This window comes from Pseudoalteromonas sp. 19-MNA-CIBAN-0066 (assembly GCF_040308705.1).
Lineage (GTDB): Bacteria > Pseudomonadota > Gammaproteobacteria > Enterobacterales > Alteromonadaceae > Pseudoalteromonas > Pseudoalteromonas nigrifaciens.
Window position 1 is genome coordinate 1 of record NZ_JBEONZ010000018.1, and the last position, 57,671, is coordinate 57,671.

The window sequence follows — 57,671 nt, forward strand, 5'->3', positions numbered from 1 at the left end:
GTTACTTGCTCAGGTGTTGGGTAGAACCGTTGTTTAACCGCTATCTCTTTCATGCCTTACAAGATACACAGTGTTTTTGTAAGATTCAAGCTCTATTGTTAGCGCGTTGCGCTAAAACCTTACATCCCCGACCTAAAGGACGGAGTTTTTCGGCTCAAATGATAAAATAGCCGCACCAACACCTGCACTAGTCCAAAGAGCATTGCGCCTACCTTGCTGCACACTTTGCTTTAATACCACAGCAAAATCGGGCCCTGGGCTTGCTACTGCAAAAAAGTGCGCTACGGCAATCAGTAAAAATTCGTCTAAGTAATTCACACAATATCTCTGCTTAGTTTGGCATATACGCTAATAACAGCGGGTTAGCTGAGTTATTGACTAATGCTTTAATTTCTTTTTGCGCTTTTTTAAATTGGCCGCGCAAATGCGGTTTTAAATGCTGCTTAGAGCGTTTATCATTTTTAAAGTAACTCACTAACGCATGCATAAATACCGTATGGGTTTCGTTCAACGACGCTTCGCGATTTGCATAAGGGTTATAACACGAGCCACAGCCGCCCTTAAACTGATATACCGTATTGCTCATCATTACCCCAAAGCCTAAAAAGCAAGCCAGTGCATCAGCAGCTTGCGCTAAGTAGTCTTTTCCGCCCGGTGGTAATACGCCTACATGATGAATTAAAATAGTCGCTAACGTTCCAGCAAAACTGGCAACTAAGTCTTGTGGCTGGTTTACTTGATTTGGATTAAACGAAATATTAATAGCCTGGCTAGGCGGTACAATTAATTTAGCGCCTTCGCCACGTAGTTGTTGGCTAAATTTAAACTGTGGAAAAACCTGTGGAGTGAGCTGCTGCGGTGCAACTAGTTGAATAGGCCACGCTGTCATACCCGCATAACTACTTACGCGGTTAAATACCTTAGTGGCCATTTCTTCAATACTCGATACCGAGTCGGGAAAGAACTCAACCGTGGGCAAAGTGATTTGCGTATGCTGGGTAAAAAACTCAACATCAAAGTTTTCAACTGCCCATATAAAGGTATCAATTAACCATTGCTGCTCTTGCTCAGCCAGTAATGGTTTGGGCTTAAATAACGCTAACATAGCTTACTCTCGCTCTTGCCCAAGCGCCCATTGCCATGCTTGTGTATTGTATAATGGCACAGTAGATAACGCATGATGATGACTCCCCGTAGACTCTTTAGTCGAGTACGACAAATACAATAAGGTATGTGCTTTAGCATCGTAAATACGACGCACTTTTAATGATTTAAACAAAATACTTTTAGATGATTTAAATACCACTTCCCCAGATTTACTCCGATCAATCTGCTGCAATTGCTCTGCGGTAATAACCCCGGTTTGCCGACACGAAATTGACATATCAGAAGGATCTGAAAAATCTAAATTAGCTTCTATATGGCTAATATGGCACGTTACCCCAGTGACTAAAGGGTCTTGTTGCGAATTTACAATTACATCCTTGGTGGTAAATAACCCAAGGCTTACAGAGGCAACATCATCTGAGCACGCTGTTAAGGTAAGCATACCTGCGAGTAAAAAGCTGACTTTTAAATACTTCATCGTGTTCTCCAACATACTTAAAGAGGGATACGGTTTATTCTTCTATACTAAACGTATTTACAGCTACAAAACACATGTTGTAAAAAATAAACATTGCGCTATATACATTCACCTTTGCCGCACCATAACACTTCTTAATGGCTAATTGTGCAAAACAAAAAGATGCTAATTCAGCATTGTAGGGGTTAGCGGGTAACCTGGTATTTGGTATAATAAGGTTCACACATGTAGTAACTCATAATAGGAACGCCTAAATGCCGCACATTATTATTGAACACTCAGAAGACCTCCCTGTATTACCACAAGTACTTGTAGAAAAAATTCACAACGCCGCTTTCCAAAGTAATTTATTTGATTTAGAAACCATAAAAACACGCGCTATTTCCTATCAGCAATATCTACTTGGCGCAGGCGGGTCGGGGTTTATACATATTGCGGTACACATTTTGGCGGGGCGTTCTATTGAGCAAAAGCAAATGTTAAGTGAGCAACTACTTGAGTGTTTAAAAACCTATTGCAGAGCATCAGACAGTTTAAGCGTTAATATTTACGATATTGAACATGAGATCTACCGTAAAAATTAATTTATCGAATACTGCCGAGAAAACCCAGTGTTCAGAACGAAGTAATGCCGCAGGGATGAATCATATGTCACTCCTGTTTTCTTAATGCTACTAAAATGACATAAATTTCTAAACAGTAAAAAGTCCCTTGTTGGGACTTTTTACTAATTATCTTTGGATAGCTGAAGCTTTATTTACGACTTGAACCTGGGAAGAAATAGCTCGCTCAATAACTTGGCTATAAACTCGCTTCTTCTCGCTTGAGCTAGAATCTAACACAAAGTCTGAAAGCTTAGAGTTTTGCGTTGGCTTTGGCTTAATTAAATTTGAAAACATAAACTCTCCTAAAGCTCGTTTTTTGAGCTGGATGGTGATTCTATCAGGCTCTCCAGATCTTCTCTAGTGAATTTTTCATCTAAATGATGCTCTATAGCCTGAACATTACCGTGATAAAAACGAGTTTTACCTTTGTTATTTTTAACTAATAAATCAACTTGTATTTGACTACCAAAATTTAACTTAAGCTCCCTTATAACCTCCTGAGAGGCAAAGAACTGATCAATGAAGATATTTGGTAGAATTCTACGCCCTTCTAGCTTTTCTCTTGCCTCAACGAACTCCCAAGCGAGTTCTGGCTTCTGATATACAAACAAAATAAGTACCTGCCTTCCCTTGCGAATAGAGCGTTCAATATTCTTTTTTGCAACATCATAGCTTGCCAAAGTTCCATCTAACAAAAAAGACTGCTTGTTTTTAAACGCATGGTCAAGTGTCCGCTCTACGATAAAAGAAACTGCGCGATGAAATAAATACGAGTTATCACCTGAATAACCAGGTATAAGCTCTCTTAGCTCATCAGGATCAAGCCTTAGCACATTATCAGCTCCAATTTCTTCTAAAAAAGCTTTTGATGTCTCAGTTTTACCTGCACCTGGTGAACCTGACATAAAAACAGAAACAGGCCTTATGTCTGAAGGGAACTCGTTTTTATCTGTTAGTTTGCGAGCTATACGTGTTCTATTGCTTTTTGCAAAAGTTATAGCCTGCTGCTCTAGTTCTTCTGGTGTCATATAAAGCCTTAATCATCTCTACCCAGTATGTCACTTAAGTAGTTATTCGCAAGTGATTCAAATTCAGAGTAAGCCTCATATTTAAAAGCAGTCTGTTCTCTTTTTTCCCATTGGTAAATTATCTATTTTGTATTATTAATAAAGACCCCCCCTGTAAAACAGGGTAATACAAGCATCAAAGCTTTATAGAACGAAACATCTTTGATGTAAGGCTAATCTTTTAATACATACAATTTTTTATTCACAATTAGTTGCTCTAATAAGTTAAGTTTTTTGTTATTGTGAGAAGTATCAAAGGGTAATTTCGGTTAGTAGATATTTGTATTTACTTGGGAAGCTTGTAAAAGTGGTGGCCCCTCCCAGACTCGAACTGGGGACCTAACGATTATGAGTCGTGTGCTCTAACCAACTGAGCTAAGGGGCCAACTTTTTGTATAACTGTAAACAGTTAATTTTTTAAGAAGCGTTTAGTCACATAGCGACTAAAGCGGGGTGCAGTATAAAAAGTTTTTAGGGGCTTGTCACTAGCAAAAGTCTTTATTTTAACAATCAATGGTCTAACTGCTTAAATAGTAATCTTTTTATGGGTGTAATATTAAAATTTGCAGAATTTAGGGTTAATACTGGCAGCTAAGTAAAAGTGAAATGGAAGGCTGTATATCGCGTAATTTAAAAATTGGGCTTTAAATAAGCAACTTACAGCTTATATTACGCGACAAACAGAAATGAATTATTTTTTTGCGATAATGTAGATTGCATGTATTACTCCAGGGAAGTAACCAAACAACGTAAGTAAAATATTTATCCAAAAATGTAAGCCTAAACCCACCTGTAAAAATACTCCCAGTGGTGGCAGTAAGATTGAAAAAATAATACGTATAATATCCATAAATACTTCCTTATTTATAAACAAAAAATTATAAGCAAAAACCCAGCAAAGCTGGGTTTTATAAATACTATATTACTTTGCAACTATCGTTAATTTATCTACTACGTCGCGAACATCTTCAGCATTTTTAGCAATTTTTACTGCAAGCTGTTTTTCAGCATCTGAGTTCACTGTACCGGTAAGAGTAACTACACCTTTGTCAGTATCTACATCAATGTTTGTACCACCAACTTCTGAGTTAAATAAATAACGCGTTGTGATGACTGTGGTAATTTTAGCGTCGGTTAAGCCGCTACCATCATCATCTTTCATGTTGTCATGGCTTTTACTGTTCATGCTTTTCACAACAGTAAGCTGGTTATCAACATCGGTTACGCCATCTAAACTCAGTACAAGTTCTTCTGCTAGCTCTTTGTCGAGTTCGCTATTAACTTTACCTGTTAGTATAACTTTGCCATTTTTTACATCAGTGTTGATGTCAAAGTTATTGAGGTTAGTGTTCATAAGAAGCACTGTTTCAGCCTTACCATCAATCCAAGCATCTTTACTTTCATTTTCCCAGCTGCTCGCTTGAGCACCCATAGCCGTAGTACCTAAAACTAACGCCGCAATGATAGATTTGTTAAATGTTTTCATAATCTTTCTCCTTTTGATTAAAGACACTTTAACTAATGCCAGCTTTAGGCCAACTTTAATAAACAAGTAAAATCATAGACTTAAGGTTAAATATAAAATAACTTCACTTTGTATACATCACTTTTTTACCGACTTATCGGTAAAAAGTTCTCAGTTGTGAAAATAACTAGATAATTACTATTTTGGTTAATGAATCGTTAATATGACAAAGTTATAAATAGGCTAAAAACATAACAAGCTGATTAATAAAAATAATATTTTTGGTATGTGCTTTGCTTATATAGTGACAACAGTAAAATAAAAGGAATACCCTCATGAGCGTAAAAATAACAGACCGCCCGCTAGAGCAAGTGCGCGAAGAAGTGATTGATCAACTAATTTATAATTACAGCCACGGAGTTATTTCTGTAGAAGCATTTGAAAGGCGTTTAGATGAGGCAATGGCTACAAATAATAATGAAGTCCTTGTTAGCTTAGTTGAGGATTTAACCCTTAATACTGATCAGCAATATAATGCCCAAAAACATTCGCAATTTTCACCCAATTACAGCGCTCAGCAATTTAGCCAGAGTGACTTTACATTACGCAGTATTTTAGGCTCCAATGAAAGAAGTGGCCAGTGGATTGTGCCTAAAAATATTTACCTGACTAACTTTATGGGCTCGGTAGTACTTGATTTTACCGATGCTATTTTTACCCACCAAGAGATAACGATTCATGTTAACTGTATTTTTGGCAGTGATGAAATATACGTACCAGAACACGTTAATGTAGTATCAAAAATGTTTAGCATTATTAGTAGTGTTGAAAATAAAACAGTGGCACTTAACAAGCATCAAGGCCCGACCATCCATATTGAGGGAAAGGCTATTATGGGCTCGGTAGAAATAAAGATTAAGCGCACCATTAAAGAAAAATTTATTAGCTTTGCTAACCAATTAAAAACCCAACTTGGTGGTAAAAGTGGTACTCCAATGTGATGAACCACCTATAAAAGCATGTTCATAGCTTTTAACTTGAGCCCAGGTTAAAGAGTAAAAAACATGCTAAATTTTTAAAGCACTAGAACACATTTAAAAAGTGCTTTGCAGATTCATCAATGCTGAATTTGTATAAAATGCCCTGCACATCAAGTAAGTACAAAAAACAAACAAAAGTATTTAGGCTTTGTTGTTTACTTTATGGCAAAAGTCGCTAAAATACGCCAGCTAAAATATATAAACGTTCTTTTACAACCCAAAGGTAATACCATGCATCCAATGTTAAACATTGCGGTTCGCGCTGCGCGTAACGCAGGCAAAATTATACTTCGTGCAAGTGAAGATTTATCAAAAGTTGAAGTTCAACAAAAAGGCACTAACGATTTAGTGACTAACATTGATAAAGAAGCTGAAGCTATAATTCGCGACACCATTTTACGCTCTTACCCTGATCACTGCATTGTTGGTGAAGAATTAGGCGAGCATAAAGGTAAGGATGCAGATTACCAATGGATTGTTGACCCGCTTGATGGCACAACTAACTTCATCAAGGGTATTCCTCATTTTGCGGTTTCTATCGCACTTAAAGTAAAAGGTCGTTTAGACCAAGCCGTTATTTATGATCCAATTCGTGGTGAGCTTTTCACTGCCTCTCGTGGTCAAGGCGCACAACTTAATAGCAAACGTTTACGCGTTTCTAAAACAGTTGATTTAGGCGGTTCAATCTTAGCTACTGGCTTCCCTTTCAAGCAAAAACAACACCTAGATGCATACACAGAAGCGTTTAAAGCTTTATTCATACATACAGCTGATATCCGTCGTGCGGGCTCTGCTGCGCTAGACATGGCTTATGTTGCTGCTGGACGCGTTGATGGCTTTTTCGAAATTGGTTTAAAACCTTGGGATACTGCTGCAGGCGAGCTATTAGTAAAAGAAGCAGGCGGCATGGTTGTAGATTTTGCTGGCGGCGTAAACTATAACAATAGTGGTAACATTATCTGTGGCGCACCTAAGCTAACTCAAGCAATAATTCGCGAAATTCGCCCTGTATTAACAGAGTCATTACTTCGTTAATAAAAACTGCATGGTTTAAAAAAGGAGCTTAGGCTCCTTTTTTGTTGTCTGCAAAAAATTATTTATGACGATTAAACTGCTTAGTGAAACAATTAACTTTGTATCTCGCTTTTTATCCTTTAGCGCAGCTTCAGTATGATAAGTGTTAATACCACAAATAAAATGGCATCGTTTTATTTAAGAGTAAAGCAGTGGTAGTTAATGTATTGAATACTTGGCTTTAGTGCAGGCAATAAAAAACCGCCCAGATGGGCGGTTAATATCGGCTTACAAATCTATTACGGCATAGCGTCTAGATCAGCACCTTCTTTTTCAATCACTTCTGGTATTAAATCTTCTTTACTTACGCCAAGTGCAATAGCAACTGAGCTGGCAACGTAAATAGATGAATAAGTACCAATAAACACACCAAATAACAATGCTGTAGCAAAGCCATGAATGGTTTGACCGCCCCAAATAAACAAGGCAATTAATACTAAAATAGTGGTAATTGACGTTACTAAGGTACGATTAAGCGTTTGTGTTAAAGAAATATCGATAATTTCTATCGTGTCATCAATACGTACTTTGCGGAAGTTTTCACGAATACGGTCAGATACTACAATGGTATCGTTTAGCGAGTAACCTATTACCGCTAATATAGCCGCTAATATGGTTAAATCGAACTCTAAACCTAATACCGAAAATAAGCCAACGGTAATAATAACATCGTGAATTAAGCCGCTTACTGCGCCTACTGCAAAACGCCATTCAAAGCGAAACGCTACATAAATCAAGATACAAATAAGCGCAGTTAACATGGCCAGGCCACCCTGCTCTTTTAGGTCTTCACCTACGCTTGGGCCAACAAACTCAATACGGCGCATTACTACGCTTTCGTCTGCTAGCTTTAATGCAGCAATAACTTGGTTACCAATAACTTCAGCTTTTACGTCATCGCCGCGCGGCGCTAAACGAACTAAAATTTCTTGGCTTGAACCAAACAATTGTACCGATGCATCTGCAAAGCCATTTTCGGCAAGTACATTACGCACCTTTTTAAGATCTGCAGGTTGCGAAAAGCCAACTTCTACGGCAGTACCACCGGTAAAGTCTAAACCAAAGTTTAAGCCTTTAGTGAAAACCGATATAAATGCCGCTAAAATTAATAACGTTGAAAAACCCATTGCCACTTTACGAAGAGACATGAAACGTAGGGTTTTGCTACCCAATTTTAAAATTTGCATGGCTACTCCTTAAATTGAAAGTTTATCAACACGTTTACCGCCGATAAATAAGTTGATAATCGCACGTGTACCAACAATAGCTGTAAACATTGACGTTAAAATACCAATTGCTAACGTAACCGCAAAGCCTGCAATTGGGCCAGTGCCCACAGCAAACAAAATAACGGCAGCAATTAAGGTGGTAATATTGGCATCGAAAATAGTGCTAAATGCACTGTCATAACCAAAATGAACGGCTTGTTGAGGGCTACGGCCATCGGCCAGCTCTTCACGAATACGTTCAAAAATAAGTACGTTGGCATCAACCGCCATACCTACAGTTAGTACAATACCGGCAATACCAGGCAAAGTAAGCGTTGCGCCTGGAATTAACGACATAACACCAATAATAAGTACTAAGTTAGCAGCAAGCGCAAGGTTAGCAACCATGCCAAAGCCTTTGTAGTAAATAAGCATAAATGCAAGTACGAATGCAAAACCAAGTGCTACCGCGGTCATACCTGCTTCAATGTTTTCTTGCCCTAAGCTTGGCCCTACGGTGCGCTCTTCAACTATTTGAATTGGCGCTACAAGTGCACCAGCACGTAGTAATAAGCTTAAGTTATGTGCTTCTGCTGGGTTATCAATACCGGTAATACGGAACGAGCGATCAAGGCGTGCTTGAATAGTTGCTACGTTAATAACTTCTTCAACCTTAATAGGCGGAAGCGCTTTACCGTCGGCATCTTTTTTACCTGATGGTTTGTATTCAATAAATACCGTGGCCATGCGCTTACCAATAGCTCGCTTGGTAAAGGCATTCATTTTTGCCCCACCTTTGCTATCTAGCGTAATACTTACTTGCGGGCGTTGGTATTCATCGCTACCTGATTGCGCGCCAGTAATATGGCTACCTTCAAGAATAATACGTTTTTTAAGTACCACAGGGTAACCGTCACGGCTCATGATCATTTCAGTACCCGGTGGGATACGACCTTGAGCAGCAGCGCTAATATCGGCGTTTTCTTCTACTTCGCGAAACTCAAGTGTGGCCGTTGCGCCTAAAATCTCTTTAGCACGAGCAGTATCTTGAATGCCGGGTAGTTGCACAATAATTCGCTCAGCACCTTGGCGCTGTACGTTTGGCTCAGCAACACCAATTTGGTTAATACGGTTACGAATAATCGTTTCGTTTTGCTTGATAGCGTAATCACGAATTTCTTTGAGTTTTTGCTCACTCATAGTCGCATAAAATGCGTTATCGTTACTGCTATCATCTATGTATACATTTAATGGATACTGCGTTTTTAAGAAGCGCTCTGCAGCGTCTTTATCTTCTTCGCTGCGCATTTCTACACGCATACGATCAGAGCCCGCTACACGGCGAACACTGCGATAACGAAGTTTTTCTTCACGTAGGTCGCTACGAAAGTCTTCTTCCATTTGCTCAAGCTGGTTATCAACGGCTGTCGCCATGTCAATTTCCATGGTGAAATGCACACCACCACTTAAGTCTAGGCCTAGCTTCATTGGGTTGCCGCCAACCGCTTTTAACCAAGCTGGTTGCGCTGGAGCCATGTTTATAGCAGAAATGTAATCATCGCTAAGAGAGTTACGCAATAAATCTTGCGCTTTTAGCTGCTCTTCAACGTTTCTAAAGCGAACGAGTATTTGCCCATCTTCGAGTTTCGTTGATTTAACACTAACGTTATGTTTTTTGAGGGTTGCGTTTACTTTGTCTATTACACTGAGATCAACATCAGCACCTTTAGCGCCAGAAACTTGTATAGCCGGATCGCGACCATACAAGTTTGGAGAGGCGTATAAAAGGCCAACGGCTACCACAGCTAAAACAAGTAAATACTTCCAAAGTGGAAACTTGTTTAACACGGGGTCGTCCTTATTATTTTTATAGCGACTTCATTGTGCCTTTTGGCAATACCGCAGTTACGGCTGATTTTTGTACTGTTACTTCTGCTTGCTCGTTTAATGAGATAACAACAAAATCTTTATCATCTGCAATTTTTACTATTTTACCCACTAAACCGCCTTGGGTAAGTACTTCATCACCTTTAGCCATCGCGCTCATTAAGCTTTTATGCTCTTTAACACGCTTAGCTTGCGGGCGATAAATCAAAAAGTAAAAAACCAAACCGAAAATAGCTAACATTATTAGCATTTCCATTCCGCCACCGGCAGATGCAGAACCAGTACTTGCGTGGGCATTCGAAATAAATAAACTCATGATACTTCCTCTTTAATTTTTAAAATTTAATTTGTTATATCTGCAAGCTCTGGCACGTCTTGGCCACGGCGAGCATAAAAATTCTGAACGAACTCATCTAACTTACCTGCGCTAATTGCGTTACGTAAGCCTTCCATAACACGTTGATAATAACGTAAGTTATGAATAGTATTTAATCGTGCGCCTAAAATTTCGTTACATTTATCAAGGTGATGTAAATAGGCACGTGAGTAGTTTCCACAGGTATGGCAATCACACTCAGGGTCAAGCGGGCCAGTATCTGTTTTATGTACTGCGTTACGTATTTTAACCACACCTGTGGTTATAAATAAATGACCATTACGAGCGTTACGGGTTGGCATAACACAGTCAAACATATCAATACCACGGCGTACCGACTCAACTAAGTCTTCTGGCTTACCTACACCCATTAAATAACGTGGTTTGTCTGCTGGCATTTTGTACGCGCAATGATCAAGAATATTGATCATTTCGTTTTTCGGCTCACCTACCGATAAACCACCTAATGCATAGCCATCAAAGCCTATTTCTTCAAGTCCGGCTTGCGATTGTGCACGTAACTCTGGGTACATACCACCTTGAATAATACCAAACAGTGCAGATGGGTTGTCGCCATGGCCTTCTTTTGAGCGTTTAGCCCAGCGAAGTGACAATTCCATTGAATCTTTAGCTTCTTTTTCGGTAGCAGGGTATGGTGTACATTCGTCAAAAATCATCACGATATCTGAACCCAAGTCGCGCTGTACTTGCATTGATGATTCTGGCGTCATCATAATTTTCTCGCCATTTACTGGGGAGCTAAATAATACGCCTTCTTCGGTAATTTTACGCATAGCACCTAGGCTGAACACCTGGAAGCCACCTGAGTCAGTTAGAATCGGGAAATCCCAATTCATAAACTTATGTAAACCACCGTGTTGCTTAATGATTTCAGTGCCTGGGCGCAGCATTAGGTGAAACGTATTACCTAAACAAACTTGCGCGCCTGTTGCTTTTACTTCATCCGGTGTCATGCCTTTAACAGTACCGTAAGTACCTACAGGCATAAATGCTGGAGTTTCTATTACACCACGGTCAAAAATCAAGCGGCCGCGGCGCGCTTTACCGTCTGTAGTGTCTAATTCAAATTTCATATTGTCCTCAATGTCGGAAAAACAGTCCAACAAGCTATAATTTAACCGCTCGATTCTACCCTTTTTACTGCGTTAATACTATTAACTGCGGTAAATTCAATGCTGATTTAAAAGCAAATAGCCAGCTTAAACAAGTAAATTTTGTGGTGTTTATTTACGGGTTAAAAACATCGCATCGCCATAACTAAAAAAACGATACTGCTGCTCTATGGCGGTGTTATATGCGCCCATAATATTGTTTTGTCCGGCAAAGGCACTTACCAGCATAATAAGCGTTGACTCTGGTAAGTGAAAGTTCGTGATCATGGCATCAACCACATTAAATTGATAACCCGGATAAATAAATATATCGGTATCACCAAAGTAAGTATCTAACTTACCACCGTGTACTTTTGCTGCCGATTCTAGAGAGCGTACAGACGTTGTACCTATGGCAATAACACGCCCACCATTGGCTTTAGTGTTTGCTACAGCAGCAACCACATCATCTGGCACTTCTATGTATTCTGAGTGCATAATGTGCTCATCTACCGTGGCAACACGCACCGGTTGAAACGTCCCCGCTCCCACATGCAGTGTAACAAAAGCCATTTGTACGCCTTTATTTTTTAGCGCGGTCATTAACTTATCGTCAAAATGCAAACCGGCGGTAGGAGCCGCAACCGCTCCAGGCTTTTCGCCGTACACGGTTTGATAACGCTCACGATCGGCTTCGTTATCAGGGCGATCTATATACGGCGGTAATGGCATATGGCCAATATCATTTAATATATCGAGTACGTTTTGGCTATGCTCAAACTCCAGCTCAAATAAGGTATCGTGACGCGCAACCATGGTTGCTTTTGCCTTGCCTTCAAGAATTACTTCGTTGCCTGGCTTTAGCGATTTACTCGCGCGCACATGTGCCAGCACTCTATGCTCATCAAGCACACGCTCTACTAATACTTCAACTTTTCCGCCTGACGCTTTTTGACCAAACATACGGGCAGGTATTACTCGCGTGTTATTAAACACCAACAAGTCATTTTCGTTAACTAATTCAAGCAAATCACTAAATACTTTGTGCTCAACTACACCACTTGGGCCATCTAGGCTCAATAAGCGGCTACTTGTTCTGTCTTGCTTAGGAAAACGAGCAATTAATTCGTCGGGAAGGTCAAAGCTAAAATCAGCCACGCGCATAGTTGGTAATCCACATCATTTAAAGTCGCGCCAAGTGTATATCTATCGCTTATGAAGCTCAAGAAATCAGGTAAATTCTCATTAAATTACACTTGTTTTACTGCATTTATTATCATGCCGTAAATACGCTTGTCCTAAGCGGTAAATATCATTACTCTTACTCTTTTGAATAATCGTGATTTTTTAGGGGTACTCTAAACGTGGTAAATCAGCTTAAATTGCTAATATTAAACGCCAGCAGTGCTGAGCGTGGCACTATTCGAGCCACTTTAGAGAAATTAAATGTTTTTGAATTTATAGAAGTATCTGATAGCCAACAAGCTTTAAAAATATTAAAAAAACAAGCCGTTAATATAATTATTACTGGCCTTGATGTAGGTAAAATTGATGGCTGGCGCTTCTCAAGAATGATCCGCTCGGGCTTATTAAATACCCCTAAAAATACCCCAATCTTACTTATTCCCCCTATTTATTGTGAACGAATAGCTGAAACTACTGCCCGCAGCTACGGTATTGATGCAGTATTACCTTTTGAGCGCCAAGACATGCTGCCGCAAGTGCTGGCAAGTGTGCTCGCTAACCATTTAGAAAAAAGCAGTCGTTTAAACCTCTTACTGTTAGAGCCGACTAACACTAAAGCCAATGAAATCAGCAAGCCGTTACTGCTCAATTTTTCGATCACCCATGTTACCTCGAGCCAAGCCGCGCTTAATGCTTATAACCAGCAACAATTTGCAATTGTTTTACTTGATGCAACCGCTGCAAGAGCAGAAGAGTCGAGCGTGCTAGTATCTGAAATTTTACAACATAATCCTATGCAAGCAATTGTAACTATTATAGATAGTGATGATGCAGATTATGCGGAGCAGCTTTTACTTTCGGGCGTAACCGACTTTATACGTGCCCCATACGATCCGCCATTTTTAAATAAAGTATGCGACCATGCAGCGCGTCGCGAAGACTTTATGGTGAGCTACGCTGAATTTGCTAACAAAGTAGAGCAACTGAGCATAAGCGAAGTGCGATACCGAGATTTATTTTCTGCGCATCAACGTATTTTATTGCATTTAAATACTGTCGTTCTAGAACTTGATCAGCAAGGGCTTATTCGCTTTATCAACCCAGCGTGGGAAGCATTGAGTGGCTTTGGTGTTAAATCGACACTACAACAGCAATTAACTAATTTTTGTATTGCTGAATGCCAAGTAAAACTACAAGCAACAATAGACGACATTCTTTGTGGTGGTGAGTACAAACAACAAGTTGAAATAAGGCTACAACATAAAAATGGCAGCCAAATTTGGGTTGAATGTCGGCTGCAGCTCATACAAAACAGCCATAATAACGCCACTATTACCGCCACAATCGACAATATTCATGAACGAAAACAAGCGGAACTGCAGCTGCGCCATTTAGCACTTCACGATACGCTTACTGGCCTGCATAATCGCTATTACTTTGACCAACAGCTGAATCGTATTTGCCAACCTCAGCACACGCATTCTGATATTGAACACGCGCTTATTTATATCGATTTAGATCACTTTAAAATAATTAACGACAGTAAAGGCCATCAACAAGGCGATATTGTTTTAAAAGAAGTAGCGCAATTATTTATAACAAACATAAGTACCGAGCATTTAGTGTGTAGAGTTGGCGGCGACGAATTTGCAGTGATCCTCAAACATACTAACTTGCTTGACGCGCATTTAATTGCCGAAGGTATATGTAACGCGATTGAACAAAATCAATTTAAATCTGAGGAGCAAATATACTCAATCAGTTGCTCAATTGGTTTAACTCAAATTACCAAAAAGAATTGCGACCCAAGCGAATGTTTAAAACAAGCTGATATTGCCCTGTATATCGCTAAAAATTTAGGTCGTAATTTAGTACATTGCTATGCAAAACAAGATGCCCATAACAATACGCTACAAACGGGTTTAGAGTGGGGTCATGGTATTCGCCAAGCGCTACAACAAGACAGCATTGAACTGCATTACCAACCAATTTGGGATTTTAGGCGCAATGAAGTTGCTTACTTTGAGGTGCTGCTGCGCTTAAAAATAAATGATGAACTAGTTTTTCCTAATCAATTTATTCCTTCATTAGAAATGCTAAACGATACTTTTTTAATGGATCAATGCGTTATTCGTAACACAATTGCTAATGTTGCCCTCTACCCAGAACTTAACCAAGTAGCTATAAATCTCTCTGCGCAGTCATTTTTAGATGAGCGTTTAGTGCCATTAATAGAGTCAAATTTAGCAAAGTATCAGGTTTTACCAACACAAATAATTTTTGAAATTACCGAATCTGCCAGCATTAACAACTTAGCAGCTACGCGTAAAATGATTGAAAAACTCAATATTTTAGGCTGCCACTTTTCCATTGACGATTTTGGCACCGGCTTCAGTACTTTTAACTACTTGAAACAACTGCCAGCACAGCATGTAAAAATTGATGGCTCGTTTGTTTGCGATATGCTCAACGACCCTATTGATTTAGCACTAGTAAAGGCCATTAACGACATTAGTCATTCACTCGATAAGCGCTCTGTGGCTGAGTATGTAGAAACCGAAGAAGTATTTTTTGCATTAAAAGAAATTGGCGTTGACTACGGCCAAGGCTATTTTATAGCTCGCCCTATGCCTATTAAAGGTGTTAAAAGTGAACTTGAAAAGATTTTAAAAAATAAAACGTTTTACCAACAACTACCTAGCAAAAAATAAACAGCTGTAAACAAAATTAAGCTCTTTACTACTATCATAATTATCTTTCTCGGCTATACTTTACTTACAAATCAGCAAATGTCGCGCAATTAATACGATAAGCGCAAAAAAACATGACATTATAAATCAGCCCAAATAAGACGACAATTTGTTGGATGTTGGATGTTGGATGTTGGATGTTGGATGTTGGATGTTGGATGTTATTAGAGTTTAAGGAGGTAAATATGACACAGCTAGTTGTTTTATTACTACTTATGCATTTTGCAATTGCGTTTCAGTGTTACCGATATGCACACATTAAAGGTTATCCTGTTCGGGTATTTACTGTATTAGGGCTAGTGCCTTACTTTAATCTGGTTGTTTGGGTTTATTTACTTTTTTTACCTAAACTAGAACCATATGAAAGCCATAACCATGAAAACAAGCAGCTATCTTAGCTGCTTGTTGCTGTCTCTTTAGCAAAGTCTAAACTACATTGGTGTTTTAAAAACACCTCTAATTGCTGGCTGAACAATTTAAAGTCGCGAATTCGTCCGGTTGTTTTACGCCACAAAATACCAATTTCACGGTATGCCTCATTCGCCGATGGAGTTGCTAGCATATTTTTATTATCTAAAATGCCGGCATTAATCGCCATTTGCGGTAAAAAGGTCACCCCCAACTGATACTCCACCATGCTCAATAAAGTATGCAAGCTGGCTGCTTCAAACGGGTTTATACAGCTGACACGGTTTAAATGACATGCACTAAGCGCGTGCCCGGTCATACAGTGCTCACGTTCTAGTAAGAACACGCTGGCGTCGGGTAATAAGTTAAAGTCTTGCACGTTCTTTGCTGGCGTGTAATCTTTGTGATGTACCAAACTAAAATGATCTCTAGCTAACACCTGAGTATGAAACTTATCGGTTTGATACGGCAGTGCTAATAAGGCTAAATCTATCTGACCATGCTCTAATTTATCGAGTAACTTATCGCTAGTATCTTCTACTAATACCAGTTCTAAATCGCAAAATTCTTGCTTACAAAAGTGATACAAAGGCGCGGCAATAAAGCTCGCAATAGTAGGAATAACCCCTACGGTTAACTTACCACTCAGCGGCGTTAAAAAGCTTTTAGTGAGCTCTTTTAAACTGATTGTGTCGTGAATAATTTTGCGCGAACGTTCAACTACTTCATCACCAATGGTGGTAAACATTAAACTGCGGTTTTCACGTTCAATAAGTTGGCAGCCTAGTGTTTCTTCTAAGTTTTGAATGGCTGTACTTAATGTTGATTGGCCAATAAAGCACGCACTAGCAGCGCGGCCAAAATGTTGATATTGATGTACTGCAAGTAAATACTGCAGCTGTTTTATACTCGGAAGATTAGTCATTTTTTCTTTCCACAAGTGAACTACTCAGCGACTAAAGATCACTGGGCTTCTACAATCTAGCTTTTGGGCTAGGCTGCTACTTTTTTCTCAGATCCAACAGCAAACTTCGATAGCTCGAAGACTTTCGTTTTAATAGCTGATTTCTGCTGAGATATGGGGTTAACCCTTGCGACAATTCCAGCCGCAATTAAATCTAATTCACCTGTTTTAGCTATACTTTTTGCCGCAGATAAGTCGCGACCTTGATATGTCCTGCAAGCCAAACAAGTGAAATTTCTATCTTTCAGTGTCAAAACATGATGCTGGCCGCATTCACTGCAAATCCCTGTGGATTTTTCAAATCTGCCAATTTCATGATAGATCTTACCTTCAAGCTCAGTTTTATACTTTGAAAGCTGAGTGATGAGCCCCATTACGTTGTCGGCCACCATACTGCCATTAAATTTCTGCATTGCTTTTACATTTAAATTTTCAAAAATTAAAATATCATTTTCATTGGTTATCTGTCGTGAAATTTTATGCGCAAAGTCGAGCCTTTGCCTTGAGATTTTACCATGTAATTTATTGATGCGTTGTTTTGTTTTGTGCCAGCGATTAGAACCTTTTTTACGGCGTGCAAGCTGGCGTTGCAATTGATTCAGCTTCTCTTTTGATTGCTTTAAAAACTTTGGATTATCGGCAACATAACCGTTTGAGCCAACAACCGTCTGCTTTGAGTTAATATCAAAGCCTGTAATTGTTTTTAACACGCGAAGCGCGGCCTTGCATTCCACTTCTTGAGTTATACTACATTCCCATTTTCCGTGACGATACTGAACAGTCACGGTCTTGATTTTACTCGCTAATTTGCGATGTAAAATAATCGGAACTCTGCCGATTTTAGGGACACTAATAGCACCATTTTCAATGCGAATACAGTTGGAGTTGTTAACCGCCCGAAACGAGTCATTGTGAAGTTTTTTCTTTTTGTAAGTGATTTTATGCTTTGGAAAGCGTTGCAAACGACCTTTAGAGAATGCATTTTTCAACGCGGTTTCCAAGTCGCGAGCAACTTGCTGAGCCGCAGCAGAATCAAACGCTTTTATCCAATTAAACTCTTCAAAAGGCTTTAGCTCTTTAAGAACCGAGGCCATGTCTTTGTAAAACAAAAACGTTTTATCATACTCATATCGCCGCATGTTTTCAGATAACAACATATTCCAAATGCCTCGCGAAGTCGCGCCAAACTCAAAGAGTTTAACTTCTTGCTCTGGCGTTGGATTTAGCCTGTAGTTGTATCTAAGCGTCTTTTTCATACACTGTATAGACTACTGTATAAGCTCAGGTTGTCAAGATGCAATATGACAAAAAATCGTATTGTCAATATTTAATAGAATTACATTTAATATTGGTTGTGAAATACAGAAAACAGTTATTGGTAGGACACCTAGGGAAATTCGTTAAAACTCTATTGTCGAATTATCAACAAAATCAGAAAATATATTCGAGAGCAAGGCTAGCGATTCATCCCAGCGACTAAAGATCACAGGGTTTTCTCGCTAAGTAATCGATAAAAAGACCCCAACACCTAGGGCATTGAGATCTTTTCAAGCTAAAAGTCTTTAAGTACTTTTTTATTAAACCCCAAATGCGGTTCTTAGTACATAGAAAATAACAATAGCAAGGCCTGCGCCCACTGGCAATGTAATTACCCAAGAAACTACAATGTTTCTAATAACACCCATGTTCAGTGCGGCAATACCGCGTGCCATACCTACACCCAACACCGCACCCACTAAGGTTTGCGTAGTTGAAATTGGTAAGCCTGTGCCAGATGCAATTACAACTGTTGAAGCAGCAGCTAATTCGGCAGCAAAACCACGGCTAGGGGTTAAATGTGTGATCCCTTCGCCAATCGTTTTAATTACTTTTTTACCTAAAATAGCTAAACCGGCCACAATACCAAAACCACCTAGTGGTAATATCCACCAAGCAATAGCCGCTTGTTTTGCAATTTCACCGTTGTTTTCAACAATACTTACCACAGCCGCAAGAGGACCAATAGCATTAGCAACGTCGTTAGAACCATGAGCAAATGCCATACAACAAGCCGTTAAGACCATAAGTACTGCAAAAACTTTTTCAACGTTATTAAATTGCATTTTTTTATCGGCCTGAGGGTCGATTTTTAAACGTGAAATTGCAATTTTACCAATAAAGCCTACTACTACTGCAATCGCAATAGATAGACTAATACCTTCCACTGTGCCTAAGTTAATACCAATATGTTTTAAGCCTTTTTTAATTGTCACAAGTGACATAATAAAGCCAGCTAAGCCCATATAAATTGGCACGAAACGTTTAGCATTTTTAAGCGGAGTAGCCGTATCAAAAATAAGCTTTTGTGCGCTCATAAATATTAAGTAGGCAATAAAACCCGATATAGCAGGCGTTACTATCCAACTACCAACAATTCCTGCAACCTTGTTCCAATGAATCGCTTCACTGCCTACTGCAACTAAAGCAAAACCTATAATAGCGCCAATAATAGAGTGAGTAGTTGATACTGGCCATCCTAAGAATGATGCCATTAATAGCCAGGCGCCTGCTGCAAAAAGCGCAGAAATCATACCTAATATCATTAATTCAGGAATATCCATAAATGGCGTTGAATCAATAATGCCATTACGAATTGTCGATGTAACTTCGCCGCCGGCCAAGTAAGCACCTGCAAACTCAAAGATCATCGCGATAAAAATCGCTTGTTTAATCGTTAGCGCTTTAGAGCCTACTGATGTGCCCATTGCATTGGCAACATCATTTGCGCCAATACCATAAGCCATAAAAAAGCCAACTGCTGCGGCAATTAAAATTAATACCGTGCCGTAAGATGCAATGATATCCATTGTGTAACCTTAATCTATCGTTTTTGAACTGATTTTAAATTAACGAGCTAACATCAGCTCAAGACGTGATCCTACGCGCTCTGCAATATCTGCAAGCTCGCCAACCCATTCAATGATCTTATATAAAAACATCACATCAACCGGGTTTAACTCACCTTCTACTGCGCGTAGTTGGCGGCGTATTTTAATTTGCATTTCATCCGTGTCTTGTTCTATGGCATCCAATTCAACGAGCATTTTTTCAACTAAGGCCACTTCGCGACCTTTAAAACCTGTTTCTAATAACTCTTCTAACTCATTTATCGCATTAGATGCTTGTTTAGTAGCATCAACACAACGTGTTAAATAAGCTAAAAAGTCGATTTGAATTACTTTTGGTATGATCATCTCACGACCAATTACACGCCCTGCAATGTCTTTTGCTTTATTGGCAATTTTATCTTGCTGGGTTACTAATTCGAGCAGATCTGTACGCTCTACCGGCATAAATAATCCACGCGGTAGTTGTAAACGTATATTTCTTTTCATGTCATCGGCTTCACGTTCTAAATTACGAATGGTTAAACGTAGCTCTTCAGCTTGTTGCCATTCTTCTTTAAATACGTGATTAAAAAAAGGAATCAAAGCTTTACTAGCTTGATGAACCTTTCGAATATGTTCTTCCATTGGTTTGATAGGAGATTTTGCAAATACTCCTAGAAACGCGTTAGTTTGCATAACTGACCCTTAAATCAATTTAGTATGCTGTGCGGCATGAATTTTACAGTATTAAGCTCGATTGTGAACGCTTTTTATTGCTCAACCGCCAGCAAACTAAAAAAAAATTATAATTCGTCGTTGTAATAAAAAGGACTAATTAAAAAAATTATAAAGACTTTTCTATATCTTCTTGAGATGTATGACGAATATCTTTTCCATTAACAAAATAAATAATATATTCAGCAATATTTTGACACCGATCACCAATGCGTTCTAATGAACGAACTGACCACACTAAATCCATAATTTTCGGGATTGAGCGCGGGTCTTCCATCATATAGGTCATAATTTGACGAATAATGGCTTCGTACTCCCTGTCAACTTTAGCATCCTCTTTGTGTACTTCAAATGCACGTTGTACGTCCATACGTGCAAATGCATCAAGTACATCGTGCAACATTTTTGATACTTGGCGTCCCATATTTTCAATATTTACTAATAAAGCCTGTTGGTCTTTAGTAAATGAATCTAATGCAACTTTAGCAATTCGCTTTGCTTCATCGCCTATACGCTCTAAATCAGCAATGGTTTTTGCAATAGCCACCACTAAACGCAAATCGCTTGCAGCAGGCTGACGCCTGGCAATAATTCGCGTACATTCTTCGTCAATACTTACTTCCATTGCATTAACTTTATAATCATTCTCTCGCACTTTTTGCGCAAGCATAGCATCATTTTGGCTCACTGCATCTAACGCACTGTTAAGCTGTTGCTCAACCAGCCCGCCCATACTAAGCACAAGGTTGCGTACGTTTTCTAATTCTTGATTAAAACGGCCAGAAATATGCTTATTAATGTTATGTTCCATCGTTATTATCCTATCAATATTGTACACATAATATCGGCTGAATTAGCCGTAACGACCGGTTATATAGTCTTCTGTTTTTTTCTTATTAGGCGTTGTAAATAAGGTATTGGTGTCTGAGTATTCAATTAGCTCCCCCATGTACATAAACGCCGTTTGGTCAGAAACCCGGGCGGCCTGTTGCATGTTATGGGTAACAATTACCACAGTAAACTTACTCTTTAAATCGTTAATTAGCTCCTCTATTACTAAAGTAGAAATAGGGTCTAGTGCCGAGGTAGGTTCATCAAGCAGTAATACTTCTGGCGAAATAGCAATTGAGCGCGCAATAACTAAACGTTGCTGCTGTCCCCCCGACAACCCAAAAGCGCTGTCGTGTAGCCTGTCTTTTACTTCATCCCACAGCGCTGCACCACGCAATGATTGCTCAACTACTTCATCTAATTTACGTTTGTCTTTAATACCTTGTAAGCGCAAACCGTAAACCACATTTTCATAAATTGATTTAGGAAAAGGGTTAGGTCGCTGAAATACCATGCCTACGTTACGACGCAGCGCCGCTACATCAACGCTTTTATCGTAAATGTTTTGTCCATGTAGCAGTATTTCACCTTCTATGCGGCAAATATCAACTAAGTCGTTCATGCGGTTAATACACCGTAATAAGGTTGATTTACCACACCCCGACGGGCCAATAAAGGCTGTTACCTGGCCCTTTGGAATATTCATATTTACTTTACTCAGCGCTTGTTTATCGCCGTAGTAAAGATCGAGATCTTTAATCTCTAACGCTGTTTGCTCTGTGGTTAAATTGTCTAAGTCTAACTTCAAGCTGGTATTGGCTTGATTTACTTTTGGAGCGACTGAAATCATGTTTGTTACCTATTAAATCTTATTAAAGCTCAAGCGATCTGAATTTTTCACGTAAATGATTACGTATACCAATAGCGGTTATGTTGAGGGTAATAATTACCGACACTAATAAAAATGCCGTTGCATATACCAGCGGTCGCGCCGCTTCAACATTCGGGCTTTGAAAGCCAACATCGTAAATATGAAAACCTAAGTGCATAAACTTTCTGTCTAAGTGAAAGTATGGAAAGTTACCATCAAGCGGTAACGTAGGTGCCATTTTTACTACACCCACCAGCATTAATGGCGCTACTTCACCTGCTGCACGCGCAACAGCCAGTATTAAACCTGTCATAATTGCTGGGCTTGCCATAGGTATAACAATACGCCATAAGGTTTCTGCTTGTGTGGCACCAAGCGCTAATGATCCGTGGCGTACTGTACTTGGAATACGCGATAGTCCCTCTTCAGTGGAAACAATAACCACAGGCAAGGTAAGTATTGCCAGTGTTAAAGCCGACCACATAACACCTGGTGTACCAAATACCGGAGTAGGTGATGACTCAGGATAAAATAATTGGTCAAGGCTGCCACCTAGCATATAAACAAAAAAGCCTAAGCCAAATACACCATATACAATAGAAGGTACACCGGCTAGGTTAATTACCGCAATACGGATCATCTTAGTTACCGCATTTTTAGCCGCGTATTCATGCAAGTAAATTGCAGCAACCACCCCAAATGGCGTCACAATAACAGCCATTAGCATAACCATAAACACGGTACCAAATATGGCCGGAAATACGCCACCTTCGGTATTTGCTTCGCGAGGGTCGTCTGATACAAACTTACCTAATTGGATAAAGTAATGGCCCAGTTTGGTTAAAAAGCTCATGTCATTTGGAAACCACACATCTAATACTTGATACAATGGAATGGTGACTATTTCGCCGCGCATATCTTTAACCATAACTTGGTCGCGCTGTGCTTGTTTACGCAGTGCAAACAGTTGCTTTTCGAGCACCGCATACTCGGCACGTAGTTCTGCACGCGCCTCTGCAAGCTCAGCAACACGTTCGTCTGTTAGTTCATTATCAAGTAAGTAGGATTTTTCTTTTAGCCTTAGACGTTCCAGTTCATAGTTAATATGACCAATATCACCGTTTTGTAAATCAAGTGCTTCGTCGTTTAAATCAACTGCCCGTTCAACCAGCTTATGTAAATAGGCTACCTTATCGCCGGTAACAGGTTGTCCGTCTTCAATTACGCCTTCTACGTAGCCATAAAAATTACCATTTTTGCTACGCTCAAACACGGCAAGAGTGGTAGGCGTTGATTGGTTTTTTATGTCGGTGTTTAATATCCAACGAAAATCTAAATCTACATATTCACGGTTACCGGTTTTAATTAATAACCGCTCAAATTCTTCCCTATCATATGCCGAAACATCAACACCGGTTGCCGCTAAACGCGCTTTGGGTACTAATTCTCGATCGTAAATTTCACCAATAATAGTTTGTTTTGCAATTGAGCCTTCCAGCTCAAATTGCACTACTTCAGAAGGCCAGAAAAAGCTTAACCCTTTCCACGCTATCATAGCTAATAAACCAATTACTGAAATTAAGCTGATGCTCACCGCACCACCGGTCATCCAAATCCAAGGAGAACCAGACCTAAACCACTGCTTTACCATGTCGTGTTCTCCACTTACATTGAGCTGTATTTTTCACGCAGTTGCTGACGAACAAACTCAGCAATGGTGTTAAAAACAAAGGTAAATATAAATAATACAAATGCTGCTAAAAACAATATTCTGTAATGCGAACTACCCACTTCCGACTCTGGCATTTCAACCGCAATATTTGCCGCAAGCGTACGCATTCCCTGAAACACACTCCAATCCATAATCGGGGTATTACCGGTTGCCATAAGCACTATCATGGTTTCGCCTACTGCGCGGCCAAGGCCCATCATTACCGCAGAAAATATTCCAGGGCTGGCGGTAAGTAATACCACGCGTATCAGTGTTTGCCACTGTGTTGCACCCAGTGCCAGTGAGCCATTAGACAAATGCTTAGGCACGCTAAATACCGCGTCTTCCGCAATCGAAAATATAGTAGGAATTACAGCAAAGCCCATCGCAATACCCACTACCAAGGCATTACGCTGATCGAAGGTCATGCCAAGCTCGTTAGTTAAATATTGGCGCACGTTACCATCAAACATCCACAGCTCAACAGTTTCGCTCATCGCAAACGAAAACCAACCAATAAATAACACTACCGGTATAAGTATAATGGCATGCGATCCTTCAGGAATTTTATGGCGAATACTGGCTGGTAATTTAGTCCAACCAAGCGCAGTGGCCAAAATACCTAAAGGTAATAACACCAGTAAGCCGACTATGGCTGGTAAGTGCTGCTCTATTAAAGGCGCTAACCATAGGCCCGCTAAAAAGCCCAAAATAACGGTAGGAAGTGCTTCCATTATTTCTACCGTTGGCTTAACCACTTTACGCAGTTCACTCGACATAAAGTAAGCGGTATAAATAGCAGCAGAAATCGCGATAGGTACGGCAAATAGCATGGCGTAAAATGCCGCCTTTAAGGTACCAAACGAAATAGGCACTAACGAAAACTTAGACTCAAAGTCGTCACTGGCTGAGGTTGATTGCCAAATATAACCAGGCTCTGGGTAACCTTCGTACCACACTTCTTGCCAAAGTGCAGACCAAGTAACTTCTGGGTGTTCGTTATGAATTTCTAATACGGTTAGTTTGTTGTCGGCAACAATTAGCGCTGCATTTGCACGCGGTGCTATAGCAAAGCTTTTAATTGCTCCTTCGCTTACTTTGCCTTGCCACAATTTTGCTTGGCTTGTGGTGTAATAAACACCTAACTCACCATTACTACTGGTAGTAAAAAAGGTACGGCGGTAAAACTCAGTAAATACGTTTAACTTACTTTGCTTTGTTGTTTCAAATGAACGAATTTTTTGATATTCACGGCCGCTGTCGGTATTTATTTCAAACCACTGCGATACCTTTCCATTATCGTTTGCCAACATAAGAGAGTTAGCACCCGCAAGTAATTGCGCCGCAACAATATTGGCATTTTCTTCATTGGCAGACAGTAATTGAATTTGCTCTACTTCGCTTGGGTCGCGCGTATCGTAAACATAAATTTGATTAGCTGAGCGCACAAATACTCGGGTAGTATCTGGCGACATAAGTAACTCATCTACTCGCCCAGCAACATCTAGCTCGGTGCGTTCCACAAGCCATTCAACTTCACCGCTAAACATGTTTTCTTCAGCAACAAAGCTACTAAATAAAACGCGCTTGTCGGCTGTTAGCGCAACAACGGCTGTTTTGTCTTCAAAGTGGCTAAATGCAAAACGCTTTATAGCAGCACCTTGCTCGTCTACCTCTAAAGCAAGTTCGCCTAGCGGATAATCTAAACGCGGAGTTAATTTACGTTCGTTATTTGGAAACGTCACCATAAATTTAGGAATAACAATTTTTACACTGCCATTTTCTAAACCATATGCATATTGTCCCTGAAACGGTGCACTGGTAGCAAAGCTACTCACATCGCTAGGCAGGGTTACCTCTAGCGTTTTTAGCTTTTTACCAAAGTTAGCTTTTTCAACACTATAAAAGTCAACACTCCCTTGCTGGCTTAATAAATAAGCAACTTCAGTTTGTTCCTCAACGCCTACTCCCACTATTTGCTCTGCGTTTGTAAGATTAAAACTGTCGCGCTTTTCAACTTTAGCTGATTCAAAAATTGGCTGTACTATATAAAGAAGGTAGAAAAAAATTAATAGCAGCGCTATTAATACCATTACTCCACCTACGGTTATGCCAAACTGGGCAAGTCGGTCTTTAAATAGACGGCTTCGATCCGTATTAAAAGTCGGCTTATTCGGATTGGAAGTCATCAAAACATCCTTTAATCTTAACGTTGCAGTGATTATATTTCATCAAAGTGACAGTAATGTTACAGCGGTAATAATTATTTACCGTGTAATTTAAATATCTTTAAGATCGAATAGCAGCCGTGTTTATGCAGTATTGATGAACTAAATATTATATTTATTGGACAAAGTATTTATCGAGGTCAATACTCAGGAAGCATTTAGTTAATAATTATGGTTTGTTGCAAGGGCTGCACTGTAGGATTAAAGGTCTAACTTTAGCAACTAAATCATAATATTTAACCTGAACTCTGAATAGAGTTAAACAACACTTAATGCCTATGCATTACCTTATTTGGGCTTTAAAGAAGAGAACTATTTATGAAGCAGTTGGTTATAACCATTTTAGGACAAGATCGTCCTGGTTTAGTAGAGAGCATTTCATCCGTTATTTTAGAAAATCATGGCAACTGGCTAAGCAGCAACTTGAGCCATTTGCTCGGTCACTTTGCAGGTATTATTCAGATTGAAGTTAGCGAAGAGCATTTTCAGGCACTGCAAAATGCGCTCAATGCTCTGCCTAAACTTGATGTACGTATTGAAACAGGCAATACAGAAATAGAACCCGCCACACGTGAGCAACTTAACTTTGTTATTACCGGTAACGATCGCCCGGGTATTGTGCAAGAGCTTGCAAGTGTAATTCGTCATAAAGGAGCCAATATTACTCACTTAAACTCAAGGCAACAAAGCGCACCTAATTGGGGCGTGCCTATTTTTAGTGCTGTTGCTACAGTAACACTACCTAATGGGTTGAATAAAGAAGAAGTAATTAATGCATTAGAGTCGATAACAAGCGACTTAATTGTTGATGTAGAAAAGGTTTAACAAAATAACGGCGCTACACACCATAGTGTAGCGCCGTTATTTTTATTAGTTTTAACTGTATATAAATTTACATAACCTGAACTCTGGTTAAGAGATTTACTAACGTATTGAATCATAGTTATATTTAATTTTATTTTCTCTAGCTAGAAATTTTCAGTGAAAATAAGGCGAATTTACGCGTCAATAGCTGGCCTATTGCAAGAAAATTCAACGCAGTTAGCGCTGAAAATAGCTGCTTAAGATAAGTTTATTATCCGGAGATCAGGTTACATATCTATATGTCGGTTTATGCTTTGTACCATTTGTTTTAATCCTTGGTACTCAAGCTGCAGTATTTGTCCGAGTTTTTCTTTACCGTCTGCAGTTTGTGTTTTTCCCTCTAAGTACTCATAAGCATTTATTACTTTTTGATGCTGATCAGACAAATAGCCCTGAATAGCTTGCTCATCTAATTGGGTACTTCGATCTAAATCAGTAAAATTCAGTAGCTCTGGATTTTCTGCAAAATACTCATAGCAGTAGGTATCTAACGTATTTATGGTGGTGATTGCTTTAAAGCCAATTAAATCTTCAGCGAGTTTTTTTTCGTATTTAGTACAGTAATCAACTAATTGAGTATTATGCTCACCTAATAGTTCCCGCACACTAAAAAAGTTGGCCGCCATTTGTGTATGAAACAAAATAGTCCAGTCATACATTTGTTGAATTGTTTTAACTTGCATCTGCATTCCTTACTTAAGCTGAGTAAACATAGTAATGCGTAAATCGTGCCATATAAAAAAGTGAGCAATATCAATAGCAAAGTTGCAGGCTATGTAACTTAATACTGTTTTTCAGTATAAGTTACATAACCAATGTAAATATTATAGGTCGCGTTTGCGCCACAATAAATACGTTGCCGGTATTACTAATAAGGTTAAAACAACCGCACTAAACATACCCCCTACCATAGGCGCTGCTATGCGGCTCATTATTTCACTGCCCGTGCCAGTGCCATAAAGTACCGGTAATAAACCTATCACTATAGTAGCTACTGTCATCATTACGGGGCGTACTCTTAGCCCTGCGCCCTCTGTTATTGCTTGCTTAAGCTGCTCATAATTAAGCGGCACACCAGTTTGTTGTGCTTGGGTAATTTTTTCTTGGTAGGCCTGATTTAAATACACCAGCATGATCACCCCAATTTCTACGGCCACCCCTGCAAGTGCAATAAAGCCCACCCCAACAGCCACCGAAAAGTTAAAGCCTTCTAGGTACATTAGCCATATTCCGCCAATCATCGCCAACGGTAAAGTAACGATAATAATCAATACCTCCGCAAAGCTTCTAAAGTTCAGATACAGCAGCACTACAATAATGGCTAACGTTAGTGGTAATACGTAAGCAAGCTTATCTTTAGCACGCTGCATATATTCATATTGCCCAGCCCAGGTAATTGAATATCCTGCTGGTAGTATCAATTGCTCATGCAAAATTTGCTGGGCGTTTTCTACATATGTACCAATATCAATATTTTCTATATCAATAAAGCTCCAACCATTTAAGCGGGCATTTTCACTTTTTATTCCGGCTGGGCCATCTTCAATTAATACCTTAGCAACATCGGCTAAAGCTATACGCTGCCCGGCTGGAGTTACAATAGGAAGTAACATTAGCTCCTCAGGTGAATCGCGGTAACCTTGCGGGTATCGTAAATTTACCGGATAGCGCTCTTGCCCTTCTACGGTTTGGGTGACATTTGTGCCGCCAATAGCAGTAGCTACAACTTGCTGTATATCGGCAATATTTAAACTATAGCGCGCCGCTTTTTCACGGTTTATATCTACCTTAATATAACGCCCACCAGCAACTCGCTCAGAATAAACGGATGCCGTACCCGGTACATCTTTTAAAATGCTTTCAATTTGTTGACCTATTTTTTGAATTTCACTCAATTTAGGGCCAGCAACTTTAATCCCCACCGGGGTTTTAATGCCGGTTGCTAACATATCAATACGGGTTTTTATTGGCATAACCCATGCGTTAGTTACCCCAGGAAACTTCACTAAACTATCTAGCTCTTTTTTGAGTTTATCTAGGGTCATACCTTCGCGCCATTGATCTTTAGGCTTGAGCTGAATAAAGGTTTCTATCATGGTAAGCGGCGCTGGATCTGTGGCGGTTTCTGCTCGCCCTACTTTACCAAATACAGTTAGTACCTCTGGCACAGTGGCAATTAATTTATCGGTTTGCTGTAACAACTCCCGCGCTTTACCAATCGAAATACCTGGATAAGTAGTTGGCATATACATTAAATCGCCCTCATCAAGGGGGGGAATAAACTCACTCCCCATTTTATTTACAGGATAAAAGCCAATCACTGCAATCAACGTAGCTAAGGCCAAAGTTGCTTTAGGAAACTTAAGTACTGCGTTAAGTAATGGTTTATAAGCATTTACCAGCATACGGTTAACCGGATTTTTTTGCTCTGAAATTACTTTGCCGCGAATAAAGTATCCCATAAGTACCGGTACTAAAGTAATTGCAAGCCCAGCAGAGGCAGCCATAGCATAGGTTTTAGTGTACGCCAGCGGGGCAAACATACGCCCTTCTTGCGCCTCTAAAATAAATACCGGCATAAAACTTACCGTAATTATCATTAAGCTAAAAAATAATGCGGGGCCGACTTCACTGGCCGAATCAATCACCACTTGCCAGCGGTTCTCATCGGTTAGTGGGGTTTTTTCCATATGTTTGTGCATATTTTCAATCATCACTATAGCGCCATCGGTCATAGCGCCAATTGCAATGGCAATACCGCCAAGCGACATAATATTGGCATTAATACCTTGCCAATACATAATTAAAAATGCTGTTAAAATACCCAGCGGTAGAGTAATAATCGCTACTAAAGATGAGCGCACATGAAACAAAAATACAATGCAAACCAAAGCAACCACAACCAACTCTTCGAGTAATTTACTGCTTAAGTTATCAACTGCATCTTTAATCAAGTTGGAGCGGTCGTACACGGGTACAATTTCAACTCCCGCTGGTAACCCTTTTTTTAATGATTCGAGCTTTGCTTTTACCAGCTCAATGGTTTTTTGCGCATTTTCACCGAAGCGCATTACCACTACGCCACCAGCCACTTCGCCTTCGCCATTAAGTTCGGCAATACCACGGCGCATTTGCGGCCCTAGACGAATATCGGCCACATCACGCAATTGCAGTGGTGTGGCATTAGTATTTACACCTAAAGGAATCGCTTCTAAATCGGCGACACTTTTAATATAGCCGGTGCTAGTAACCATGTATTCAGCCTCGGCCATTTCGACTACCGATGCGCCCATTTCTTGATTGCCTTGGGCAATGGCAGTTTGAATTAAGCTCAGTGGAATGCCATAAGCTCGTAACTTATCGGGGTCAACCGTAACTTGGTACTGTTTTACCATGCCCCCTACTGAGGCAACCTCAGATACGCCAGGTACGGTTTGTAATTCAAATTTTAAAAACCAATCTTGTAAGCTGCGTAATTGGCTAATATCGTGTTGATTAGTTTTATCTACCAGTGCATATAAGTAAATCCAACCAACACCGGTGGCATCGGGGCCAAGCTCTGCGCTGGCTGTAGCTGGCAAGCGGCTCGCTACTTGGCTTAAATATTCTTGTACTCGGCTACGTGCCCAGTACAAATCGGTTTTTTCATCAAATATTACATATACGTAAGAGTCTCCAAAAAATGAAAAGCCCCTTACTGTTTGCGCTCCTGGCACCGATAACATTGCGGTGGTAAGTGGAAAAGTAACCTGATCTTGCACTACTTGCGGTGCTTGCCCCGGATACGAGGTTTTAATAATTACTTGCACATCTGATAAGTCGGGCAAGGCATCAACTGGGGTATTTTTAACAGCAAATAAGCCCCCGCCAATTAAAATAACGGTCAGTAACAACACAAAAAAGCGATTAAGAACGGACCAACGTATAATTGCAGCTATCATATTGCCTCCTAATGCGCGTTATGCAATTGCATAGTGTGATTACCTGATGCGCTTGTAGAGTGCTCGCCATTTATGTGGCTAATCACAAACTCCCCTTGCTGCAAACTAAAGGTAAAGTTTATTTGTTGCTGCGCTGCAAGTGCGGTTAAATCTATATCATCTGCAAAGGTAAAATCGAGCCTTGCAGGTTCGCGTCCCCATTTTTCTATTGCACCACGGCTAATATTTGCTATGCGCTGTGCTTTATCAATACTGTTAATTGTGCCCAAAACAGTTGCTGTATTTTTTTCGCTATTTGTTACTGTGCTTTTCATTATATGAATAGCCGTTAATACATAACTGCCATCAGCTTGCTTAGTCAGCTCAAAATGTAATGTTTGGCCATTTTCAAAAGCAGTAAAGTCAACATCATCAGCAACCGTAAAGTCCATTGTCATACTAGGCCAATCAAGTTCAGCTATCGGCTCATGGCTAATATTAACCATACGATGTTCCGCCATAATGCTATTAACAATGCCCTCGCTCCATACAGAGCTAACAGCTTGAGGGGCTTGCATACGTTTAAAGTCTGAGCTTTTACTTGATTCTGAATCTAATAAAAATTGCGCCGAAACCACCACGTCATCATCTGCCATTATTCCTGATAATATTGCGGTGTTTTTACTGTCACTTCTGCCCATTTCTACAGCCACAGATTTAAAACGCCCCTCGCCCAAGGCAACCACTACACGGTTTTGGTTACCGGTGCGGATCACCGCTTCTTTAGGGACTACTAATTGCGCTTTATTGGCTTGAGTATGAATATTTACTTGGGCAAACATATTAGGCTTAAGTTTATGGCCTTCGTTATTAAAGCGCAGGCGCACTCGCAAGGTCCGGTTTTTAGCATCGAGTGTTGGGTAAATATAATCCACTTTACCCTGCCAGCTTTGGCCACTTAAATAATCAAGCGTCATGCTTACTGGCTGGCCAATCTTAATTAGCTCAGCTTGGCGCTCAAACACTTGCGCTTCAACCCATACCTCATCAAGCTTACCAATACTCATCATAGTGGTGCCGGGGTTAACATAAAAACCTTCGCGCACATTTAGCTCTTCAACTACGCCACTTTGAATGGCATAAAAGGTAATGTTTTGCATTACTTGTTTACTTTTTTGCAGCCGCTCTACAAAATCATCCGATATATTAAGTGACTTTAAGCGTGCTTTAGCTGCGCGAATAAGCACCTGATTTTTACGATTGAGCGCTAATAGAAACTCTTCTTGGGCATTCACTAATTGCGGTGAGTACAAGGTATAAAGTGGCTCACCTTGCTCAACACTGTCACCCGCTGCTTTGATATAAAGCGTTTCTAACCAACCCTCTACACGAGGGTGAATATGAATAAGTTGATCTTGATTATATTGCACATAGCCAACCGTTTTAACTTCATTTTGTAACGCTTTGTACTGTACTTTGGCGATTCTTACCCCGAGATTATTAACCACCGCTGGCGAAATAGTCACAGCACCTGGGCCATCTAAATTGCTACTACTGCCTGGTGCTTCATCGTAAACAGGCACTAAATCCATGCCCATTGGCGAAAGCCCGGGTTCATCACGTCGATAATTACTATCCATGGGTGCTACCCAGTACAGTGGTTGTTTTTCTGTGCTTGCTTTAATATCAGTATTGCTCGCGGGCATAAGCGATAACACTAATGCCGTTACTCCACCACCCACTACAGCAGCTATTAATAGTTTTAAATTAGTATTCACGATTTTGCTCTCCTAATTGCTCAAGCATCACAGCAGCGTCTTGGCTACTGGCATAATAATTTAGACGAGCAATAATAATTTGTTGGTCTATTTGAATATTTAAGCCGTCAATTTTGGCATTAAGCTCACTAATACGAGCACGCATAACTTCTGAAAAATCACCGTCGTCCCGCGTGTATGCATTGAGTGTGGCTTGGGCTTGCTCTGCCATTTGCGGTAATAACTTAGTTTGATAAAGCGTATCGCGTTTTTGTAACTGCATTAATTGGCTAAACTCTTTGAAATACATCCCTTTTAACTTTTGTAGCGCTATTAACTTTTGAGTTTTAACTGCTTCAGCTGTCGCTATTGCAGCGTTAACTTGCTGATCTTGGCGGTTACTAGTAAATAACGGCAAATCAATACTTACCCCAACAGAGAGTAAATCGGCTCGTGAGTCTCCCATAGGCGTATCACCTCGATGGCTATAGCCCATATTTACTCCAAACTGCGGCTTATAACTTTGCTTTGCGAGCGCTATTTCTGTTTGCTTAGCTGTTACTGTTTGATCAATAGCAACAATCGCGGGATGCGCCATAAGTAACGACATTAGCGCCTCAAATTCCAGCGTGGTAAAACTAATTAACGGCTCAATAGCTGTGTTTTTAGTACTTACTGGTTGAGTTAGCATGCTCATTGGCAACCATTGCGACAGCCGTTTTTTAGCACTTTCAAGTTGCTGCGCTAGCATTACTAATTTATCTTCTAGGCGAGTGAGCTCTAACTGAGCGCGAATAATATCTTGCTGACGAGTTTTGCCTAGCGAGCTGGCATAACTTGATTCGGTTATATCAATCAGTTGAGAAAATAAGGCTTTATCTTGTTCGATAAGCGCAATGCTGCGCTGAGCTCTGTACGCATTAAGCCATGATTCAATAACAATTGTTTTTACTTGTGCAAGGCGATCGGCTCGCAACCAAGGATGTTGCTGCGCAGATTGTGCTAAGGCTTGCTGTTTTAATGCTAGGCTGTCGCCACGACTAAACATTTGGCTTACACCAATACTTAGCTGCGTCATACCTTCTTGATCTAAAGCAAAACCATCGGTTGGCACGCCCATTAAACCCAAAGTTAATACCGGATCAGGCAAACTACCTGCGGCTATACTTTGTGCTTGCTCTGAGGCTTGTTGGTACTGGCTTGCCTTTAGCCAAGGCTCATGGTTTAGCGCATACGAAAGCGCCTCATCTAGGCTAAGTTCATTGCTGTGTGCTGAGATTGCAGTTCCTAGCATTAGCGCTAAAAAACTGACTTTAAATACTGCAAAGTGATTCATCACTTACTCCACTAAAATTAAAAGATTAATTTAGAGGCAGAAAAGGTGAATTAAACGACTTGACCTAATTTTAGGTACACCTATCCTGCAATTAAGCAGACATAGGGGGGCGGTATAGCGAGCTGACTAAATGGTGTTGGTTTTGTGAGGGATAGAGCTGTATTTTTTCAGAAATAATCAGTGGGGTGCTAAATAAACCATCAACACTCAACATTGAGTACGCTGAACAAGCATTAATTGGGCAATTACATTCTTGCTCGGTTGCTGCATCATCGCAACAGTCCATATTCATCATACTGACTGACATTTGCTGATGTACTTTTTCAGTTGCAACATTAGTTGCAGCATGCTGTGTTTGGCTCATGTGCGGCATTTCACATAGCATAGCAACAGACGCAACAGCCTGACCCACAAGCGTGAGTAACATAGCGATGATCAGTAAACTAGAGTAAATGCGTTGCAAAAAGTTGCCTTATTGAGGTTCTAGGTTCTAGGTTCTAGGTTCTAGGTTCTAGGTTCTAGGTTCTAGGTTCTAGGTTCTAGGTTCTAGGTTCTAGCGAAGTTTATGATAACTGAATAGTTAATACAAACCTTTATATATTTTTTGCATCGGTTTTAATAAAACTACTCGCGGCAATGGCAAATAAGCAATAACCGGTAAAATACCAAAAGCCATTCCCCAGTTCGGCGTGCATTTTAATTAGCCCACCGGTTTCACCCTCGGCATTGCCTGCAAGGTAAGTAACAATAAGTGCAATAACAAACACATCTACCATACTCCATTTACTCAAAGCGCAAATAGTTACTCCCAGATTTAGCTTAAACTTACTCGCTGGCAATAAGCAAAAGACTAATTGCATTAGTAACTTAATAGTCGGTATTACAATTGAGAAAAAAGCCACCAACACCGCCACTAAATAATTTTTATTATGAGCCAGTTCGTTAACCGTTCCCCAAATGCTGCGTGTTTTTTGATAAGCACTTATCTCACCTTCAAGCTTATCTAACCCAAACATGCTTGATGCCATCATCAGCATGTTTCGAGTGTTGCGGTCGCCTTCATCGGCAATCATCTCAATGCCTGTTTGCGCTAATTTAGACTTATCTATTTTCCCCTCTAGGGATAATACAGGCTGGGTAACACCGGGAACCAATAAAACTAAAGCAATTAAAATACTAACTATAGGGAGAAGTAAGCGCATAACATATCAAAAAAATAAACCATCATGCGCTTATCATACGCAAACTTAAACGCTGCGTCTTGCTCAATGCTAAACCGAGTTTGCTGTATTTAATTATTGTAATTTGCAGTTACAAACAAGATATAACCATACTTTTTATATGGATATGCGCTAATCCTTAGTGCAAATGTACACAAAGAGCCCAGATGGAGGTATAATAACCACATAATATTTTTGTAAAAACAGCATAAGAGCCTCCTATATGAGCATTGAACAAGCCTTAGTAGAACGTAGTAATAACCAATGTGAATTATGTGCAGCAACAGATACTTTATCTGTGTACGAAGTTCCGCCAGTTAAAGAAGCCCACTCAGATAAATGCATTTACACTTGCCAAGTATGTAAAGATCAAATTGAAGACACCGCTGAGCTAACCCCTACCCATTGGCATTGTTTAAACGACAGCATGTGGAGCCAAACTCCTGCAGTTCAGGTAGTGGCTTATCGTATGTTGAGCCGCTTAGCTGCCGACAATGGCTGGGCACAAGACGCCCTAGATATGATTTATCTAGAAGAAGATGCTCTAACATGGGCTCAACAAGTACTTGCTGAAGATGACGACTTAAAACATCTTGATAGCAATGGCGTAGTACTTAAAGCCGGTGATACCGTAACGCTAATTAAAGATTTAGATGTAAAAGGCAGCAGCCTAACCGCTAAGCGCGGTACTGCGGTACGTAATATTGGCTTAACCAGCAATCCTGAACATATAGAAGGGCGTGTTGATGGTCAACGTATTGTAATTCTGACCAAGTTTGTTAAAAAGTAAAAATATTTATTTAGGGCGCATAAGCGCCCTTTTTTACGCGTTGTAACAATCACGAAGCCAAACTTTTACTCCTCAATTAAGCCTTGATTAAGTAACTAAGCACTATCATCATTTAAAATCATCTAATTTAGTATTAAAGGAACAACGATGTTTAAACGTAAGCCAAGTTCAATTTTAAAATCGGTAGCAGGGATCAGCTTCTTAGCCAGTGGCGCATTGGTATTATCTGGATGTGATGATGCTAAGAACACTGCACAGGCAACACAGGCAGAGTCAACAGCAACGCTAACAACTGAAGTTAGTTACCTTGATCGCAGCATGTTGGCGCCTAATTCACAGCTAACAGTAACACTTGCCGATGTATCTAAAATGGATATTAAAGCAACCGTTATTAGCCAGCAGGTTATTGATTTAAATGGTGGTCCTCCTTATACAGTAGAGCTTGCCTACGACACTAACAAAATTAATAAAGCACTTAGCTACAGCGTTAGTGCACGTATTGAAAATAATGGTGAGCTACTCTACACCAGCACAAGCAATAACAACCCATTCGCAGCAGATGCACAAACCAGCCCGTACAAAATTGTGGTTACAAAAGTAGATCAAAAACCAGATGTTGATTTAGCAAATACATATTGGAAAGCAATCACTTTAGCTGGCGATAATGTTACGGTTACAACAAAAGAACCTTTCATTCAATTTAGTAATGATGGCAAAGTGCATGGATTTTTAGGCTGCAATAACTTTAACGGTGGTTATGAAGTTAATGAGCAAACGGTGACTTTTGATCACATAGCGGCAACGCAAAAAATGTGTCATGAAAACATGGATCAAGAAGCTGCAATGTCTAGCATGCTAAGTAAAGCTGCGCAGTGGCAAGTTAATGGCGAATCGTTGAGCTTAAAAGATGAAAAAGGTGAGCAACTAGCTACCTTTAAAGCCGTTTACTTTAACTAAAATAACTGCAGTAATAATTAAAATGCCCAGTTTAACTGGGCATTTTGCTATGTGGGTTACTCTGCGACTAACTGCTCGCTGCGATAAAAACCACTTGATTCACTCAATATACTCACCAGCTCTGGCAACACCTCATCCATAACCTGTTTTAATTTCCACGGTGGATTAATTACTATCATCCCCGAGGCAGTCATGCCATGCACGTCGGTATCGGCTTTGGTAGCTAGCTCAAATAATTGAATATTACGCATGCCAGAGTCAATTAGGTCTTGCTCCATGTTTTCAATGCGGCTGCGGTCAACAACAGGATACCAAATCATGTATGTGCCGGTAGCAAAGCGCTGATACGCTTGCATCAACGTAGTAATAACAGTGTCGTAATCGTCTTTGACTTCATAAGGTGGGTCTATTAACACGCAGGCTCTGCGCGATGCAGGGGGTAATAAGCCAACCAAACCAGCAAAACCATTTTCGCCACGTACTCGAATCGAACGCTTCCCTTGCATGTTCTCCTCTAGTAATAACAAATCACGTGGGTGCAGCTCAAAAAACCAGCCTTTATCTTGGCGGCGTAAAAAGTGTTCCGCAATTTTTGGCGAACCCGGATAAAACTCTAAATCGGCTGTTTGGTTAAACGATTTGATCAGTGCAATGTAGTCGTTTAAAGCTGAGTGTTTACTAGTGTGTTGCCACAGTTTTTCAATGCCGTCTTGATACTCTTGTGTTTTTTGTGCATCGGCCGCTGCTAATTCGAAAAAGCCCGCACCCGAATGAGTGTCTATATAATCCAGTGGCTTATCTTTTAAAGTTTGGTAACCTAACACTTGTGCTAACACTAAATGTTTAAGTACATCGGCAGGGTTTCCGGCATGAAATGAGTGTCTGTAACTAAGCATTATTTATTTTCGCCATACGCTATTTAATAAAAACAGTGAACCATAAGCACTGTACTTTGACAACCTATCCCCTGATAAGCGGCCATTAAAATGAACCATTTCTGAATGAAAAAGCCAATACACTGAATTATCCCTTAACAGAGAATAAAAATCAGCTAAAACCAGCGTAAATGCTGGTAAATAAACAAACTTTGCTTTACATTTGCATTACCTTAATTACAGTTATATGAGCGCCTTTATGAATAACAACACTCTTCAACAACTCGAACAACTGATCGACCAATTAATTCAGCGTAATAATCAATTACAAGCTGATGTTTCTAATTTAAAAGAACAAAATAGTAAACTCGCTGACGACAACGAGCTTTTGCAATTAGAAGCCCTTGAAAACGAAGAAAAGCAAAAAGATGCCAGCACTACTTTATCTGGCCTGCTTGATAAGTTACAAAGCGCACAACAGGCTAGCTAATGTCTGAGCTGCAAAACCAGCGAGTCACTGTTGAATTGCTTGGTAAAGAGCAGCAATTTGCTTGCCCACCTGGGCAAGAAGAGGCACTTAAAGCGGCAGCTAAAAATCTCAATGATTTGGTTGAGCAAATGAAACAACGCTCTACTGTTAAAAATGAGCAAAATGCCCTACTTATGGCAGCCTTAAATTTAAGCCACGAATTGCTAGAAGCAAAGACTATAAAAGCCGTTGATCTGCAACACCAAGATCAACTCATTGATAAGTTGAGTCAGCACTTATCAAATGACTCTAAACATAATAAATAAAAGCGCCTAGAGCGCTTTTATTTATTACGCAGCTTTTAAACCATAATAGAGAGCGTTATATGAAGTCAGCCCTGCGTTTATTTAAATTAAGTAAGTACCTACTACTGCTTAACTCTTTTTATTTTGCAGCCAATGCTAACGCCGATGTTACGTGGGAGAAAATAAGTCCCAATATTCAATTTTTAAAACAACAGCATAAACTACGTTTTTACGACTCAAACCAAGTATTAATTGAAGGTAGTAAATGCGCACTGTTAGTAGATACCAGCGGCAACTTTGCTGCAGTAGAACAACTTGCTAGCGATTTAAAAAAGCACTTAACAACACCTTTGTGTTACTTAGTGGCCACTCATTTTCATGACGATCATTTGCTGGGGATGGCTGTAATGCAGCACTTTTACCCCGATGCGCAATTAATTACCCATCAGCAAGTAAAAACTGACTTTGCCCTTTATCAGCAAGCATTTAACGATAAGCTAGAGGGATTCGAAAAAAGCATTGAGCTTAGCTACCAACGCTTAGCAACACTCCCCGAAAATGAGCAAGCCCAGTGGCGCACAAAGTTAGAACGCGCTAAACAGCGCCTATTCCGCTGGCAAAAATATCAACTCAATGCACCTGAAATAAGCATAAACACCAATAAAACACTAGACTTAGGCAATTTTGAGATTACTTTAAACGCCCACCAAGCACATACCAATGGCGATTTAACCATTACAACTAACAGTGGCAGCACTTTGATTGGTGGAGATATTGTTGACTGGCTTCCCTACCCTGGCCACGGCGAGCTAAGCAGCTGGCGCGCACTGCTACAACAATATATTAATGACTCAGTGCTAAAAACTATAATTCCTGGTCATGGTGAACTAACTAATAAGTCGCAACTGCAGCAGTCGCACGCATTTTTAACCGCCATTACAGAGCATGTAGCTAATAATAGTGGGCAAACAATAGAGCAGTTAATGCTGTCATTTCCTGATGTCGCGATTAAACCCTACATGCAAGAGTCGCTTAATGCCAAGTCGAGTAATTTATTTTTACAAGCAGGATTAATTCGCGCGATAAACGCAAAATAACTCAACACAACGGACTGTGTTAAAATAGTAAAAGGATTTTAATAGAAGTGAATGTTATGCGCAGTTTGGTTTTAGCTTGTTTAGGTGTTTTTTTATTTGGCTGTGAAACCACCAAGCCAGAGCCTATAGAAGCACCGCAAATATTTACTCACTTTAAGCCAAGTTACAGCGCCCCTAGTGAATTAAAAACACCGCAAAGCACAAAAACTAACTTACGCATAACGCCGCCTAAAAATACAAAAAATAAGATAATAACGCCACCGGCCAAAACAACTGACTTATGGCAGCATATCGCTAATAATCTGCATTTTCCTATTGAGCAAAATAAAGCGCTGAAAAAGCGTATTAATTGGTATTTGCAGCAACCCGATTACCTGCAAGTTATGAGCAAACGAGCCGCTCCGTATTTATACCATATTGTAAAAAAGGTAGAACAACAGCAACTACCAATAGAGTTAGCACTGCTGCCTTTTGTAGAGAGCGGATTTAGACCCACTGCACACTCATCGCAGCAAGCTGTTGGCGTATGGCAACTGGTAGGAGCAACTGCACATCATTTTGGGGTTAAGTCTGATCAATGGTATGACGGCCGCCAAGATGTACTTGCCGCCACCGACGCAGCACTGGCGTATTTAAGTTACTTATATAAACGCTTTGATGGCAATTGGCTGCACGCTCTCGCCGCTTATAATAGCGGTGAAGGGCGAGTTAAACGCGCGATTAAACAAAATAAAAAGCACGGTAAAAGCACTGATTACTGGTCGCTAAAATTACCTCAAGAAACCGCCGATTATGTACCCAAGTTACTGGCACTAAGCTACTTAGTTAAACACCCGCAACAAGGTTTTAAACGCCCAAAGCTCGCTTACAAAGCATTGACCACCCATATGAATGTAGGCCAACAATTTGATTTTTCAATCATTGCCAAGCTCTCTGGAGTAGGCTCTAAGCAGCTACATGCACTTAATCAAGGGTATTTAAAAAATCAAAGTTCACCCAATGGTCCGCATACGTTATTACTGCCAATTGAGCAACAGGCACTATTAAACAGTTCGTTTTTTAAAACTAACTTTGCTGGAGAGTACATAGTTAAACAAAACGATACGCTTTACAGTATTGCTAGGCGCTTTGGCATGCCTTTAAGTACCTTAAAGCAACTTAATAATAAACAAAACAACTTAATTGGCATTGGTGAAAAATTACTTGTTGGCCAGCCCAAAACACTTCCGGAATCATTGACTATTGATTATAAAATTAGCCCCTACCTTGAGCATCAAGAAGTGGTAATTGCAACACTCGAAATAGACTATGAAGTGCAACCAGGCGATACCTTGTGGAGCATTAGTCAGCTTTACAATGTGCCGCACAGTGACCTAGCTAAATGGAATAAACTGTCGGCGTCGAGTATGCTCAAACCAGGTATTCAATTAGTGTTATTTATTCCTCAAGCCGAAAAGCCTCAAGTAACAACAATTAAAAAAGATTTATTGTTAGATCTACAAAAAACATTAAATCAGCCACGTTAAGTTTCTAAAAAAACATATTTCGCGTAAAATTACGCTCTAACTAATACAGTCAAAATTTAAAGAGATAAGCATGCAAATTAGTAAAAATTCAGCCGTTGAATTTCATTACACCCTTAGCGAAGCCGGTGAGCAAATAGAAACCAGCACTAACGAAGCGCCTCTTACTTATATTCATGGCAGCGAAGGCATGCTTCCTGGTTTAGAAAATGCGCTGGAAGGCAAAGCCGCTGGCGAAAAGTTTAGCGTTACATTAGCGCCAAGCGAGTCATACGGCGAACGTGTTGATAACTTAGTACAACGCATTCCGTTAAAGCATTTACAAACACAAAGCAAAGTTAAAGTATGGAAACCAGGCATGACCGCAATGGTAAGCTCGGATCAAGGTCGTCATCAGGTAACTATTATTAAAGTAGGCCGCTTTAATGCCGATTGTGATTTAAATCATCCATTTGCAGGTAAAACACTGACTTTTGATGTTGAAGTAGTGTCGGTACGTGAAGCCACCAGCGAAGAAGTATCGCATGGCCATGTGCATGCAGCAGGCGGATGTGGTCACTCTCACTAATTAAAAAGTAATAACAAATAAAGGAGCAAGTATGTCAAAAGTGGCTATTGTTACCGGCGGCACCAAAGGTATTGGTTTAGCGGTAGTACAGCGCTTACTAGCAAGCGGCTATGAAGTACATAACCTTGATATAACACCAAGTAACTTTGGTGAGTTTCATCATTGTGATGTAAGCGATGTCACTGTTGTACGTCGTTGTATTAATGCCATAGTTGAGCAAACGCAGCGCATTGATGTACTTGTTTCTAATGCAGGAAAACATTTAAGCGCCAACATAGAAAGTACCGATGAGCAAACTCTCGATGCACTATTTGCGCTTAATGTAAAAGGCGCGTATGCGGCAGTGCAAAGTGTATTACCAATAATGAAAACCCAAAACAACGGCGCTATTGTGCTTATAGCCTCAGATCAGGCAATTATAGGTAAAAAAAATTCATTTGCTTATAACCTGACTAAACACGCCCTTGCTTCTATGGCAAAAACCACCGCGCTTGATTACGCGAGTTTTAATATTAGGGCTAATGCCGTGTGCCCTGGCACTATAGAAACACCGTTATTTCATAACGCCATAGACGCTTACTGTAAAAACAGTGGTGCCAATAAAGCACAAACAGTAGCCGAAGAGGCGGCATTGCAGCCACTTAACCGTTTAGGCCAAGCTGATGAAGTAGCCGCTTTAGTGAATTTTTTAGTCAGCGATGATGCAAGCTTTATCACCGGTAGCTTGCAAAGTATTGACGGTGGTTATACAGCGCAATGAGTAGTGCTATTATTGACCCCCATGTGCATTTTTTTAATCTACTTGAGGGGCAATATACTTGGTTACAAGGCGCTAACCCGCCGCCATGGCCTAACTTAGACAAAATAAAGCAGCCGATCAGTGCTGCGCAATTAATGCAAGATTGCGACTTTAAACTTGCAGGCTTAGTGCATATTGAAGCGGGGTTTGATAACAGCGCACCTATAAACGAGCTTAACTGGCTCACCAAGCACTTGGCTGGTATTACTTACAAAGCCGTTAGTTTTTCCCAGATTGATCAAAGCAATCAGCTATTTAGCCATGCGCTCAGTAACCTTTCCCATCCAAGCTTAGCGGGCATTAGAGATATTACCCAAGGTGATGACGCCAAACGTTTGCTCAGCAGTAATTGCTACAATAACTTTGAAACGTTACAGCAGTTAAAATTACATTTTGAAGCCCAGTTTGAGCTTGAAAACCATATTATAGTTAAGCAAATTGCTCAATACGCCAAACAGTTTCCACAGTTACAAATTATACTTAATCACGCAGGTTTACCCCACAATATGCCAGCGTGGCAGCAAGGCATTAAATTACTCGCCAAGTACCATAACATTGCAATTAAGTTTTCGGGATTTGAGTTACTTAAGCTCAATAGCGGGCAGCAAGCACAGTGCTTTAATATTATTTTGCAACACTTTGGCGAGCAAAGAATAATGTTTGCGAGTAACTTCCCCGTTTGCCAAATCAATACCCAATATAACGACTTATGGCAGGCACACTTTAACTTATGTAGTAACCAAGCACTTTGGCAGCAATTAAGCTATAAAAACGCTAAACACTGCTATCAACTCTAAATAAAAGCCGCTATATTTAAATTAATCGTTTAAAAATAGAGCTTCTTATATGCACTCTAAAATTCGTGACAAAAAAACAACAACACTCGCTTCCTTAGCACTGCTTAGCGTTTTATCTGGGTGTGGCGGCGGTAGCGATAGCGAGGGCCTTACTCCTAATAGCAATACCAATAGCTGGAACGCAGGGGTATTTGCCAGTGCCAGCCAATTTAAAGGACAATGCCAAGCAAGTAATGAAAAAAACTGGCTGCGTTCGTGGAGTAACGAAACCTACCTTTGGTACGATGAGATAATAGATACCGATCCAGCGCTTACAAGCGGCGTAGTTGCTTATTTTGATACCTTAAAAACCAATGAACTGACCGATTCAGGCGCTAAAAAAGATAACTACCACTTTAACTTACCTACCGATGAGTGGCAGCGCCAAAGTCAATCAGGGGTAACCTATGGCTATGGCTTTAATATAAAAATACTTGCTAGCAGCGCGCCACGCCAAGCCGTTATTAGCTATACCGAGCCAAATACACCTGCGAGTAATCAAAACCTTGCTCGTGGCTTTGAACTTGTTGCAGTAGATGGCATTGATTTTGTAAATACGACTTCCAGCAGTGAAGTTGCTCTTATTAGTGCAAGTTTGTTTCCTGAGCAAACAGGTAAAACGACCGAGTTTGTATTTAAAGACATAAATACTAACCAAAACCGTACCGTAACACTCACCTCGCAAAATATTACCTCGCAACCGGTAGTCAATGTGCGTACCGACTTAGCCGATGGCGATGTGGGTTATTTTCAGTTTAATAGCCATAATGCGATTGCTGAAGATCAGCTCTACAATGCATTTAACCAATTTGCAGCAAGTAATATTAAAGACTTAGTGATTGACGTACGCTATAACGGCGGCGGCTTTTTACAAATGGCCAGCCAAGTAGCCTATATGATTGCGGGCCGCGCGAACACCCAAGGAAAAGTGTTTGAGCGTACTGTTTTTAACGATAAAAATCCAAATACCAACCCGGTAACTGGGCAAACACTTAGCCCAATGCCGTTTACTAATCAGTTTGTGGGATTTGCTGATAACCCTGCAACTGTGCCCGGTAGCGCACTGCCAACATTAAACCTAAACCGCGTATTTGTTCTCACGACTAGCAGCACCTGTTCAGCAAGCGAAGCCATTATTAATGGTCTGCGCGGCGCCGACATTGAAGTGATCCAGATAGGCTCTGGTACCTGTGGCAAGCCTTATGGCTTTTATCCTACCGATAACTGCGCAACCACCTATTTTACCATTCAGTTTAGCGGTATAAATAATAAAGGTTTTGGCGAGTATGCTGATGGCTTTGCGCCAAAAAACACTATTGATAACGCTTTTCAACCCGTATTATTAAATGGTTGTGCGCTTGCCGATGACTTTTCTCAGCCATTAGGTAATGCCAATGAAGCACTGCTTAAAACAGCGCTTAACTATCGAAATACCGGTAGCTGCCCTGCGCCAAGCTCCATAAACAGTAAACAAGGTTTTGCACCTGCTATTACAACTGATTCGCCTGAAGTAAAAGATACGCGAATTCAAACCTTGCTTGAGCAAAATACTATTCTTAGCGATAACATGAGATAAACCATGAAAGTACGCCGACTTACAGTAATCGCATTTATAACAACCGCACTCAGCGGCTGCTTAGCACAAAGCGCTGAGCCAACTCCTAAGCTGCAGCATGCGCTATTAGTAACACCTAATAGCATAGCAGTAGCTAATGCTATTGCTAGCTTGCTGCATAGCTCACAAGTGCAATTAGCCGATGATGTATTTACTACTAACAGTACTGTGACGCTCGATAAACTCAACCATAAAGACTCTATGGGTAATCCTATTATGGGTAAGCAGCTTAATATGCCCGACCAGTTTGAGTTAATGATTAAAGGCAAGCAATGCTTTGTTCGCCATCTTGATAGCAAAGCAACGCAGCAGTTAAAAGGCGTGCAGTGTAAAATTAATCAGCTATAACAATAACGCCAAATAGAAAAAGCCGCGTAGTGAGCTATCACTACGCGGCTTTTTAATCTGTATGCTAAAACTATTTAATTTCTACACGCTGCGAGCGCATTACAATCTCATCGTTTAATTCAATACCAATACCTGGCTCTTCCGACACTTGAAAAAAGCCATTTTTAGGTTGAGGATCTTGCAGACACAACTCACGGTTCCATTTTTTAATCGCATAAGTATGATGCTCATGAATTAAAAAGTTAGGAATGGCTGTTTCTAAATGCAGTGAAGCTGCAGTCGCTACTGGCCCGCCGCATACATGCGCTTGAATGCGCACATCAAAAATATCGGCGTAGTCACACACTTTTTTCGTTTCGGTAAAACCACCACATAAACCAATATCGGGTTGCAATACATTAATACTTTGATCTTCTAAGTATGGGCGTACACCCCAGCGGTTATACAAGCGTTCACCACCAGCAATTGGCACGGCCACTTTATCAGCCACTTTGGCATGCAATGAATGGTTTAAATAGTTAACGGGTTCTTCAAAAAACATGCAATCGAATTCTTTCGCTATTTCGCCCAATTGAATTGCCGAAGTCACCCCTGGTAAGCTATGGCATTCAAAAATAATATCAACTTCGTCGCCTACCGCTTCACGAATCGCTTGCATACGCGCACGGTACAACTTCATTTCAGCGCGGGAAATAATATTAGTGCGATCGTAGTAAGTATTGCCGTCTTTATCGTACTGAATTGGGTCTACTTTTACTGCATCGTAACCCTCGGCAACCGCTTTTAAAGCCGCTTCGGCGTATTCTTGTGGCTGCACTAATGCTTTAAACTCGCTATCCCAGTCAAACTGCAGTTGCGATGCATAAGTGCGTAATTTATCGTTAACCTTACCACCAAGCAGTTGATACACAGGTACACCCAGTGCTTTACCTTTAATATCCCACAGAGCAGTATCAATCGCACTCATTGCAGCATATACAACAGGCCCACCACCTAAACCCCAAAAGCTTTCACGTAACATACGCGACCAAAGCTTTTCGGTTTGAAATGGGTCGTGGCCAATTAAAAATGCATCGGCCATTTCTTTGATCATAGCGGCAGCAGCGCTGTGGCCTAAATCGTATGCAAGGCCCGCTTCACCCACACCACTAATGCCTTCATCAGTATGAATACGTACAAATACTGGAGTCCAAGCAGGACGATCTGGGCAATGAATATCAAACACTTCAACGCGATTTACTTTCATGAATATTCCTTATTAACCTTTAAATGGTTATTTTGCAAAACTAGGATCAAGTCGGTACGCTTTGCGCAGCATAGCTGGCCACGCTAACTGCCCGCCAGTACTACCACTGTGCACTACATTTGCTTGATTATAAATATTGTCGATTATAGGCTGCGGGACGCTAATAGCCTGCTGCGAACTGGCTTGAATAGCGAGCTGTATTTCACAGGCGCGCTGTAAATCATAAAAGCGCATAAAAGCATCGCCCACCGTTGGCCCCACTGTTAAGCCACCGTGGTTAACTAACAACATATGGTTAGTATTGCCTAAATCATCTTGTAAGCGTTTTCGTTCATCATCGTTAACCGCTAACCCTTCGTAACCATGATACGAAAGCGACGGCAAAGAGAACATGGAATACTGACTTAGTGGCAATAAGCCATTTTTTTGTGTAGCAACAGCTATGGTTTCTTTCGTGTGCAAATGAATCACACAATGCGCATCGTCGCGTACTTCGTGAATTGCGCTATGAATAGTAAAGCCAGCTGGATTAATATTAAATGGCGTGTCGTCAATAATATTGCCGCTTAAATCTACTTTAACTAAGTTAGAAGCGCTGATTTCATCAAAGGTTAAACCAAAGGCGTTCACTAAGTAATGATCACTGCCCGGTATCCGCGCCGATAAATGCGTGTAAATTAAATCGCCCCAACGAAAATGATCCACCAACCTATAACAGGCTGCTAGATCAACTCGTAGCTGCCATTCTTGTGCTGATACTTTATTTTTTAAATCGAGCTGGGGTAAATCAAACATAATAAGCCTTTAAATACACATAAGGTCAATTGCGCAATAGATGTTTAGAAGTCTAAATTAGTATTTAGGTTATAGCAATCAGGAAATAAAACAGCCACACTAGGTGTGGCTGTTTTTTAATAAAAATAATTAACTGCGTTTATTATTTTACGTTTGCAAGGTAATCAGCAATTGCAGCAAACTCTTCATCTGTTACGGTTGCTACCATAGCTTTCATAGCCATAGACATACCATTACTGCGCGCACCTGATTTAATGTCTTTCATTTGTGCAACTAAATAGTCTTTATTTTGACCATTTAATTTAGGGTACATGCCCATAATAGGTGCCTTACCTTCTGCGCCGTGACACGTTTGGCAGTTTTTAGCAGTGTAAAGTGCAGCACCATCTGCAGCAGCTGCATTAAATGACAAGCTTGCGGCTAAACTAATACCCGCGCCTAATAAAAGTGTTTTAATTTTGCTCATTGTATTTACTCTTCTTTTTTTGACGGTTAAAAAACTGTTCTGGTGATTGTAGTCAACAACACTATAAAAAGCATACGTAACTAATAGCGTTTGACGATCAATCAGAACAAATACATGTACAGCTCATTTAAGTTAACTTTAGCAAAAATTAAATGAGTCTACACTTAACTAAAATTTACCACGTTAAATCATCTGGTATTTCAAAATCGGCGTATGGATCGTCTTCATCTTTTACTTTGCTTTCTGGCTCAACATGAAAAACAATATAATGTTCATCTACTTCAGCTACTTTACGTGCCGGTTCGTCTTCTAATACGTAAAATCGGCCTTCGAGCACACAAATAGCTAAGCGACCACCCGATAACGCTTTTTGCGTTCTTTCGTTTACTTCAATGCTCTTTACTTTGTTTTCGTAAGTAAAGTTAAAAGTACGCTCACCACGTATTGCTTCTTGGTTATGGTGTTCTAAAATTTGTTTAACACGGGCACTTTGCTCGCGCTGCTTTAAACTACCTTGGCGTGCCTGGTTAAGCTCTTCTGCTTTTTGTTGCTGCTCAAGTTTTGTTTGTTGAATATGCTTTTGTAAATCGCTAGGGTTACTGGTTGCACCCTTTTTTTGCTTTTTTTGCTGCTTACGCTTTTCTGATTTAGCAACTTTAGCTTTATGCGATGTTGTTAATCCTGCTTGGAGCAATTGCTCTTGAAGTGACCCCATGGCTCTATTCCACTAAAAACTAATATTAAGACTATTTTAATCACCAATGCCGGCAAATAACAGCGCTATCATCATTAATCTAACAAACGACGATAAAAACACCATGATTTAGCGCAAAGATAGCGGCTCTTTTAGTAAACAATTACTTATTACTGTTTATGGGTATACCAAATAGTCGCTTAAAGTATTCGTTTTTAGATTATCAAACACAAGGGATTTTTAATATACTGCCACTTAACTATTAGTTACTCGCCAAGCTATATAATGCGCCTACCTCACTTGTTGCTTTGCTCTGTATTTATTTTTTTTGTACTTTACGCTCCACAACCACTGCTTGGCCTATTTGCAGTTGAGTTTGGTGTTGCCCCCGCCGTTGCTGGCAGCTTAATGACTGCGGCTATGCTACCACTGGCTATTGCGCCTTTAGTGTATGGGTTGTTTTTAACTAAACGTAATCCTTTATTTATATTACGCATTGCTATGTTGTTATTGGGAGGATGCTGTTTATTATTTGTTTACGCCCCCACCTTTGAGCTGCTGTTATTGGTACGCTTTTTACAAGGCCTAATATTACCAGCGGCATTAACAGCCATGACCAGTTATATTGGCATGAGTTTTAGTGCCGATACACTGCAAAAAAATATGACAATCTACATTGGCAGCACCATAGTAGGTGGCTATTTTGGGCGTGTTCTGGCAGCTATTTTTAGCGATATATGGCACTGGCAAAGTTTTTATTATTTTATTGCCACCATGCTCATTTTGCTTGCGTGGAGTATTCCCCATACCCGCTTTAAAAGTAATAACGTTAAATCAATACTTTCACCACTAGACTATATTAAACAACTACGTGAAGGGCCGCTGCTAAAAGTGTATGGTGCGGTATTTTGTATGTTTTTTTGCTTTGCCGCTTTACTTAATTATTTACCTTTTATTTTGCAAAATACTTTTTTAATCACTAATACTCGCGACATTGGCTTGGTTTACAGTGGTTATTTAATCGGCGCTTTAGCGTCTATTACAACACCTTGGTTACTTAAAAAAGTGCCCTCTGCATGGCATTTATTAACGGCTATATTTTTGTTTTACAGTATTAGCATTGTCATGTTAATGAGCCACCAGCTAATAGTGTTTTTAGCCGCATTTACATTATTTTGCGGGTCTATGTTTGTGATTCACTCAACTGCCGCTCCCTTAGTTAATAAAATAAGTAAAGCACCACCGAGTGTTACTAATGGCGGGTATGTATCGTTTTATTACAGCGGCGGTGCACTTGGGTCGTTATTACCAGGGGTGATATACCAGCATCATGGGCAAACCGCATTTATGGCAGCTTTATTGGCTGTTTGCCTATGCGGCTTGATGCTGGTTATATGGGCTTACCTTGAAGGTAAAAATACTACGCGAGGCTGATGCTCAGTAAAGTTAAAAAACTGCTCTAAGTCTGCTTTATTAAGTAACCAGGTTTGGGTGTTTTCAAACGGATGACAATGAAATAGCTCACCTTGCCAAATATCTTGATCTAGCCAAACGCTTACTTCGTTTTGCTTGTCGTTCATTAGGCTAAGCATAGATACACACCCAGGTGCTACTTTTAAATAGCGCGCTAAACGCTCGCTTGAGGCAAATCCTAACCGCGATAACCCTTGTTGTTTTGATAATACTTTTAAATCAAGTTGCTTGTCATGGGCGGTTATAACTAAAAAGTGCCGCTTACCTTCATTATCACGTAAAAATAAATTTTTAAGTCGTGTCCCTGGGCGCTCCACCATAAAGGCATCGGCATCTAAACTGCCATGTAATGGTGGGTGCTCTATCACCTCATAATTAATATTTAACTGCGCTAATAGCGCTGCTAACTTTGTTTTATCAGCTAACATACTACAAACAACGTCCTCTTAATTGCACACTTAAATCACGCCACAGTACCTCATTAATTTCATGCTTAGCGGGGCAATAGTTGCGTGTTTCAAGCTCTTTGTTTAACAATTCAACAGCTTGATCTTCTAACTGCAATTTTAAAATACTCGACTCTTCAAAATGCTCTTGCGCTGCAAAACGCTCAAAGTCACTGCGGGTAAACTTTTTATCTAAATTAATGTTCTGGCGGCTTTTAGCCTTTACCGATACTACGTAGGCAAATAGCTTATTTCCTTGTTCATCTTGTTTTTCATGAAACTGTTTATTATTTATTTCATAAGGTTGCTCGTCACTTGAGTTAGCACAGCCAACAAGCAAAACCATCAGTACTAAGGCATACTTTTTCATTTTTAATTGTCTTTTTACTGAATATTGTTGTTGAGTCTACCAAAATTTCATCTAAACGGTAAAATTAGTGAAAAAATACTTGACCTATTTTATAAAAAATCTTAAAGTTCGTCCCGCTTGAGAATCAGCAATCAAGCTTTTACGTAATATGTAAAATTTAGGAATGTGGGGCTATAGCTCAGCTGGGAGAGCGCCTGCCTTGCACGCAGGAGGTCAGCAGTTCGATCCTGCTTAGCTCCACCACTTTCCTACTCCCTCTTTAGTATTGTCTCAAAGCCATCAATTTATTCGCTATTTTATCTTAAGTTTCACTCTGTATTTAAACCCCAAAATATACGCCATATAGTTAAAACTAACGCTATTGCACGCTTTTTAATTTTACTGGCTAGCGAAGTAGAGCCTAAGTTAGTTTATTGCACAAAAAAGCCGAGCTGCAGCTCGGCTTTTGAAATTCATAATATGTTTTGTCCTGAAATAAACTAAGTTTATTCGCGGATCTGACCGTCGCCATTAACTAAATACTTTTCAGTAGTTAGTGACTCAAGGCCCATAGGTCCGTAGGCATGTAGCTTAGACGTTGCAATACCAATCTCGGCACCTAAGCCCAGTTGTGAACCGTCTGAAAAACGCGATGAAGCGTTAACAGTTACTACCGAAGCATCAACACTACGTTGGAATAACTCTGCCGTAGCAGCGTTTTTAGTACAAATTACTTCTGTATGATGCGAACCAAATTGCGCTATGTGCTCTACAGCTGCCGCAAAACTTGGAACCACGCGAATGGCTATTTCTAAATCTAAATACTCTTCACCAAATTCATCGTCGCCCAGTACTGTTGCATTGTCAAAATACGTAGCTGCTTGGCTATCGGCATTAATTTTAACGCCTTCTTGACGTAACACTACCGCACACAAGTTTAAAAACTCATCGGCAATATCTTGATGTACAACTAAGCCTTCTAAAGCATTACACACGCCGGTGCGTTGCGTTTTACCATTAAGCAGTAGGTTAATTGCCACTTCAAGGTCGGCGTCTTTATCAACATATAAATGACATACACCTTTAAAGTGTTGGATCACTGGAATTGTGCTGTTTTCGGTTACAAAGTTTATTAACCCTTCACCACCACGCGGTATAATTAAATCAATGCTGTCACGTTGCTGCATTAATTCCATTAATAAGCCACGATCGGGGTCAGGAATTACCGAAATAAGTGCTTCTGGTAAATTATGCTTTGCTAGCACGCTGTGCATTACGCTAGCAATTGCTTGTGAGCTTTTTAGTGCTTCTTTACCGCCGCGTAAAATAACGCTATTACCCGATTTAAAACACAATGCACCCGCATCTGCGGTTACATTTGGGCGCGCTTCGTAAATCATACAAACTACGCCTAGTGGTACGCGCATTTTACGAATTTTAATGCCATTTGGACGCTCGGTAATATCGCGTAGCTGACCAACCGGATCATCTAAGCTTACTATCACTTCGATGCCTTCAGCCATTGCTTCAACACGTTCATCGTTAAGCGTTAAACGGTCAACCATTGCTGCTGCTAAGTTATTGTCGCGTGCCGCGGCTAAATCGCTTTCGTTTTCTTTAATAATAAATGCTTTTTCTGCACGTAGTGCTGCAGCCATGTCCAATAGCACTTTATTTTTTGTCTCGGTATCGAGTAACGCTAACTGATGAGCAGCTTTTGCTGCCTGGCGTGAAATATCCGTAATTAAACTCATGACTTCTCCAATAATGCGATATGTTTTTCAGATATAACAGGTCCAATTGAGTCCTGCATTTTTTCGCTGAATTCACTCTGTTCGTTGTCAGCAATAAAGCTCAACAAACAGCTACTATAATTTGCGGTTGCTTTGGCTAAACGCGTACCATCTTCACTGCGTACTAAAATAGTGTCACCAATTGCGAACTCGCCATGCACGGCCATTATTTCATCGCCACGAATACAGCCTGTTTCGCCTTCGAGTGACTTATCAAACGAGCCATCTACAACAACTTCACCCTGCTCATTTGCAGTGTGCGTCATCCAATGTACAGAATCTTGCATTGGTTTTTCGTATGGTAAGAAAATAGTCCCAGGGTTTTCACCTGCAAGTAAACGCGTAAATGTCTCTTCTTTAAAGCCGTTAATAATATAAGTTGAAATCCCATGTGAGGTTGCTTTTTCAGCCGCTTCAATTTTGGTTTTCATACCGCCTGTACCAACTGCGCTAGTTGCACATCCTGCCATAGCATAAATAGAGTCATCAATTGATTTTATTTCAGGCAGTAAAATAGCATCGTCATGCAAGTTAGGGTTTTTATCATATAACCCATCCACATCTGAAAATATAAGCAATGCGTCTGCATCAGCTGCTGCTGCAACCATAGCAGATAAGTTATCGTTATCACCTACTTTTAGATCATCGGTTGTTACTGCATCATTTTCATTAATAATAGGTAACACGCCGTGCTCAAGTAAAGTAAATACAGTTTCGCGAATACTTTGATAGCGTTCATGATCACGTAAGTCACCGTGGGTTAATAATAATTGAGCTGATGGAAAGTCAAAAAACCTATCCCACATTGCTATCATTTCTGTTTGACCTGCGGCAGCCATTGCTTTTTTCATCACGACTGAACGTGCTGTATCTGATGGGAACAAATGTGCCCCCGCAGCAACTGAGCCTGACGAAACTAAAATAACTTCAATACCACGAGCACGACAGCGAACAATAAACTGTGCAATGGTTAATATGTAACGTGAACGGCAGCCATCTTGATCCGGTGCAATTAAAGCACTACCTACTTTAAGTACTATACGTCGCCAATTTAACTTATTCATAAATGTTCAACTTTCCATTTTATTTGCGCTCATACAATGTGATGAGCTAAAACTAGTTAGCTAGGTTTAAAACATAGCTTCGAATTTGGTTTATCATTTAAAAACACTTTTTTACACACGCAAAGCGACTCTATCTAAAACTGTTGTTATAGATTTAAGCGCAAGTACTAAATAGCAACAACTCAACGGTGTTGAATAGTACTAACAAAAAATTTAAAAAGTGTTGTTTATGTATCGCTGTAAAAGCTGTGTGTGGCTTTTTTATTAACAACATACATAGAGCCTCTTAAGTCAGATACACCAACAGATAGGGTGATGACTTAAGGACCGAGATTTAACCGCCACGATGGGGGCTAAATATTGAAAGGTAATAATTCAACTCAAACCTTTATTTATTTAAATAGTTAAATAAACTTGTTTAGCAAAATCATACCAAAGAGTTCGGTAAATGATATTTATACTGCTCAAACCCTTAAATCACTACAAAACAGTATTATACCGCTTTAATGTGACTCTAATATTAATAAGTTATTATTTTAAAATAACCACTTAATTAGACAACTAATTGTTTGAACACGAAGCATAATACGCTAAAACTGCAGGTAAAATCAAGGTTAAAATTCAAACTAAGTAAAATGCAGCTTGTTTTTCGAACTGTTTTTATATTAATTATCAAAAAGTTAAATCCTTTTTGTAGGGTATTTATTAAAATTACTGATAAAATAACAGACTTTAAAACCCGTAATATCTGATAAACAGCTAAAATTCTATTAGCAAAATTTAACTTATCCGTGTATACCCCTGTATTATAATTAACATAAGTTATACTTTTATCTATCATATTCACAAGGAATTCTTATTCTATGTCAGCAATTTATATAGCCGGTATCGCACTTTGCTCCGTGCTTGCCCAGTGGGTCGCATGGGCGTTTAGAGTCCCTGCTATTCTGTTTTTATTGCTTACAGGACTATTATTAGGGCCATTTACTGGCGTACTAGATCCTGACGCGCTTTTAGGCGATTTACTCTTTCCTGTTGTGTCACTCAGCGTTGCTATTATTTTATTTGAAGGCTCTCTCACCCTGCACTTCAGAGAATTAAAAGGCATCAGTAAAGTAGTCAGAAACCTGTGCTCTATTGGTATGCTCACTACGTGTATAATTATTAGCTTTAGTGCCTATTGGCTATTAGAGCTTAACTGGCGGGTAGCTGCTGTGCTCGGCGCTGTACTTGTTGTAACGGGTCCTACTGTTATTGCCCCTTTGCTAAACTCTATGCGACCAACTCAAGACATCGACCGAATACTACGCTGGGAAGGCATTGTTATAGACCCTATTGGTGCTCTTTTTGCCGTATTAGTTTTCGAAGCCGTGATGTTGGTTGGCGAAGGTCAAATATTTAGCCATACCATTATTGCGCTAGTTAAAACCTTAGGTGTAGGCTTAACAATTGGTGTTGTTGCAGGTTGGCTTACTACACAACTTATGCGCCGAGAGTGGCTACCATTTGAGTTGCATAAGTTTGGCATTTTAGCCCTAGTGCTTATAAGTTTTTCAGTGTCTAATCACTTAAGCCATGAATCAGGTTTATTAGCGGTGACTGTATTTGGTATTTGGCTTGCAAACCAAGATGATTTAGAAATTGATTCGGTGCTTGAGTTTAAAGAAGATCTATCGATGATTTTAATCTCAACACTGTTTATTTTACTTGCAGCAAGGTTAGAACTCTCTGATTTAATGATGCTAGATAGTGACGTTTTTATATTTTTAGCTATCGTGCTATTTATAGCTCGCCCTGTGTGTATTGCAATATCGACTTTTGGTACTGACCTACCAATGAAGTCACGCTTAGTACTCGCTTGGATTGCGCCACGCGGTATTGTTGCCGCAGCTGTTGGTTCTGTATTTGCGCTGAGCATGATGGAAGCTGGTGTTGCTGATGCAGAAAAAATGGTACCGCTCATATTTACCGTTATTATTATTACCGTGGTGCTGCAAAGCCTAACTGCCATCCCTTTAGCTAAACTGCTTGGTGTACGTCAACCATCACCAAGTACCATTTTAATTATTGGTGCAAACCATGTATCGCGTGCTATTGCGCGTGGCTTAAAAGATCAAAATATTCCTGTGCATTTATCTGACCCTGCATGGGAAAACTGTAAAATGGCCCGTATGGATGGCTTGCCTTGCTACTACGGTAATCCACAATCTGAACATGCTGAGCGTTACTTGCCTTTAACCACTATTCGTAGTGTGTTGGCACTGTCACCAAATCGCCATCACAATGCGCTAGGTGTACAGTATTTTTCTCACTTACTTAATGATAAAAATGTGTTTTCACTACGTTCATCTTCATCGCATGCTAAAGCGAATAAAGACAGTGCTACTTTCTTATCGCGCCAAATTTTATTTGGTGAAAATGGCTCTTATGCACGCTTAAGCAGTGTGATAGCGAAAGGCGGTAAAGTAAGTGCTACCCGTATTTCTGATGAGTTTAGCTGGGAGCAATATCAAGAAATGAACCCAGAAGCAATTCCACTGTTTATTCTCAAAGGGGATAAAGATGGCGATGACGATGCGCCAGTTAAACTTAGACCCTTTACCAGTGATATGGAAAAACCACCGCAAGAAGGTGAGCGCATTGTTGCTTTGCAACCGGCTAAAATATCACTACTAAAAGATTCACAAGCAAAAGCTAAAGAAGAAAGTTAACACTTTTATTAGTTTTTAATAAAAAGGCCTAACTCGCAAGAGTTAGGCCTTTTTAGTGTATTTTTGGTATATCAATATGCTTACATAGGTAGGCGAGCACGAGCCACAACGCTGGCTGGCATTTTTTCGGCTAACTGAGCTAATAAGCGCTCAATTTTTTTATGTGTATTGGCATCTGCAACCTTGGCATAAAATAACCAACGATACATATCTTCAAAGTCGCGTGGACTGCCGTAGCCTTGGTTAAATAACTTAACTAAGCGAAACTGCGCTTTTAAATTTCCCTGCGATGACGCTTCACGCAAATAAGTGATTGCCATTGCTTTATCTTGTTGTACCAAACGCCCAATGTCGTAGTAACGCCCTAACTGCTCTAAAGCCGCTGCTAAGCCCTGCTCAGCCGCTTTTTGCATATAGTACACACCTAACTCTACATCGCGATCAACACATACGTTATAGGCTAGCATATCGCCATATAAAAACTGATACGATGGTAATGCCATTTTATTGGCTCGCGCTTCTATATCTTGTACTAACTGGCAATCATCTGCCTTAACCCGGGCTAAATGGGTGTTTTTATTAATTAGCGAAATTAACTCAGTCTCAGTATACAGTGGCACTGCTGCTGCCGTTTCTTCTGCTAAGCTATTGCTGCTCATCAATAAAGAGAGTGTCATTAATGGTAATAACAAAACTGAATGACTAAAAAGTAACTGCATCTTTATCACTTATAAAAATAAACCTATTAAATACTATACAAAGATCGTTCCAAAATTAATATTTAACCTGAACTCTAGTTAAGAGGTTTACTAACGTATTGAATCATAGTTATATTTAATTTTATTTTCTCTAGCCAGAGGTTTTCAGTGAAAACAAGGCGAATTTATGCGTCAATAGCTGGCCTATTGCAAGTAAATTCAACGCAGTTAGCGCTGAAAATAGCTGCTTGAGATAAGTTTATTATCCGGATCTCAGGTTATTTATTATACTCTATTGTTATTTTTAGACATAAAAAAAGCTGCATTAAGCAGCTTTTTTCAAGTCTAGTTGATATTACGCAAACGGATTGCGAAGTATCATAGTTTCTACACGATCAGGACCAGTAGAAATAATATCAACAGGAACACCTGTGAGCTCTTCAATACGCTTAACGTAATCAATCGCTGCTTTTGGTAAACCATCAAGGCTAGTTACACCAACAGTATTTTCTGACCAACCAGGCATTTCTTCGTATATTGGCGTTACTTTTTCGTAACCTTCAGCTGCTAATGGCGTTACGTTAGTAACTGTGCCATCTTCAAGCTTATAACCAGTACAGATTTTAAGTGTTTCTAAGCCATCTAAAACATCAAGCTTAGTTAAACAAAAACCAGAAATACTATTGAT

The 57,671-nt window shown here is 40.0% G+C and carries 56 protein-coding genes, 2 tRNA genes and 1 pseudogene (1 of these 59 running past the window's edge); 21 read left to right on the forward strand and 38 right to left on the reverse strand.

The features are described from left to right. Window positions 1–162 precede the first annotated feature (162 nt). The 3 genes and pseudogenes from AAEZ18_RS11325 to AAEZ18_RS11335 form a co-directional block, all read right to left on the reverse strand. Window positions 163–318, reverse strand: a pseudogene (locus tag AAEZ18_RS11325) (LysE family transporter); the annotation flags it as partial. Window positions 319–331: 13 nt separating this feature from the next. Continuing rightward, window positions 332–1,105 (reverse strand): hypothetical protein, encoded by a 774-nt coding sequence (locus AAEZ18_RS11330; RefSeq protein ID WP_179808261.1) that lies wholly within the window; start codon window positions 1,103–1,105, stop codon window positions 332–334. A 3-nt stretch (window positions 1,106–1,108) separates the two neighbouring features. After that, entirely contained in the window at window positions 1,109–1,585 is a 477-nt protein-coding gene (locus AAEZ18_RS11335; RefSeq protein ID WP_083497484.1) for a CreA family protein, read from the reverse strand. Window positions 1,586–1,839: 254 nt separating this feature from the next. Between AAEZ18_RS11335 and AAEZ18_RS11340 the strand changes: the two genes are divergently transcribed. Then, a complete protein-coding gene (locus AAEZ18_RS11340) occupies window positions 1,840–2,169 on the forward strand; it encodes a 5-carboxymethyl-2-hydroxymuconate Delta-isomerase (RefSeq protein ID WP_011327042.1) in 330 nt (109 codons plus the stop codon). A 147-nt stretch (window positions 2,170–2,316) separates the two neighbouring features. Here AAEZ18_RS11340 and AAEZ18_RS11345 read toward each other — a convergent pair whose 3' ends face one another. From AAEZ18_RS11345 to AAEZ18_RS11365, 5 genes are all read right to left on the reverse strand, one after another. Then, the gene (locus tag AAEZ18_RS11345; protein ID WP_011327041.1) at window positions 2,317–2,484 is read right to left on the reverse strand and encodes a hypothetical protein; all 168 of its coding nucleotides are present in this window, start codon (window positions 2,482–2,484) and stop codon (window positions 2,317–2,319) included. 8 nt (window positions 2,485–2,492) lie between these two features. Further along, entirely contained in the window at window positions 2,493–3,218 is a 726-nt protein-coding gene (locus AAEZ18_RS11350; protein ID WP_011327040.1) for a zeta toxin family protein, read from the reverse strand. 347 nt (window positions 3,219–3,565) lie between these two features. Beyond that, window positions 3,566–3,642 (reverse strand) — tRNA-Ile (locus AAEZ18_RS11355). Window positions 3,643–3,948: 306 nt separating this feature from the next. Beyond that, entirely contained in the window at window positions 3,949–4,107 is a 159-nt protein-coding gene (locus tag AAEZ18_RS11360) for a YqaE/Pmp3 family membrane protein (protein ID WP_011327039.1), read from the reverse strand. Window positions 4,108–4,179: 72 nt separating this feature from the next. Further along, complete coding sequence (locus AAEZ18_RS11365; protein ID WP_086995925.1) at window positions 4,180–4,743, reverse strand: BON domain-containing protein; 564 nt, start codon at window positions 4,741–4,743, stop codon at window positions 4,180–4,182. 314 nt (window positions 4,744–5,057) lie between these two features. Between AAEZ18_RS11365 and AAEZ18_RS11370 the strand changes: the two genes are divergently transcribed. Then, entirely contained in the window at window positions 5,058–5,723 is a 666-nt protein-coding gene (locus AAEZ18_RS11370) for a LiaF domain-containing protein (protein WP_086995927.1), read from the forward strand. 270 nt (window positions 5,724–5,993) lie between these two features. After that, on the forward strand, window positions 5,994–6,797 hold the full coding sequence (suhB, locus tag AAEZ18_RS11375; protein WP_011327036.1) for an inositol-1-monophosphatase: 804 nt from the start codon (window positions 5,994–5,996) through the stop codon (window positions 6,795–6,797). Between the two features lie 278 nt (window positions 6,798–7,075). On the opposite strand, the gene secF is transcribed toward suhB, so the two are convergent. The 5 genes from secF to queA all read right to left on the reverse strand — a co-directional run bounded on the left by secF (window position 7,076) and on the right by queA (window position 12,583). Next, window positions 7,076–8,023, reverse strand: coding sequence for a protein translocase subunit SecF (secF, locus tag AAEZ18_RS11380; protein ID WP_011327035.1), 948 nt, complete (start codon window positions 8,021–8,023; stop codon window positions 7,076–7,078). A gap of 9 nt (window positions 8,024–8,032) precedes the next feature. Next, entirely contained in the window at window positions 8,033–9,892 is a 1,860-nt protein-coding gene (gene secD / locus AAEZ18_RS11385) for a protein translocase subunit SecD (RefSeq protein ID WP_011327034.1), read from the reverse strand. A gap of 19 nt (window positions 9,893–9,911) precedes the next feature. Continuing rightward, window positions 9,912–10,247 carry a preprotein translocase subunit YajC gene (yajC, locus tag AAEZ18_RS11390; RefSeq protein WP_011327033.1) on the reverse strand — a complete coding sequence of 112 codons (336 nt, stop codon included), beginning with the start codon at window positions 10,245–10,247 and terminating at the stop codon, window positions 9,912–9,914. Between the two features lie 26 nt (window positions 10,248–10,273). Continuing rightward, complete coding sequence (gene tgt, locus AAEZ18_RS11395) at window positions 10,274–11,401, reverse strand: tRNA guanosine(34) transglycosylase Tgt (RefSeq protein WP_089367646.1); 1,128 nt, start codon at window positions 11,399–11,401, stop codon at window positions 10,274–10,276. Window positions 11,402–11,551: 150 nt separating this feature from the next. Then, window positions 11,552–12,583 carry a tRNA preQ1(34) S-adenosylmethionine ribosyltransferase-isomerase QueA gene (gene queA / locus AAEZ18_RS11400; protein ID WP_011327031.1) on the reverse strand — a complete coding sequence of 344 codons (1,032 nt, stop codon included), beginning with the start codon at window positions 12,581–12,583 and terminating at the stop codon, window positions 11,552–11,554. Between the two features lie 200 nt (window positions 12,584–12,783). On the opposite strand from queA, the gene AAEZ18_RS11405 reads away from it, so the two are divergent. After that, complete coding sequence (locus tag AAEZ18_RS11405) at window positions 12,784–15,315, forward strand: two-component system response regulator (RefSeq protein ID WP_089367645.1); 2,532 nt, start codon at window positions 12,784–12,786, stop codon at window positions 15,313–15,315. Window positions 15,316–15,539: 224 nt separating this feature from the next. Beyond that, on the forward strand, window positions 15,540–15,752 hold the full coding sequence (locus tag AAEZ18_RS11410; RefSeq protein WP_011327029.1) for a hypothetical protein: 213 nt from the start codon (window positions 15,540–15,542) through the stop codon (window positions 15,750–15,752). Here the strand turns inward: AAEZ18_RS11410 and AAEZ18_RS11415 are convergent. Together AAEZ18_RS11415 and AAEZ18_RS11420 are read right to left on the reverse strand one after the other, a co-directional pair. Then, window positions 15,749–16,687: a hydrogen peroxide-inducible genes activator gene (locus AAEZ18_RS11415; RefSeq protein ID WP_089367644.1), complete on the reverse strand. Its 939-nt coding sequence runs from the start codon at window positions 16,685–16,687 to the stop codon at window positions 15,749–15,751. The two genes, AAEZ18_RS11410 and AAEZ18_RS11415, sit on opposite strands and share 4 nt — an antisense overlap. A gap of 68 nt (window positions 16,688–16,755) precedes the next feature. After that, window positions 16,756–17,982, reverse strand: coding sequence for an RNA-guided endonuclease InsQ/TnpB family protein (locus AAEZ18_RS11420; protein WP_339686155.1), 1,227 nt, complete (start codon window positions 17,980–17,982; stop codon window positions 16,756–16,758). A gap of 38 nt (window positions 17,983–18,020) precedes the next feature. On the opposite strand from AAEZ18_RS11420, the gene AAEZ18_RS11425 reads away from it, so the two are divergent. Beyond that, a complete protein-coding gene (locus tag AAEZ18_RS11425; protein WP_192532701.1) occupies window positions 18,021–18,206 on the forward strand; it encodes a transposase in 186 nt (61 codons plus the stop codon). A 97-nt stretch (window positions 18,207–18,303) separates the two neighbouring features. Here the strand turns inward: AAEZ18_RS11425 and AAEZ18_RS11430 are convergent, their stop codons facing one another. The 6 genes from AAEZ18_RS11430 to AAEZ18_RS11455 all read right to left on the reverse strand — a co-directional run bounded on the left by AAEZ18_RS11430 (window position 18,304) and on the right by AAEZ18_RS11455 (window position 25,930). Next, entirely contained in the window at window positions 18,304–19,572 is a 1,269-nt protein-coding gene (locus AAEZ18_RS11430; RefSeq protein ID WP_041454322.1) for an inorganic phosphate transporter, read from the reverse strand. 39 nt (window positions 19,573–19,611) lie between these two features. Beyond that, complete coding sequence (locus tag AAEZ18_RS11435) at window positions 19,612–20,289, reverse strand: TIGR00153 family protein (RefSeq protein WP_306287617.1); 678 nt, start codon at window positions 20,287–20,289, stop codon at window positions 19,612–19,614. A gap of 148 nt (window positions 20,290–20,437) precedes the next feature. Next, on the reverse strand, window positions 20,438–21,139 hold the full coding sequence (phoU, locus tag AAEZ18_RS11440; protein ID WP_011327025.1) for a phosphate signaling complex protein PhoU: 702 nt from the start codon (window positions 21,137–21,139) through the stop codon (window positions 20,438–20,440). 42 nt (window positions 21,140–21,181) lie between these two features. Then, a complete protein-coding gene (gene pstB / locus AAEZ18_RS11445) occupies window positions 21,182–22,009 on the reverse strand; it encodes a phosphate ABC transporter ATP-binding protein PstB (protein ID WP_011327024.1) in 828 nt (275 codons plus the stop codon). A gap of 22 nt (window positions 22,010–22,031) precedes the next feature. Continuing rightward, window positions 22,032–23,681: a phosphate ABC transporter permease PstA gene (gene pstA, locus AAEZ18_RS11450; protein ID WP_011327023.1), complete on the reverse strand. Its 1,650-nt coding sequence runs from the start codon at window positions 23,679–23,681 to the stop codon at window positions 22,032–22,034. 14 nt (window positions 23,682–23,695) lie between these two features. After that, entirely contained in the window at window positions 23,696–25,930 is a 2,235-nt protein-coding gene (locus AAEZ18_RS11455) for an ABC transporter permease subunit (protein ID WP_011327022.1), read from the reverse strand. A 357-nt stretch (window positions 25,931–26,287) separates the two neighbouring features. Between AAEZ18_RS11455 and AAEZ18_RS11460 the strand changes: the two genes are divergently transcribed. Then, on the forward strand, window positions 26,288–26,794 hold the full coding sequence (locus AAEZ18_RS11460; protein WP_011327021.1) for a glycine cleavage system transcriptional repressor: 507 nt from the start codon (window positions 26,288–26,290) through the stop codon (window positions 26,792–26,794). 266 nt (window positions 26,795–27,060) lie between these two features. On the opposite strand, the gene AAEZ18_RS11465 is transcribed toward AAEZ18_RS11460, so the two are convergent. The 6 genes from AAEZ18_RS11465 to AAEZ18_RS11490 all read right to left on the reverse strand — a co-directional run bounded on the left by AAEZ18_RS11465 (window position 27,061) and on the right by AAEZ18_RS11490 (window position 35,048). After that, window positions 27,061–27,516, reverse strand: a complete 456-nt coding sequence (locus tag AAEZ18_RS11465) for a hypothetical protein (protein WP_011327019.1) — start codon at window positions 27,514–27,516, stop codon at window positions 27,061–27,063. 141 nt (window positions 27,517–27,657) lie between these two features. Continuing rightward, a complete protein-coding gene (locus AAEZ18_RS11470; protein ID WP_350594788.1) occupies window positions 27,658–30,774 on the reverse strand; it encodes an efflux RND transporter permease subunit in 3,117 nt (1,038 codons plus the stop codon). 8 nt (window positions 30,775–30,782) lie between these two features. Further along, the gene (locus AAEZ18_RS11475) at window positions 30,783–32,531 is read right to left on the reverse strand and encodes an efflux RND transporter periplasmic adaptor subunit (RefSeq protein ID WP_350594786.1); all 1,749 of its coding nucleotides are present in this window, start codon (window positions 32,529–32,531) and stop codon (window positions 30,783–30,785) included. Continuing rightward, on the reverse strand, window positions 32,521–33,846 hold the full coding sequence (locus AAEZ18_RS11480) for a TolC family protein (protein WP_011327016.1): 1,326 nt from the start codon (window positions 33,844–33,846) through the stop codon (window positions 32,521–32,523). Before AAEZ18_RS11480 ends, AAEZ18_RS11475 begins: the two co-directional genes overlap by 11 nt. A 91-nt stretch (window positions 33,847–33,937) precedes the next feature. After that, on the reverse strand, window positions 33,938–34,309 hold the full coding sequence (locus tag AAEZ18_RS11485) for a hypothetical protein (protein WP_011327015.1): 372 nt from the start codon (window positions 34,307–34,309) through the stop codon (window positions 33,938–33,940). Window positions 34,310–34,439: 130 nt separating this feature from the next. Continuing rightward, window positions 34,440–35,048 (reverse strand): paraquat-inducible protein A, encoded by a 609-nt coding sequence (locus AAEZ18_RS11490; protein ID WP_193038837.1) that lies wholly within the window; start codon window positions 35,046–35,048, stop codon window positions 34,440–34,442. 241 nt (window positions 35,049–35,289) lie between these two features. Between AAEZ18_RS11490 and AAEZ18_RS11495 the strand changes: the two genes are divergently transcribed. Further along, window positions 35,290–35,856 (forward strand): PhnA domain-containing protein, encoded by a 567-nt coding sequence (locus tag AAEZ18_RS11495; protein WP_086994814.1) that lies wholly within the window; start codon window positions 35,290–35,292, stop codon window positions 35,854–35,856. Between the two features lie 147 nt (window positions 35,857–36,003). Next, window positions 36,004–36,813, forward strand: a complete 810-nt coding sequence (locus tag AAEZ18_RS11500; RefSeq protein WP_011327012.1) for an META domain-containing protein — start codon at window positions 36,004–36,006, stop codon at window positions 36,811–36,813. A 56-nt stretch (window positions 36,814–36,869) separates the two neighbouring features. Here AAEZ18_RS11500 and AAEZ18_RS11505 read toward each other — a convergent pair whose 3' ends face one another. After that, entirely contained in the window at window positions 36,870–37,709 is an 840-nt protein-coding gene (locus AAEZ18_RS11505) for a 23S rRNA (adenine(2030)-N(6))-methyltransferase RlmJ (RefSeq protein ID WP_350594782.1), read from the reverse strand. 238 nt (window positions 37,710–37,947) lie between these two features. Here AAEZ18_RS11505 and AAEZ18_RS11510 point away from each other — a divergent pair, with 238 nt between their 5' ends. The 9 genes from AAEZ18_RS11510 (at window position 37,948) to AAEZ18_RS11550 (ending at window position 45,248) form a co-directional block, all read left to right on the forward strand. Next, window positions 37,948–38,178, forward strand: coding sequence for a cell division protein ZapB (locus tag AAEZ18_RS11510; RefSeq protein WP_011327009.1), 231 nt, complete (start codon window positions 37,948–37,950; stop codon window positions 38,176–38,178). Beyond that, entirely contained in the window at window positions 38,178–38,483 is a 306-nt protein-coding gene (locus AAEZ18_RS11515; protein ID WP_011327008.1) for a cell division protein ZapA, read from the forward strand. Before AAEZ18_RS11510 ends, AAEZ18_RS11515 begins: the two co-directional genes overlap by 1 nt. A 59-nt stretch (window positions 38,484–38,542) precedes the next feature. Continuing rightward, window positions 38,543–39,559, forward strand: a complete 1,017-nt coding sequence (locus AAEZ18_RS11520) for an MBL fold metallo-hydrolase (RefSeq protein ID WP_011327007.1) — start codon at window positions 38,543–38,545, stop codon at window positions 39,557–39,559. Between the two features lie 56 nt (window positions 39,560–39,615). Beyond that, the gene (locus tag AAEZ18_RS11525; RefSeq protein WP_011327006.1) at window positions 39,616–41,085 is read left to right on the forward strand and encodes a transglycosylase SLT domain-containing protein; all 1,470 of its coding nucleotides are present in this window, start codon (window positions 39,616–39,618) and stop codon (window positions 41,083–41,085) included. A 70-nt stretch (window positions 41,086–41,155) separates the two neighbouring features. Then, window positions 41,156–41,650, forward strand: coding sequence for an FKBP-type peptidyl-prolyl cis-trans isomerase (locus AAEZ18_RS11530; RefSeq protein WP_011327005.1), 495 nt, complete (start codon window positions 41,156–41,158; stop codon window positions 41,648–41,650). A 31-nt stretch (window positions 41,651–41,681) separates the two neighbouring features. After that, on the forward strand, window positions 41,682–42,410 hold the full coding sequence (locus AAEZ18_RS11535; RefSeq protein ID WP_089367629.1) for an SDR family NAD(P)-dependent oxidoreductase: 729 nt from the start codon (window positions 41,682–41,684) through the stop codon (window positions 42,408–42,410). Then, complete coding sequence (locus tag AAEZ18_RS11540; protein WP_089367628.1) at window positions 42,407–43,246, forward strand: amidohydrolase family protein; 840 nt, start codon at window positions 42,407–42,409, stop codon at window positions 43,244–43,246. Before AAEZ18_RS11535 ends, AAEZ18_RS11540 begins: the two co-directional genes overlap by 4 nt. A 49-nt stretch (window positions 43,247–43,295) precedes the next feature. After that, window positions 43,296–44,861: a S41 family peptidase gene (locus tag AAEZ18_RS11545; RefSeq protein WP_089367627.1), complete on the forward strand. Its 1,566-nt coding sequence runs from the start codon at window positions 43,296–43,298 to the stop codon at window positions 44,859–44,861. A 3-nt stretch (window positions 44,862–44,864) separates the two neighbouring features. Continuing rightward, complete coding sequence (locus tag AAEZ18_RS11550) at window positions 44,865–45,248, forward strand: hypothetical protein (protein WP_011327001.1); 384 nt, start codon at window positions 44,865–44,867, stop codon at window positions 45,246–45,248. Between the two features lie 70 nt (window positions 45,249–45,318). Here the strand turns inward: AAEZ18_RS11550 and AAEZ18_RS11555 are convergent, their stop codons facing one another. The 4 genes from AAEZ18_RS11555 to AAEZ18_RS11570 form a co-directional block, all read right to left on the reverse strand. Continuing rightward, window positions 45,319–46,494, reverse strand: coding sequence for a mandelate racemase/muconate lactonizing enzyme family protein (locus AAEZ18_RS11555; protein WP_011327000.1), 1,176 nt, complete (start codon window positions 46,492–46,494; stop codon window positions 45,319–45,321). Between the two features lie 27 nt (window positions 46,495–46,521). Then, window positions 46,522–47,289 (reverse strand): class II aldolase/adducin family protein, encoded by a 768-nt coding sequence (locus tag AAEZ18_RS11560; RefSeq protein WP_011326999.1) that lies wholly within the window; start codon window positions 47,287–47,289, stop codon window positions 46,522–46,524. A gap of 142 nt (window positions 47,290–47,431) precedes the next feature. Beyond that, window positions 47,432–47,755, reverse strand: a complete 324-nt coding sequence (locus tag AAEZ18_RS11565) for a c-type cytochrome (protein ID WP_011326998.1) — start codon at window positions 47,753–47,755, stop codon at window positions 47,432–47,434. Window positions 47,756–47,930: 175 nt separating this feature from the next. Next, entirely contained in the window at window positions 47,931–48,470 is a 540-nt protein-coding gene (locus AAEZ18_RS11570; RefSeq protein ID WP_011326997.1) for a DUF2058 domain-containing protein, read from the reverse strand. A gap of 264 nt (window positions 48,471–48,734) precedes the next feature. On the opposite strand from AAEZ18_RS11570, the gene AAEZ18_RS11575 reads away from it, so the two are divergent. Next, entirely contained in the window at window positions 48,735–49,883 is a 1,149-nt protein-coding gene (locus AAEZ18_RS11575) for an MFS transporter (protein ID WP_089367625.1), read from the forward strand. On the opposite strand, the gene AAEZ18_RS11580 is transcribed toward AAEZ18_RS11575, so the two are convergent. Both AAEZ18_RS11580 and AAEZ18_RS11585 read right to left on the reverse strand, forming a co-directional pair. Further along, window positions 49,850–50,350: a prolyl-tRNA synthetase associated domain-containing protein gene (locus AAEZ18_RS11580; protein WP_011326995.1), complete on the reverse strand. Its 501-nt coding sequence runs from the start codon at window positions 50,348–50,350 to the stop codon at window positions 49,850–49,852. The genes AAEZ18_RS11575 and AAEZ18_RS11580 overlap by 34 nt on opposite strands. 1 nt (window position 50,351) lies before the next feature. Continuing rightward, window positions 50,352–50,738: a hypothetical protein gene (locus AAEZ18_RS11585; RefSeq protein WP_011326994.1), complete on the reverse strand. Its 387-nt coding sequence runs from the start codon at window positions 50,736–50,738 to the stop codon at window positions 50,352–50,354. 167 nt (window positions 50,739–50,905) lie between these two features. Between AAEZ18_RS11585 and AAEZ18_RS11590 the strand changes: the two genes are divergently transcribed. Further along, a tRNA-Ala gene (locus AAEZ18_RS11590) sits at window positions 50,906–50,981 on the forward strand. A gap of 242 nt (window positions 50,982–51,223) precedes the next feature. Here the strand turns inward: AAEZ18_RS11590 and AAEZ18_RS11595 are convergent. Together AAEZ18_RS11595 and proB are read right to left on the reverse strand one after the other, a co-directional pair. Beyond that, entirely contained in the window at window positions 51,224–52,471 is a 1,248-nt protein-coding gene (locus AAEZ18_RS11595; protein ID WP_086994847.1) for a glutamate-5-semialdehyde dehydrogenase, read from the reverse strand. Then, entirely contained in the window at window positions 52,468–53,574 is a 1,107-nt protein-coding gene (gene proB, locus AAEZ18_RS11600) for a glutamate 5-kinase (protein ID WP_011326992.1), read from the reverse strand. The genes AAEZ18_RS11595 and proB overlap by 4 nt, the downstream gene beginning before the upstream one ends. Window positions 53,575–54,437: 863 nt before the next feature. Here proB and AAEZ18_RS11605 point away from each other — a divergent pair. Next, on the forward strand, window positions 54,438–56,285 hold the full coding sequence (locus tag AAEZ18_RS11605) for a cation:proton antiporter (protein WP_058372400.1): 1,848 nt from the start codon (window positions 54,438–54,440) through the stop codon (window positions 56,283–56,285). Window positions 56,286–56,365: 80 nt separating this feature from the next. On the opposite strand, the gene AAEZ18_RS11610 is transcribed toward AAEZ18_RS11605, so the two are convergent. Next, window positions 56,366–57,004: a tetratricopeptide repeat protein gene (locus AAEZ18_RS11610; protein WP_011326989.1), complete on the reverse strand. Its 639-nt coding sequence runs from the start codon at window positions 57,002–57,004 to the stop codon at window positions 56,366–56,368. A gap of 334 nt (window positions 57,005–57,338) precedes the next feature. Beyond that, a protein-coding gene (locus AAEZ18_RS11615; protein ID WP_011326988.1) for an adenylosuccinate synthase crosses the window boundary here: on the reverse strand, window positions 57,339–57,671 show its final stretch. It continues 981 nt past the right edge of the window; the window shows 333 of its 1,314 coding nt (coding positions 982–1,314); its start codon lies off the right edge, out of view; the stop codon is at window positions 57,339–57,341.

Coding starts and splice junctions, on each gene's coding strand:
- AAEZ18_RS11330 (WP_179808261.1), bottom strand. CDS start 1,105: ATGTTAGCGTTATTTAAGCCCAAACCATTACTGGCTGAGCAAGAGCAG.
- AAEZ18_RS11335 (WP_083497484.1), bottom strand. CDS start 1,585: ATGAAGTATTTAAAAGTCAGCTTTTTACTCGCAGGTATGCTTACCTTA.
- AAEZ18_RS11340 (WP_011327042.1), top strand. CDS start 1,840: ATGCCGCACATTATTATTGAACACTCAGAAGACCTCCCTGTATTACCA.
- AAEZ18_RS11345 (WP_011327041.1), bottom strand. CDS start 2,484: ATGTTTTCAAATTTAATTAAGCCAAAGCCAACGCAAAACTCTAAGCTT.
- AAEZ18_RS11350 (WP_011327040.1), bottom strand. CDS start 3,218: ATGACACCAGAAGAACTAGAGCAGCAGGCTATAACTTTTGCAAAAAGC.
- AAEZ18_RS11360 (WP_011327039.1), bottom strand. CDS start 4,107: ATGGATATTATACGTATTATTTTTTCAATCTTACTGCCACCACTGGGA.
- AAEZ18_RS11365 (WP_086995925.1), bottom strand. CDS start 4,743: ATGAAAACATTTAACAAATCTATCATTGCGGCGTTAGTTTTAGGTACT.
- AAEZ18_RS11370 (WP_086995927.1), top strand. CDS start 5,058: ATGAGCGTAAAAATAACAGACCGCCCGCTAGAGCAAGTGCGCGAAGAA.
- suhB (WP_011327036.1), top strand. CDS start 5,994: ATGCATCCAATGTTAAACATTGCGGTTCGCGCTGCGCGTAACGCAGGC.
- secF (WP_011327035.1), bottom strand. CDS start 8,023: ATGCAAATTTTAAAATTGGGTAGCAAAACCCTACGTTTCATGTCTCTT.
- yajC (WP_011327033.1), bottom strand. CDS start 10,247: ATGAGTTTATTTATTTCGAATGCCCACGCAAGTACTGGTTCTGCATCT.
- tgt (WP_089367646.1), bottom strand. CDS start 11,401: ATGAAATTTGAATTAGACACTACAGACGGTAAAGCGCGCCGCGGCCGC.
- queA (WP_011327031.1), bottom strand. CDS start 12,583: ATGCGCGTGGCTGATTTTAGCTTTGACCTTCCCGACGAATTAATTGCT.
- AAEZ18_RS11410 (WP_011327029.1), top strand. CDS start 15,540: ATGACACAGCTAGTTGTTTTATTACTACTTATGCATTTTGCAATTGCG.
- AAEZ18_RS11415 (WP_089367644.1), bottom strand. CDS start 16,687: ATGACTAATCTTCCGAGTATAAAACAGCTGCAGTATTTACTTGCAGTA.
- AAEZ18_RS11420 (WP_339686155.1), bottom strand. CDS start 17,982: ATGAAAAAGACGCTTAGATACAACTACAGGCTAAATCCAACGCCAGAG.
- AAEZ18_RS11425 (WP_192532701.1), top strand. CDS start 18,021: ATGCAATATGACAAAAAATCGTATTGTCAATATTTAATAGAATTACAT.
- AAEZ18_RS11430 (WP_041454322.1), bottom strand. CDS start 19,572: ATGGATATCATTGCATCTTACGGCACGGTATTAATTTTAATTGCCGCA.
- AAEZ18_RS11435 (WP_306287617.1), bottom strand. CDS start 20,289: ATGCAAACTAACGCGTTTCTAGGAGTATTTGCAAAATCTCCTATCAAA.
- phoU (WP_011327025.1), bottom strand. CDS start 21,139: ATGGAACATAACATTAATAAGCATATTTCTGGCCGTTTTAATCAAGAA.
- pstB (WP_011327024.1), bottom strand. CDS start 22,009: ATGATTTCAGTCGCTCCAAAAGTAAATCAAGCCAATACCAGCTTGAAG.
- pstA (WP_011327023.1), bottom strand. CDS start 23,681: ATGGTAAAGCAGTGGTTTAGGTCTGGTTCTCCTTGGATTTGGATGACC.
- AAEZ18_RS11455 (WP_011327022.1), bottom strand. CDS start 25,930: ATGACTTCCAATCCGAATAAGCCGACTTTTAATACGGATCGAAGCCGT.
- AAEZ18_RS11460 (WP_011327021.1), top strand. CDS start 26,288: ATGAAGCAGTTGGTTATAACCATTTTAGGACAAGATCGTCCTGGTTTA.
- AAEZ18_RS11465 (WP_011327019.1), bottom strand. CDS start 27,516: ATGCAAGTTAAAACAATTCAACAAATGTATGACTGGACTATTTTGTTT.
- AAEZ18_RS11470 (WP_350594788.1), bottom strand. CDS start 30,774: ATGATAGCTGCAATTATACGTTGGTCCGTTCTTAATCGCTTTTTTGTG.
- AAEZ18_RS11480 (WP_011327016.1), bottom strand. CDS start 33,846: ATGAATCACTTTGCAGTATTTAAAGTCAGTTTTTTAGCGCTAATGCTA.
- AAEZ18_RS11490 (WP_193038837.1), bottom strand. CDS start 35,048: ATGCGCTTACTTCTCCCTATAGTTAGTATTTTAATTGCTTTAGTTTTA.
- AAEZ18_RS11495 (WP_086994814.1), top strand. CDS start 35,290: ATGAGCATTGAACAAGCCTTAGTAGAACGTAGTAATAACCAATGTGAA.
- AAEZ18_RS11500 (WP_011327012.1), top strand. CDS start 36,004: ATGTTTAAACGTAAGCCAAGTTCAATTTTAAAATCGGTAGCAGGGATC.
- AAEZ18_RS11505 (WP_350594782.1), bottom strand. CDS start 37,709: ATGCTTAGTTACAGACACTCATTTCATGCCGGAAACCCTGCCGATGTA.
- AAEZ18_RS11510 (WP_011327009.1), top strand. CDS start 37,948: ATGAATAACAACACTCTTCAACAACTCGAACAACTGATCGACCAATTA.
- AAEZ18_RS11515 (WP_011327008.1), top strand. CDS start 38,178: ATGTCTGAGCTGCAAAACCAGCGAGTCACTGTTGAATTGCTTGGTAAA.
- AAEZ18_RS11520 (WP_011327007.1), top strand. CDS start 38,543: ATGAAGTCAGCCCTGCGTTTATTTAAATTAAGTAAGTACCTACTACTG.
- AAEZ18_RS11525 (WP_011327006.1), top strand. CDS start 39,616: ATGCGCAGTTTGGTTTTAGCTTGTTTAGGTGTTTTTTTATTTGGCTGT.
- AAEZ18_RS11530 (WP_011327005.1), top strand. CDS start 41,156: ATGCAAATTAGTAAAAATTCAGCCGTTGAATTTCATTACACCCTTAGC.
- AAEZ18_RS11535 (WP_089367629.1), top strand. CDS start 41,682: ATGTCAAAAGTGGCTATTGTTACCGGCGGCACCAAAGGTATTGGTTTA.
- AAEZ18_RS11540 (WP_089367628.1), top strand. CDS start 42,407: ATGAGTAGTGCTATTATTGACCCCCATGTGCATTTTTTTAATCTACTT.
- AAEZ18_RS11545 (WP_089367627.1), top strand. CDS start 43,296: ATGCACTCTAAAATTCGTGACAAAAAAACAACAACACTCGCTTCCTTA.
- AAEZ18_RS11550 (WP_011327001.1), top strand. CDS start 44,865: ATGAAAGTACGCCGACTTACAGTAATCGCATTTATAACAACCGCACTC.
- AAEZ18_RS11555 (WP_011327000.1), bottom strand. CDS start 46,494: ATGAAAGTAAATCGCGTTGAAGTGTTTGATATTCATTGCCCAGATCGT.
- AAEZ18_RS11560 (WP_011326999.1), bottom strand. CDS start 47,289: ATGTTTGATTTACCCCAGCTCGATTTAAAAAATAAAGTATCAGCACAA.
- AAEZ18_RS11565 (WP_011326998.1), bottom strand. CDS start 47,755: ATGAGCAAAATTAAAACACTTTTATTAGGCGCGGGTATTAGTTTAGCC.
- AAEZ18_RS11570 (WP_011326997.1), bottom strand. CDS start 48,470: ATGGGGTCACTTCAAGAGCAATTGCTCCAAGCAGGATTAACAACATCG.
- AAEZ18_RS11575 (WP_089367625.1), top strand. CDS start 48,735: ATGCGCCTACCTCACTTGTTGCTTTGCTCTGTATTTATTTTTTTTGTA.
- AAEZ18_RS11580 (WP_011326995.1), bottom strand. CDS start 50,350: ATGTTAGCTGATAAAACAAAGTTAGCAGCGCTATTAGCGCAGTTAAAT.
- AAEZ18_RS11585 (WP_011326994.1), bottom strand. CDS start 50,738: ATGAAAAAGTATGCCTTAGTACTGATGGTTTTGCTTGTTGGCTGTGCT.
- AAEZ18_RS11595 (WP_086994847.1), bottom strand. CDS start 52,471: ATGAGTTTAATTACGGATATTTCACGCCAGGCAGCAAAAGCTGCTCAT.
- proB (WP_011326992.1), bottom strand. CDS start 53,574: ATGAATAAGTTAAATTGGCGACGTATAGTACTTAAAGTAGGTAGTGCT.
- AAEZ18_RS11605 (WP_058372400.1), top strand. CDS start 54,438: ATGTCAGCAATTTATATAGCCGGTATCGCACTTTGCTCCGTGCTTGCC.
- AAEZ18_RS11610 (WP_011326989.1), bottom strand. CDS start 57,004: ATGCAGTTACTTTTTAGTCATTCAGTTTTGTTATTACCATTAATGACA.